The following is a 54,605-nucleotide window of genomic DNA, read 5'->3' as shown; positions in this document are numbered from 1 at the left end:
CCGAGGTTGTTCACCGCATGTCTCTTGCTCTGTCCACGCTGCTCTTCGAGTGGCGCAGATACATGGCCGCAGTTATGGCCCTCGCCCTGTCGGGCCTGCTGGTTCTGGCCATGACCGGCGTCTTTTTGGGCATCGGCAAGGGCTTTACCGCCCAGATCGAGCGTTCCAGCGCCGATCTGATTGTCATGCAACCGGGCGCAAAGAGCATTTTCGGTGGGCCGTCCGGCGTGCCGCGCCGCTTTATCCCCCAGGTCTACAACCATCCCGAGGTCGAGGAGGTACAACCCTTCGACATGGCCGGCGGCAGCTTCCAGTCCATCAAGGACGTCGATCCGACCCTGTCGCAGGCCGACCGCGCCAAGATGGGCGCGCCCAAGATGAACTATGTGATGACGCAAATCCTCGATACACACGAGGGTGCCGTCACTATACCCGTCGACTATTCCGACGAACTGATCGAGGCCCTGCGCCAGCCGTTCACTGTCGCCATGGACGAGACCACCATGCCCAAACTGGGCGTGAAGCTGGGCGACAAGGCGCTGTATAACGGGCAAACGGTCACCGTGGTTGGCGTGCTGCGGGGCTATCCCAGCATGATGCAGCCCACAATTGTCATGAGCCGCGATTCTCTGCGGATGCTGGGTCAAGCCGATACCGGCCCGCGCGTGGGCCCGTTGATGATCAAGCTAGAAGATCCGACCCGCGCCGCCGTTGTTGCGGCCCAGCTGAACGAACTGGGCAAGGGCCAGTGGAAGGTCTGGACCCGTCAGCAGCTGGCCGACGCCAATGCGACGGCGCTGTTTGAAGAGGGCATTCTGGTCATCATCGTTCTGGGCTGTGCGGTTCTGGGCGTAATCATTGGCGTGGCCATCACCTGGCAGACCCTGCGCGGGGCCATCATGGCCAACATCAAAGAGTTTGCCTCTCTTCGCGCCCTCGGTGTCGGCATGGGCAGTCTGCGCCGCATCGTCATCGAGCTCAGCTTCTGGGTCGGCATTGTCGGCGTAATGGCCGCCATCGCACTGACGTGGGGGCTGTCGGTTCTGGCCCGTATGGGGGCGGTGCTGATCGTCCTGCATCCGGTTCTGCTGATCCTCGTCGGCGGCGGGCTGATCGCCATCGCCATGGCCTCTGGCTTCCTGTCCATGGGCATCCTGAAGAAGAGCCAACCGGCGGACCTGTTGCGATGATTACGAAAGTTCACGGCAAACACGGCGATGCGGCCATCGAGGCCAAGGGCATCGTCAAACGCTACAAGTCCGGTCGCGGCATGATCGAAGTGCTGAAAAACGTCGACATCGACGCCAGGCACGGCGATCTGACCATGATTATGGGCCCGTCCGGCTCGGGCAAGTCGACGCTGATCGCCGCACTGTCGGGCCTGTTGCGCCCCGATGAAGGCACGGTCGCGGCACTGGACAAGCCCGACCTGTGGAAGCTGTCTTCGGGCCGGATCGACAAATTCCGCCTCGACCACTGCGGCTTTATCTTTCAGGGCTTCAACCTGTTCCCGTCGCTGACGGCGCTGCAACAGGTCACCACCGTCCTGAAATATCAGGGGCTGACGCCCGATGCCGCCAAGGCCCGCGCCAAGCTGGCGCTGGAGGAAGTGGGTCTGGGCCACCGCCTGAACCTGCGCCCAGCGGCTCTGTCAGGCGGTGAAAAACAACGCGTGGCCATCGCCCGCGCCCTGGCTAAGGATCCGCAGATTCTTTTTGCCGACGAGCCAACCTCGGCTCTGGACGGCGAGAACGGCCAGATCGTCATTCGCCTGCTACGCCGCGCCGCAACTGAGCATGGTGCCGCCGTCATCTGCGTGACCCACGACCCTCGCCTCGAGGCGTGGGCCGACCGCGTGATCCACATCGAAGACGGGGTCATCATCGATGACCAGCGTCGCATCCCCAATCCTGACGCCGCCCTGGCTTCGCACTGATTTCTTGTCTGGGACGAACGAAATGCCCGCCTTTCTGAAAAACAAATGGCTCTGGATCGGACTGGTCCTGCTGGTCGTGGTCATCCTCGGTTTCTCGGCCGTCAACGGTGCGCGCGCCAAGAAGGCCGAAGAGGCCAAACAGGCCGCGGTCAAGGTCGAGAGCCCGTATGCCGCGATTGCCAATGGCAAAATCGACGTGGAAGGCGGCATCATCCAGATCGCGGCCCGTCGTGGCGGCGTGGTGCGCGCCGTCTATGTTCAGGAAGGTGACATGGTCACCGAAGGCCAGATTCTGGCGCGTCAGGAAGACGACGAACCGCGCCTGCAACTGCAAACCGCCGAGGCGGATCTGAAGGCGTCCCAGTCGCAGCTGGCACAGATTCAGGTCGATATCACCGCCGCCGAGCGCGAGTTAGCCCGCATGCAGCAGTTGGCCGCGACCAACTTCATCGCCGCCCAGCGTCTGGACCAAGCCCGTGACGCCGTCGCTGCGGCCCGTACCCGCTATGCCTCGCAGCAGGCTCAGGTCGAGACCAACCGCGCCCGCCGCGATCAGGCCGCCTATAATGTGGAACTGACCATCATCCGCGCGCCCGCCAATGGCCGTATCGTGCGCCGCTATGCCAATCCGGGTGCCGGTGCCTCGACGCTGAACGTGTCCAACATGTTCGATCTGGAGCCGGAAGCCCCGCGCATTGCCCGCGCCGAAATCGTCGAAGCCGACATCCCCAACATCAAGACCGACCAGCAGGTCGAGGTGACGCCGGAAGGTGACCCGTCCAAGGTCTATGTCGGCAAGGTGCTGCGCCGCGCCGCCGTGTTCGGGGCCCGCAAACTGGCCTCTGACGACCCCTCCCAACGTACCGACGAGCGCGTCGTTGAAGTGGTGGTCGATGTGGGCGATGCACCGATGCTGATCGGTCAGCGCGTGCTGGTGAAGTTCATGAAGGATGGCGAAACCGCCGGAGCCGAGCGTCAGACATCGACGGGCGTTCCGGCCAACCGCTCCATGACGACGCCCGCCCGTCGCTAAGCGCCCCCCCGCAATGAAAAGGCCCGTCATCGCGACGGGCCTTTTTTGTTAGCGACCGGAGAAGTGGCCAGGGCGCTTTTCAAGCACGGCCGTGACGCCTTCGATGTGGTCATCGGTCAGATGGGCCAGCGCCTGCATAGCGGCGCTCATCTCCAGCATCTGGTCGAAATTCATATCGCGGCCCTGACGCAGCAGCGACTTGCCCATGCGCAGAGCCTGCGGCGGTTGGGCGGCGATCTGGCGGGCCGTGGTCATGGCCTCGTCCATCAGGGTGTCGTGCGGCACCACGCGATTGACCAGACCCCAGCGGTCAGCGGTTTCGGCGTCGATGGAGCGGGCGGTGAACAGCATTTCAGCGGCACGGTTATAGCCGACATTGCGCGGCAGCAGCCATGAGCCACCATCACCCGGAATAATGCCCAGCTTCATAAAGGGAATGCCGAAGCTGGCCTTGTCCGACGCAATGCGGATATCGCCCAGCCCCGCGATGTCGCAGCCCAAGCCCATGGCCGGACCATTCACCGCCGTGATCAGCGGCACTTCCAGACCATAGAGGGCGCGCACAATACGATGCACTACGCGGCGATAGCGCTCGCGGATGGCGGCACCGGAGCCTTCGAACAGGTCACGGCGATCCTTCATGGCCTTCAGGTCACCCCCGGCCGAAAAGGCACGCCCCTCGCCCGTCAGAACCACGCAGGACACGGTCGGATCGGCATTCACACGCTCGCAGGCTGCGGCGATCTCCTCGCCATCGCCCAGATCTGGCAGAGCGTTCAGACGGTCGGGACGGCTGAAGGTCCACAGCACGATGGCTCCGTCGCGGGTCTCGGTGATCAGGGCCATCGGCGCACTCCAGTCTGAACAGTAAGGAACAGACGGTTTCCGACACGCCAGCGCGAAGCGCAAGGGCACAACAGACCCCGGAATTGCAAAACCCCGGCCGTGGAGCCGGGGTTCGGTTTAGGAGATCAACGGTCTCGCGACTACGCGCGCGCCTTATTGATCTTATAGGGCACAAAATTCGAAGGGTGGCTGACCGCACGGTCACCGGCACCATTCACGTGCTTCGTGTTTACAAACATGCCGCCAAGCAGTGCAAAAGACATCATGGCGTGCTGCAGGTTTCGTTTTTTATCGTTCATTTGAGCGCCTTCCTTTCGTTGAACGAGAAAGAAGACACGCTTGCTTTTTGGGACTCTCACCCTGTGAAGTCAGTTCGTGTCAGTGGCGACTAGATATACTCTCGGTTGTGAAATGTCAAGATTTATCCTCCGACTCCGGAATATGTGTCGTATGGCTGTCATAAAAGCAGATCATAATCGCTCCGCGCATGTCTGACCTTCGCCCCTCCCCGCCCCGCCCGATCAGCAGTCCGTGTGTCATGGTCTGCGCTGTGGACGGTGCCTCGGGCCTGTGTCTGGGGTGTTATCGGACACTGGGTGAAATCGCCGAGTGGAGCCGCATGGGCGAAGAGAACCGCCAGAAGATCATGCAAGAGCTGCCGTCACGCGCCGAACGCATCGATCCCAAGCTTCGCTAGAGAAAGTTTCAAGCGTAGCTGGAGAAAGCTGCCGAACCGCGATCCGGCGGTAACCTTTTGTTCGCCACATCGATTAATTTGATGGGAACCGACTGATGGCAGCATCCCCCCATGATCCGCATCGACTCGCGTTCTCTGGTTGTCTTTTCGGCTGCCCTCGGCACCTCTTTAGTGTGCGCAGGCGGCCTGATGGTGCTCGACAGCACCGAAGCGGGCGCGCAAGCCTGGGGTAAGCCGCTGCCGCTGGCCAATCCTGCTGTGCTGCGTGCCGCCGATGGCCACTACTGGGCCGATGCCTCCATAGAAGGCCGCCCCATGCGCATGCTGGTGGATACCGGTGCCTCACTGGTGACGATCAGCCGTGCCGATGCGCGCAAGCTGGGAGTCTATGTCACCGATGCCGACTTTACCCACACGCTGAGCACTGCGGCAGGTCCGGTGAAAGCCTCGCCGCTGACGCTGGGCCGTCTGTCTGTCGCAGGTGTGCACCTGAAAGAGGTCGAGGCCATGGTGGTGGACCGCGACCTACCCGCGCCCCTGTTGGGTATGAGCTTTCTAGGCCGCCTGAGCGCCTTCGAGGCCCGCCCCGACGGGATCGTTCTCAAAGGCTGACAGGTCTTAACGTGGGCCGAACGGGACGATCTTGTTCTCGCGGTCGTGGCCGATATCGGCACTGCCCAGATAGGCAATACCGGCGCGTTCACACCAATAGCGGGCGATTTCTTCGGCGGTCATGCCGAAGTCCGGATCGTTTTCCGTCACGTCCGACACGCGCCCCATGCGGATGCCCGCACAGCCCCGGATGCCGGCCTGTCCGGTCAGGTGGAACATCATCCGGTCAACGCGGTACAGCGCCTCGGACACCTCTTCCAGCATGATGACATGGCCCCTCAGGTCCGGCTCGACCGCTGTGCCGACCAGTTCGTTCAGAATGGTCAGGTTGAAGGCTACCGCCGGACGGCTGTCCTCATGCAGGCTGGCCTCCAGCGAGGCCTGATCGCCGGTGCGCAGCCAGTTGATGGCGCGAAGCCCCGTCAGATCGTTACGCGATCCGTCAGACGCCATAGGGCCGTGGGCCACCGTACCAATGCCCGCCTTATAAAACGCCGCCAAAAGGGTGCCGACATCGGAATAGCCGAGATAGCGTTTGATGCGGGCATGATCGTTCAACTGGGGCAGCACCGCCTCGGCAATGCGGCATGAACCATAGCCGCCACGCGCAAACCAGATCGCATCCAGCGCCGGATCATTGGCATAGTCGACCAGCGCCGCGGCGCGAGTGGCGTCGTCGCCGCCAAAATGGCCGTGCACCTCATACAGCGACGGGTGCATGACCAGTTCCACCTCGCCCGCCGGATACATGCGCTGGGCCCAGTCCACGATGGCCTGTCCCCGTTCAGGATCCAGTCTGGAACTGGCGTTGACCACACCGATGCGGAAAGCTTTGGTCGTCATAGTCAGGGGTGGTCTCTTGATCAGTGGTGGCCTAATAGTCGAGCAAGATGGAGCATCCGCCCTGCCACAGGCAACGGACATCTCCCGCCTCCCTGCGTCAAGATCAGGCCCATGATTAAAGACTATTATTTCTGCGGCATCGGCGGTTCCGGCATGATGCCTCTGGCTCTGATCGTCCAGTCGCAGGGGCACCGGATCGCAGGTTCCGACCGCGCTCTGGACCAAGGCCGTACGCCTAAAAAATTTGACTGGCTGCGCCAGCGCGGGGTGCAACTGTTTGCGCAGGATGGCTCGGGCGTCACCTCTTCCGAACAGATCGTGGTGGCCTCGGGGGCCATCGAGGACACTGTGCCCGATATCGCCGCCGCCAAGCGCGCGGGGGCAACCATCCTGACCCGTCCGCAGATGCTGAGCCAGCTGTTCAATGCCGCCCCCACTAGCATTGGCGTGGCGGGCACCAGCGGTAAGTCCACCATCACCGGCATGGTGGCGTGGATGCTGCATCGGCTGGATCAGCAGCCGACCGTCATCAATGGCGCGGTGATGAAGAATTTCGTCAGCGACGACACGCCCTTTGCGTCTTCGCTGGTCGGCAAGCCTGAGGTGATGGCGGCAGAGGTGGACGAATCCGACGGCTCCATCGCCCGCTACAATCCGACGGTAGCCGTCGTGTCCAACATCTCGCTGGACCACAAGTCGATGGAAGAGCTGCGCCAGCTGTTCGGCGGCTTTGCGGCTCGCGCCAAGGTGGCGGTGCTGAACCTCGACAATGATGAGACGGCGGCTCTGGCCGCGACTTCGGACAAGGTGCTAACCTTCTCGCTGAATAGCGACGCGGCAGACCTCTACGCCCATTCTCTAGAGGCGCTGGCGGACGGCATCCGGTTTGATCTGGTCGTTGATGGCCAGACCCTGCCCGTGCGTCTTCAGGTGCCGGGCGCGCACAATGTGGCCAATGCACTGGCAGCATTGGGCGCGGTCAAGGCACTGGGTCTGGATGTGGCCAAGGCCGCCAAGGCGCTGGAAGGCTTTGAGGGCATGCGCCGCCGTCTGGAGACGGTGGGCACACAGGACGGCATCACCGTCATCGACGACTTTGCCCATAACCCCGACAAGATTTCAGCCACGCTCAACACGCTTCATGCGTTCGAAGGCCGCCTGCTGATCATGTTCCAGCCGCACGGTTTTGGTCCGCTGAAACTGATGAAGACCGAGTTTATCGACACCTTCGCCAGCCTGATGAAGGCTGACGATGTCTTGGTCATGCCGCAGCCTGTCTATTACGGGGGCACCACCGACCGCAGCGTCACCTCCGAGGACATTGCCGAGGGCGTGCGCGCCAAGGACCGTCAGGCCAGCGCCTTGCCCACCCGCGAGGATTGCGGCGACTGGCTGATCCAGCACGCCAAGGCCGGTGATCGGGTGCTGGTCATGGGTGCGCGCGATGACACCCTGTCGGTATTTGCCCGCGACCTGTTGGCGCGCCTCTAGGGCTTTATCCCCCGTCAGGTGACGATTGATCACCCGACGGGCCAAAAGCTGAGCAAATTACTATTGCAACTCGTTCGCATCTTGTGGCACAGCCCCTTGCGTGAACAAAGTTGTCTCTTCTTCGCAAACTGTCTCGGCCCGCGTTCCGGCGGCTGCCAGCGCGCGTCGGTCGTTCTGGCTGAAGCAACTTCACACCTGGCACTGGATTTCAGCGGCGCTGAGCCTGGTCGGCATGCTGCTGTTTGCCATCACCGGCATTACGCTGAACCACGCTGGCTCCATTCCGGCCACGCCTGTGGTCACGGAGACCACAGCCGAAATGCCTGCGCCTCTGGTGGCGCGACTGGCAGACTTTCCTGAAGAGACCACCGATCCTGCGCCCGAATTCATGGTACGCTGGGCCAAGGACGCGCTGGACGTCGATCTGGCCAAGAAGCCGACCGAAACCACCCCCGAAGAAATCTATGTCGCCCTGCCCATGCCCGGCGGCGATGCGTGGATGACGCTGGACCGCGCCACCGGTGAGGTCGTCTATGAAAAGACCACGCGCGGTGCGATCGCCTATCTGAACGATCTGCACAAGGGCCGGAACAGCGGCACCGTCTGGTTCTGGTTCATCGATGTTTTTGCCGTGGCGTGCGTGATCTTCACCCTGACCGGTCTGGCTCTGGTGTGGCTGCATGCCCGCAGCCGTCCGTCGTCATGGCCGCTGGTGGGCCTAGGCCTGCTGATCCCCGTCATCATCGCCCTGCTTTTCATCCACTGACGAGTATCCTCCCATGCGTAAGCTTCCCCTCGTCCTGACCACGGCCACTCTGACCGCCGCTGCGGCTCCGGCTCTGGCCAACACCCTGTCTGTCACGGTGGATCTGCCGCGCATTAGCAGCGCCTCCTACCACCGCCCATACGTGGCCGTGTGGATCGAGAACCCGGACCAGACCGCCAACCGCACCTTGGCCGTGTGGTACCAGCAGACCCGCAATGCCGAGGGTGACGGCAAGGACTGGCTGAAGGACATGCGCACCTGGTGGCGCAAGGGTGGCCGCGCCATGACCCTGCCCGCCGATGGCGTGTCGGGTCCGACCAAGGCACCGGGCCGTCATACGGTCACTGTTCCGGCCTCGCGCCTGCGCAATCTTGCCGCCGGAAACTATACGATTGTGGTTGAAGCGGCCCGCGAACTGGGTGGCCGCGAAGTGGTGCGCGTACCTTTCCGCTGGGGCGGGCCGAACACGGCCAATGCTTCCGGCTCTACCGAACTGGGCGCCGTTCGCGTCGCCGTGACCCGCTAAGGATCTTCCGATGAAAAAAGCTTTTGCGCTTCTGGCCCTGACGGCCGCTCTGGCCGCTCCGATGGCGGCTCAGGCCCACCGCGCGTGGATCGCCCCGTCCTCGACCGTCCTGTCGGGCAATGACGCCTGGGTCGGCTTCGATGCCGGTATGTCGAATGTGGTCTATCAAGCCGACCATGCCGCCATGCGTCTGGGCGGTCTGGACATCACCGCGCCGGACGGTAGCAAGCTGGAAGCCCAGAATGCGACCCAGGCCCGCTATCGTTCGATCTTCGACATCGAGCTGAAGCAGGAAGGCACCTATCGTGTGGCCAATGTGGTCGAAGGCTTCATGGGCTTCTACGAGCAAGGCGGCGAGCGCAAACGCTTCCGCGGCTCCGAGGCCGAGTTCGCCGCTGCCGTGCCCGCCGATGCCACCAATGTTTCGTCAGCGCGTACCTTCACCCGCACCGAAACCTTCGTGACGCTGGGAAATCCGAACGACACGGCTCTGGCCCCGACCAATAAGGGTCTGGAACTGATCCCCGTCACCCACCCGAACGACGCTGCCGAGGGCGAGTCCTCGACCTTCACACTATTGCTGGACGGCCAACCGGCCGCCAATGTCGACGTGACCATCGCGCGCGGTGGCCTGCGTTACCGCAGCAACCCCGAAGAGATCACCACCAAGACCGGTGCCGACGGCAGCTTCACCGTCGCCTGGGCCGCCTCGGGCCTGCACTGGATCGGTGCCTCGGTGCGCAGCGAAGGTGCCAATGGCCAGCCGGGCACGAACGCCTCCTACAACGGCACCATCGAGGTTCTGCCCTAACCCATGAAACGCTCCAGCTCCTCGCCCGCGCCGATCATCATCGGAGACGCCGTCGCTAATGACTTCGGCGAGAACCGCGTGCTGATCCCGCAGGTAAACGGGGGGCCGGAGCGTCCGCCCAGTGATCTGGTCTGGTCGCTGGACGGAGCCAGCATGGGCACGACCTGGCAGGTTCGTTTTGTGCCGCCGATGGGCAGCGATCTGGAAGATTTCCGCGTGGCCATCGAGGCCGAACTGGAGACTGTGATCGCCCTGTTCAGCCCGTGGGTGACGAACAGCGAGATCAGCCGGTTCAACCGCGCAGGCGAAGGCTTTGTGCCTCTGTCTGATGATTTCTGGGCCCTGCTGACAGCCTCTCTCGACATTGCAGACGATGTGAACGGCGCGGTCGATCCGACGCTGGGGGCGTTGGTGGACCTGTGGGGCTTTGGCCCGCTGGGTCAGCGCCTGTCACTGCTGCCTGTCCCGACCGACGAAGAGATAGCCGCCGCGGCCAAGGTCAGCGGCTGGAACCGCCTGCGCCTGAACCGTGAACAGCAGTCAGCGCTTCAGATCGGTGGCATGAAGCTGGACTTCTCCGGCATCGCCAAGGGCCATGCGGTGGACCGCGTGTCCGAGCGCCTGACCGCCATGGGTGCCACCTCGCATCTGGTGGAGATCGGCGGCGAGCTGAAAGGACGCGGCGTCAAACCCGATGCCCAGCCGTGGTGGGTCGAAATCGAAACGGTCGAAAACTCTCCGGCTCCGCGCACGGTGGCGGCCCTGTTTGATCTCGCCGTGGCCACGTCCGGCGACTGGCGCCGTCAGTTCAGCCACAATGGCACCACCTATAGCCACACCATCGACGGCTCTACGGGTCGCCCTGTGGCCAATGGCTTGGCGCAGGTAACAGTCTTTGACGCCTCGGCCATGCGCGCAGACGCCTTTGCCACCGCCCTGACGGTTCTGGGTCCGGTTGACGGACCTGAACTGGCCGAGGCCATGGGTCTGGCCGCCCATTTCGTAGAGCGTACCGCGCAAGGGCTGGTCGAGCGGATGACGCCTGCCTATGCCGCCATGATGGAGGACGAGGCCTAAACCGCCTGTCGCTTTTGTCGTGACCCATAACCCCACCCACTGGATCTGCGCCGCCATCTGTGTCGGCCTGTGGCTGGCCCTGACCTTGTGGGTCGTGGCCAAGGTTCGCCGCGATGCCAAGGCGGCCAAGGCGCGCGCCGCCGCCATGGGCGATGCAGCCTCCGACACGGTTTTGCTGGCCTATGGCAGCCAGACGGGAACGGCGGAAAATCTGGCGTGGGATAGTGCCGAGTGGCTATCACAGCAGGGCACACCTGCGCGTCCTGTGCCTTTGTCGGAATTGACGCCAGAAGTGTTGGCGGCTGCCCGTACTGTCCTGTTTGTCGCCTCTACCACCGGAGAAGGCGATGCGCCCGACAATGCCTCTGGTTTTCTGCGCCGCCAGATGACCGAAGCCTCGGCCCTGCCGCACCTGTCCTATGGCGTGCTGTCACTGGGCGACAGCAGCTATGACCAGTATTGCGGTTTTGGCCGTCAGCTGGACGACTGGCTGGTCGCCAGTGCCGCCAAGCCCCTGTTCAGCCGTATCGAGGTCGACAACAACGACCCCGTCGCTCTGGCCGCATGGCAGGGTGAGCTGGCCAAACTGGCCGGTGCCGAAAGCGGTGCAGGTTTTACCCCGGCCCCGTTCCAGCCGTGGCAGCTGGTCCGCAAAACTCATATGAACCCCGGAAGCCCCGGTGGCGAAGCGTGGCATCTGGTGTTCCAACCCATCGGCCACCGCTCGGTCTGGGAAGCAGGCGACATTGCCGAAATCGCTCTGCCGAGCAGCGAGGGCGCAGCCACTGTAGTGCGTGAATATTCGCTGGCTTCGGTGCCCGCCGATGGCGCGGCTGAGTTCTGCATTCGCCTGATGACCACGCCGGACGGCGGCTATGGCCTGGGCTCCGGCTGGTTGATCCGTCAGCTCAAGCTGGACGAGGTGGTGCAGATGCGCATTCGCCCGAACCGCAGCTTCCGGTCTGCGCCCGATGCGGCCCCCATCATCCTGATCGGCAATGGCACCGGCATTGCCGGTCTGCGCGCCCATCTGAAGGTGCCGCGCGCGGGCGATGCGTGGCTGCTGTTTGGCGAGCGCACCTCGGCCCATGACAATCTGTTCGGCGACGAGCTGAAGGCCATGCAGGCCGCCGGTCAGATCGCCCGTGTGGATCACGCCTGGTCACGCGACGAAGGCGATGGCCGCTATGTGCAGCATCTGTTGTCCGAACACGCCCGCGACATCGTCCGCTGGGTCGAGCGCGGCGCCTATGTGTTTGTCTGCGGCAGTCTGGAAGGCATGTCGCAGGGCGTGCATGCGGCGCTGGAAACCGTATTGGGCACCGAGACGCTTCAGGGCCTGACGGACGCCGGTCGCTATCGCCGCGATGTCTACTAAAGCGTAACACCACGCTGTAACAAAATCCTTGACCGTTCCACTGTTACAGCATAGTGGAACGCGCATGACGACCGAACCTGCCATTGCTGCCGATCAAGCGGCCACCAAGGACGCAGCCCGCGAGGCACTGCTTGATGCCTTGCTGGCCATGAAGAGCCGTGAGGAAATGGCGGCCTTTTTGGCCGATCTCTGCACCCCCGCCGAGCTGCGCGCCTTTACCGAGCGCTGGCAAGTGGCCCGCCTGTTGGACGCGGGCGACAAATCCTATCGCGAGATCGCTGCCGAGGCCGGGGCCAGTCCGACCACCGTGGTCCGCGTCGCCCGCTATCTGAAGGACATGCCGCATCAGGGCTATCGCATCGCCCTTGATCGCATTTCCGCTGACTGAAGATTCTGACCCGAGAGAGTAAACCCATGAGCACCGCACAAGGTCGGCTCCGCATCGCCATTCAGAAATCCGGCCGTCTGGCCGACCGCTCGCTGGACCTGATCCGCGACGCGGGCCTGAAATGGGTCAAGGGTCATAACGAGCTGCTGTATCGCGTCGAAAACTACCCGATCGACCTGATCCGGGTGCGCGACGACGACATTCCCACCTTCGTGGCCGATGGCGTGTGCGACCTCGGCATCGTCGGCGAGAACGTGCTGGAAGAAGGCCGCAACGGCGGCCCGAACGCCGAGATCGTCATGCCGCTGGGCTTTGGCCGCTGCACGCTGAAACTGGCGACCCTGCCGGGTGACTGGAATGGCCCCAAGACGCTGGAAGGCCAACGTATCGCCACCTCCTACCCCAACATCCTGAAGCGCTATCTCGCCAATGAAGGCGTGAAGGCCGATGTAGTGCTGATGCGCGGTGCGGTCGAGGTCGCGCCGCGCATGAAGCTGGCCACCGGCATCTGCGATCTGGTCTCGACCGGCGCGACGCTGGAGGCCAACGGCCTTGTCGCCCGCGACACCGTGTTTGAATCCCAAGCCGTCCTGATCAAATCGCCGACCGCGCCCGAGCCGGAACTCGTCGATCTGCTGGACAGCGTCATGGAGCGCATGAGCGGGGTCATCGCCTCCTCGGGTGCCAAATATGTGATGATGAACGCCCCGCGCGCCGCGCTGGACGAGATCATCGCCATCCTGCCGGGTGCAGGCTCGCCGACCATCATGCCGTTGGCCGGTCGTGATGATGCCGTGGCGGTCCACGCCGTGTGTCAGGAAGCTGTATTCTGGGAAACGCTGGAGAAGCTGAAGGCCGTGGGTGCCTCGGCCATCCTCGTCCTGCCCATCGAGAAGATGATGTGATGAAGACTATCGACTGGTCCCAACTGGACGCGGCCCAAAAACGCGAGGCTCTGGCCCGCCCGTCGCAGCGCGTTGCCGCTGATGTCACCAATGTGGTGCGCGAGATCATGCAGGATGTCGCCCTGCGTGGCGGTGCCGCCGTCACCGAATGGTGCATCAAGCTGGACGGCGCACCCCCGCGCCGCATTCCGATCAACAACGAGACCCTGAACGCGGCCCGTGACCAACTGGCACCTGCCGACACCCGCGCCATCCGTATGGCCGCGGAAAACATCCGCCTTTTCCATCAGGCAACCAAGCCCGAAGACACCAAACTGATCGAAACCACCGCCGGTGTGCGCTCCAAGATCGCTTGGCGCGCCATCAGTGCGGCAGGCATCTATGTGCCGGGCGGCACGGCCCCGCTGTTCTCGTCTCTGTTGATGCAGGCCATTCCGGCACAGGTCGCCGGTGTGAAAACCCGCGTGGCCGTCACCCCGCCGTCCAAGGACGGCTCGGTCCACCCGGCCATGATCATAGCCGCTGCCGAGGCGGGCCTTGACGCTCTCTGGGCCATCGGCGGAGCACAGGCCATCGCCGCCCTGACCTTTGGCGTCGAGCTGGAAGACGGCATCATCCAGCGCTGTGACAAGCTGTTCGGCCCCGGCAATGCCTATGTGGCGGAGGCCAAGAAACAGGCCAACGCCCTGCCCGCCGGCCCAGCCGTAGACATGCCCGCTGGCCCATCCGAACTGATGGTCGTGGCCGACAGCGCCGCCGATCCGGTGATTGCCGCTGCCGACCTTCTGTCTCAGGCCGAGCACGATACCGACGCACAGGTCATCCTTGTCGCCACCACCAAGACCGCCCTTCAGGCCATTCTGGAAGAGGTCGAGGAACAGGTCGGCACCCTGCCGCGCGCCGAGATCGCCCGCGCATCTCTGGGTGAAGCCCGCGCCATTCTCGCCCGCAATCCGGACGATGTGATCGAAGCCATCAATATGTATGGCCCTGAACACCTTGCGCTTCAGACCGAAGACGCCGGTGATCTGGTGGACCGTATCGAAGCCGCAGGGGCCATCTTCGTCGGTGGCTGGGCCGCCGAGACCCTTGGCGACTATGCCGCTGGTCCCAGCCACGTCCTGCCGACCGATGGCGGTGCGCGCACGCTGGGCGGTATCACCACCGCCAGCTTCATGACCTCGATGTCGGTGCAGTATGTGAACGAAGAGGGTGCCCGCACCCTTGGTCCGATCGCTGCCCGCCTTGCGCGACTGGAAGGCCTCGAAGCCCACGCCCGCGCCGCTGATTACAGGAGCGAGGCATGAGCCTTCCCGCCCCCTTTACCCCGCTGATCTCCGGTGCCGAGGGTCTGGACGCCTATCCGTCCAACCCCGCCGCGCTGGCCGCTCGTATGGCCGAAATCTATGGCGTCAGCGCCGATCAGGTGCTGCCGGTACGCGGCCTGACCCACGCGCTGGAACTGGTCTGGCGTCTGGCTCTGCGCGACGGTGGCTCGGTCGAGGCTCCCAAGTCCGAACCCTATAGCCGCCTGCAAGCCATCTATCCGGCCAAGGGCGAGGCCATGGCCGTGATCGCCCGCGCCATCGGCTCGCCGGAAGCCATCACCGAAATGGCCGCCCGCGTCGCCCCTGCCCTGCTGGTGGTGGATGAAGGCGTGGTCGAGTTCTCCGATGCGACCTCGGCGGCCACCCTTATCAAGGATGTGCCGAACCTGATCGTCCTGCGCAGCCTGTCGCTGGCCTATGGCCTGGCCGGTGCGCGCGTGGGCGCCGCGCTGGCCCAGCCGCTGACACTGGAGCGTCTGGCCTCGGTGCTGGAACCCTATGCCCTGCCGTCGCCGCTGGTGAAAATGGCCCAGCAGGCACTGGACCCGTCGCGGATGCTGGAAAGTGCCGAGCGCATCGCCACCGTGCGCCGCGAGCGCGAGCGACTGGTGCGTGAGCTGTCGCGTCTTATGCCGGTGGATCAGGGCGTCGGCCCGATCATCGTCACCCGCCCTGAAAACCTCGAAGCCGCCCTTGGCCAGCTCAAGGTGTTCGGCATCACAGCCGATGTGTCCGAAGAGCGGCTGCGCCTGCCCGTTTCGGTCAAGACCGAGGTCAACGACCGCCTGCTCGCCGCCTTTGGCATGAGCGTCGGCAAGGCCCGCGCCCCGCGCATCGGCCAGTCGGTGCGCGACACCAAGGAGACCCGCATCGTCTGCGCGGTGAACCTTGACGAGGCCGCTCCGGTCAAGATCGAAACCGGCGTCGGCTTCTTTGACCACATGCTGGAACAGATCGCGGCGCACGGCGGCTTCTCGCTGCGCCTGAAATGCGAAGGCGACCTGCACACCGATCCGCACCACACGATCGAGGACTGCGCCATTGCTCTGGGTCAGGCGCTGAAACAGGCACTGGGCGAACGCAAGGGCATTCAGCGCTATGGCTTTGTCCTGCCGATGGACGAGGCCAATGCGGTTGTCTCTATCGACCTGTCGGGCCGTCCCTTCCCTGTGTTCGAGGGCACGTTCGAGACACCCTACCTCGGTGACTACCGCACAGACATGACCGCCCACGTGTTCCGTTCGCTGGCCGAACACCTTGGCGCTGCCGTGCACATCACCGTCACCGGCACTGACGACCACCACAAGACCGAGGCCTGCTACAAGGGCTTTGGCCGCGCGCTGCGTCAGGCCATCAAGGTTGAAGGCGACGCAATCCCCTCGACCAAGGGCGTTCTGTAAGATGAACGTCACCCTGATCGGTTATGGCTCGGGCAATGTCGCCTCGGTGCGTTTCGCACTCGAACGTCTGGGTGCCCGTGTGCGCGTCACCGCAGATCCTGACGATGTGCTGGACGCCGAGCGCGTAATCCTGCCCGGCGTCGGCGCGGCAGGCTATGCCATGAAACAGTTGAACAGCCTTGGCCTGACCGAGGCGCTTCGCCAGTTCGAACGCCCGCTGATGGGTGTTTGCCTTGGCCAGCAGCTTTTGTTCGAAGCCTCTGACGAGGATGGCGATGTGGCCATGCTGGGCCTGATTCCGGGCCGCGTCACCGCCATCAAGCCCAAGCCCTCCATGCCCTCGCCCCACATGGGCTGGAGCCGCCTCACCAAACGCCGCGAAGATCCGCTTCTTGAAGGCGTGAACGACGGCGAGTGGGCCTATTTCGTCCACGGCTTCGTCTGCCCCGATGGCGAGGCCACCATCGCCGCTGCCGATTACGGCCTGCCTGTACCCGCTGTGGTGAACTTCAAAAACCGCTGGGGCTGCCAGTTCCACCCTGAACGGTCTGCCAAGACCGGTGCCCGTATCCTCAAGAATTTCCTCGAGTTGCCCGCATGATTATCTATCCCGCCATCGACCTGAAAGACGGCTTCGCGGTGCGCCTGATGCACGGCGATTTCGACAAGGTCACGCGCTACGACGATAATCCCGCCTCGCGCCTTGCTGCCTTTGCCGCCGAAGGGGCCGAGTGGGTCCACATCGTCGATCTGGACGGGGCCAAGGCTGGTGGTGCACGCCAATACGAACTGGTCGGTGAAATGGCCAAGTCGGTGGATGTCAAAATCCAGTGCGGCGGCGGTGTTCGCAGCGAGGAAGACATCAAGCGCCTGCTGGATGCGGGCGTGAACCGCGTGGTCATCGGCTCGCTGGCGGTAACGGATTCCGATCAGGTTCTGGCCTGGCTCGACCAGTTCGGTCCCGAAGCCATCACCCTCGCGCTCGATGTGAAATACGAAGACGACATGCCCGTGCCTGCCCTCAAGGGCTGGACCCAGTCGGCGGGCGTCGACCTGTGGACCGTGCTGGAGCGCTATCCATCGGATCTATTGCGCCACGTGCTGATGACAGACGTCAGCCGCGACGGCGCACTGACCGGTGCTAATCTGGACCTGCTGGGCGAAGCCCTGAAGCGTCGTCCTGAGCTGAAAATCCAGGCCTCGGGCGGTGTCGCCACTCTGGACGACCTAACCGGAGCCAAGGCCATCGGCTGCGACGGTGCCATCACCGGCCGCGCCATCTATGAGGGCAAATTCACCGTCGCCGAAGCCATCAAGGCCGTGGCCTGATGACCGCCCGTAGGATTATCCCCTGCCTCGACGTCAAGGACGGCCGCGTTGTCAAAGGCGTGCGCTTTGAAGGCCACGTCGATATGGGCGACGCCGCTGAACTGGCCGCGCGCTATCGCGATCAGGGCGCTGACGAGCTGGTGTTTTACGACATCACCGCCAGCCCCGAAGGCCGCACTCTCGACTATTCGTGGGTGCAGGATATTGCCCGCCTGCTCGACATCCCCTTCTGCGTGGCCGGTGGCATCCGCACGGTCGAACAGGCCGCACGCTGCCTCGACCACGGTGCAGACAAGGTGTCGATCAACTCTCCGGCTCTGGAACGCCCCGAACTGATCGGCGAAATGGCGCAGGTGCTGGGCCGCCAATGTGTCGTCGTCGGTGTCGACAGCGCGTTTCAGGATGGTGAGTGGAAGGTCCACAAATACACCGGCGACCCCAATGCCCGACGCGGCGCAGGCAAGCTGACGATGGACTGGATTCTTGAGGCTCAGTCGCTGGGTGCCGGCGAGATCGTGCTGAACTGCATCGATCAGGACGGCGTCCGCAAGGGCTATGACATCCCGCAATTGAGCGCCGCCTGCCAGCGCCTGAACATCCCGCTGGTTGCCTCCGGCGGTGCGGGTGCGGTCGAACACTTCCTGTCGGCGTTCAAGGATGCCGACGTCTCCGGTGCTCTAGCCGCCAGTGTCTTCCACTCCGGCGCTATCGCCATTCCCGATCTCAAAGCCTACCTCGACCAGAACGGGGTGGAGGTGCGTCTATGACCGATCTGAAAACTTCCGTAGATGTCTCCGCCATCGACTTCGCCAAGGGCAACGGCCTGATCCCCGCCATTGTGCAGGATGCCGACACCCTACAGGTGCTGACGCTGGCCTATATGGACGAAGCCGCCCTGCAGGAAACTCTGGAGAGCGGTCAGGCGACCTTCTTCTCGCGCTCGCGCGGCGGTCGCTGGCGCAAGGGCGAGACCTCGGGCGACTTCCTCAATGTCGTCTCGGTCACGCCGGACTGCGACACCGATGCGGTTGTCGTTAAGGTGCGCCCCGTCAACGCCAATGCCTGCCACCTGAACCGCACCTCGTGCTTCGGTGACGAGGTGGCCCCGGGCCTCGGTCAGTTGGCGCGTCTGGAGCGCACCATCGTCGAGCGCGCCCAGGCCGATCCGGAAGAAAGCTGGACCGCCCGCCTGATGCAAAAGGGCGTCAAACGCATCGCCCAGAAGGTGGGCGAGGAAGGCGTGGAAACCGCCTTGGCCGCCACCGCCGGACCGGACGAAGAGGTTCTGAATGAGTCAGCAGACCTGATCTACCACCTGTTGGTCCTGCTCCACGCCCGCGGTCTGCGTCTCGATAATGTGCTGGATGTCCTGCGCTCGCGCGAGAAATGACGCGCATTTGTGCCCAAACGTAAAACTGAATGGCGATAACATGTCTGTGGATTGCCCTAACCTCTGGGCAATCGCATAACCCTCTTCCTTACGAACGAAGTTCGGCTTTGGAGATAAGACATGTCGCGATTCATCCGTCCTGTGCTGATCGCCGCCCTCGCTATGGCACCGGTTACGGCTGCACAGGCTCAGGACTGGCGCGGTACTCCCGTCTTTGGCCAGGTTCGCCTGGAAGCGGGGTTCACCCCTGATCCCCACGTGGTCGAACTCACTGCGGGTGGCGGCACCGACGCGGGCCGTCTGGCGGGCGGGCGTTGCAACGGCAACATCGGGCATAACCCCGACTATGTGCTGCGCTATACGGCAGGCGACATGCCGCTGAACATCCGCGTGACGTCCAGCGAAGACACCACCTTGGTCATCCGCGATCCGGGCGGTTCGTGGCAGTGCAATGACGATGCCAACAACCTCAATCCGGAAGTCGGCTTCCCGCGTCCTGCCTCGGGCAACTATCACATCTGGGTTGGCACCTTTAACGAGAACACCGCCAACGCCCGTCTGGAAATCTCTGAACTGGCCTCCAGTGAAGTGGCGTCCGGTTCCACCATCGATATGTCGCAGGAAGCCAACTTCGGTGAAGTCATCCTGCGCGCAGGGTTCACGCCTGATCCGCACACCGTCACCATGGCCGCTGGTGGCAGTGTCTCGGCTTCATCGGTCCACGGCCAGTGCTCGGGCTATGTCTCGCAAGCTCCGGACTATGAGCTGACCTATCGTGCGAACGGCAGCAACCCGCTGACCTTCACCTTCGCGTCGGACGGTGACACCACGCTGATGATCAATGCGCCGGACGGCAGCTTCTATTGCGATGACGACAGCGACGGCGATCTAAACCCGCGCGTTCACTTCAATCGCGCGCAGGAAGGCGTCTATGACGTCTGGGTCGGTACGATTTCGGGTGAAATCGAATCCGGCACCCTGTCGATCTCTGAAATCCAGTAAGTCTTTCTGAAATCAAGATTATCGTGCCCCGGAACCGTTGGCTCCGGGGCATTTTCTATGGCGGAGGGCGACATTTTCGCGTTCGCATTTCGACAAAAGTTCACGGGCGCGTGAACCGAATGTGAGTCCACGACGTTTATGTTTTTTCACCGCACTCTGGGAGGAGCCCCCTTATGCGTAAACTCGTACTTGCTGCCATTTCTGTTGCTGCCATGACCGGCCTGGCTGCTTGCCAGAACGCTGCCGAGAAGGAAGCCGACGCCCGCGCCGACGCCGTCGAAGCTCAAGCCGACGTCGCTGTGACCCAGCTGGAAAACCAAGCTGACGCTGCTGCTACCGACGCACAGACCGACGCTCTGAATGCTCAGGCTGACGTTGTGGCTGAACAAGCCGAACAAAAGGCTGACAACATTCGCGACGCCGCGCCGTCGAACTAAGTCCATCAGTTTCACTGACGGCCAAAGCCCCGCCGAACCCTTTCGGCGGGGCTTTTGTTATGCCCGATTGTTGACAGGGACAGCGCATCACGGCGTTCTCGTAATGCGCCCCCACGAGTTAAGGTTTTGCCGTGTTCGATTATCAAACGCCTCCCACCGATCTGTCCGAACCTGTTCAGGTGCAGGAGGTTGTGGTGACGGCAGCGCGCCTGCCACCGGCGGCGTCTGAGGCCGCCTTCGCCGTCATCCGGCTGGGGCAGGACCAGATCAAGGGCGCGGTGCGAACCGATACCGCTCTGCGCGAAGTGCCCAATGTCTCGCTGTTCCGCCGTGCAGACAGTCTGGCCGCCAATCCGACGACCCAAGGCCTGTCCTTGCGCGCCATTGCACCGACAGGCGCCGGACGGGCGCTGGTCACTCTGGACGGCGTGCCGCTGAATGACCCGTTCGGCAACTGGGTGATCTGGGCGCAGGCCATCCCTGAAAGCCTTGGCAACATCGATGTCATCCGTGGCGCGGGCGCGGGTCCCTATGGCGCGGGCGCGCTGACCGGTGTGGTGGCTCTGAACGAGCGTGATGCCGATGGCGGCGTGATGGACCTGTCCATCGCCGAGCGTGGCGGTCTTCGCGCCGCGGGCACGGCAGGCGTGTCTCACGGGCGTGTGGCCCTGACCGTTTCGGGTCTACATGAAGTCAGCGACGGCTATGTGCCTGTGCGTGGCTCTGCAGCGGGCGTGGCCGACCGTCCTATGGACCTGAAGGCCGAGGCCCTGTCGGGTCGACTCGACTATGCTGTGGCGGACGATGTGCAGATGTCGGTTCGTGCCGCCACGTGGGAAGAGGATCGAGGTTCGGGCCTTGGCGAGAACCGCGCCAATGCCAGTGGCCACAGCGTGTCGGCCACCCTAGCCCGCCAGCCGAGCGAAGGCGTAACCGGATGGCGACTTCAAGCATGGTCCACCCACAGCAATCTGTTTAATTCCTCGGCCTCGGTAACGGCGGACCGCAACACCACTACGCCTGCCAATGAACAGTATCGCACCCCCGCTGAAGGCTGGGGCGTGAATGCCGCCGTACGTCGGCGCGATGGGCTGGCAGGCGGGTTTCTGGAATGGGAAGTCGGTGCCGATGCCCGCTTTAACGAGGGGCAGACGCAGGAACTGTTCCGCTTCATGAACGGGGCCTTCACCCGCGACCGCAAGGCGGGCGGCGAGGCTTCGGTGGCAGGTCTTTACGCCGACGGGTCATGGACGGGCGGGCCGTGGCTGATCGCCGGTGGCCTGCGTCTGGACCAGTGGACAAATGAAAACGGTTTCCGCCGCGAAGCCGATCTGGAAAATGGTGGCCTGCTGCTGGACGAAGGCGAGGACAAACGCTCTGACGAAGTCATCAGCGCCCGTCTTGGCGTGCGGCGCGCGCTGAGCGAAACGGTGTCGCTGCGCGGCTCGGCCTATACGGGTTTCCGTCCGGCCAGTCTGAATGAACTGCACCGCCCGTTCCGTGTCGGCAATGATCTGACCGAAGCCAATGCCGCTCTGGTGCCCGAAAAGCTGAGCGGGGTCGAGGCAGGCGTTGATTATGACAGCGGCCGTCTGGCGCTGGGCGGGGTGCTGTTCTGGAACCGTATCGACGATGTGATCGTCAATGTGACCTTGGCCGAGGGCCCCGGCACCTTCCCGCGCGCGGGCTTTGTGCCCGCAGGCGGCGTGCTGCGTCAGCGCCAGAATGCCGGAACCATCGAGGCCGTGGGCGTCGAACTGAACGGACGCTATGCCGTGACGGACGCCCTTCATCTGCGCGGCGCGCTGGCATGGACCGATTCCGAAGTGGACGGCGGCAGCGCCGCGCAGCAACTGACCGGCCTTCGCCCCGCACAGGCCCCCGAATGGGCCGCGACGCTGGGCGTGGACTGGCAACCCGTTACCGATTGGCAGATGGGTATCAGCGCCCGCTATGAGTCTGACCGCTTCGACGACGACCTGAACAGCCGCACGCTCAAGGCGGCATGGACCGTCGATGCCCGCACCGAATGGCAGTTCGACCGCCATGCCGCCCTGTGGCTGGCGCTGGACAATGTGTTCGACGAAGACGGCGCCACCTCGGTCACCGCCACGGGCGTCGAAGGCTATACGGCCCCGCGCACCGTGAGAGCGGGCGTTCGCCTGACCTACTGATCCCTAGCGGATAAAGTGCGGCAAGAAGCGCGAGGTATTGCGGGTCACGCGGCCCATATCCTCGCGCAAGCCCATACCTGCCGCGGCATCGCCGACGATCCATGAACCCACGATGACGTGATTGCCCGCAAAGCGCGGCGGGGCGTGCAGGGCCTGAAGGATGTGGCGGCCTTCGCCATAGCCGCCATCCTGAACCCCGCTGCTGCGGCCCTGCTCGAAAAGTTCGACATTAGCCCCTTCGCGCGAGAAAAAGGGTTTGCGCGCATAGTCACGGCCCAAGGCCGAACGAGCCGGATCATCCTCGAAATAGGCTTCCAGCAGATTGGGATGGCCGGGGTGGCGCTGCCACAGCAGGGGCAGGATGGCCTTGTTGGAGAGTATGGCCTTCCACGCGGGTTCCAGCATCCGCACACCGCTGGCCGACAGATGGCGCGCGAACGGATCGCGCAACATGTCTTCCCACGGATAGAGTTTGAACAGGGCCGTGATCGGTCGGTCTTCCAGATCAACAAAGCGGCCTGCGGCGTCCACGCCGATGTCGCTGATGGCCACAAAGCGCGGCTTCAGATCGGCCTGAACCGCAATGTCCTCAAGGAACAGCACCGTCTGGCGGTCCTCAACGAAGTTGGCGTCCGATGAGAAATGGATCGGCGTGATCGGCGGGAACAGCTGAGCAAAGCGCGCCACCAGCTTTTCATGCAGGCTGTTGAACTGGTCGGCATGGGACGGCAGCACGCCCGCCTCGATCTGCTCTTCCAGCCAAAGCCACTGGAACACGCCCGTCTCGAAAATACTGGTGGGGGTGTCGGCATTGTATTCGTACAGCTTGGCCGGACCGTTGCCGTCATAGGCAAAGTCAAACCGGCCATAAAGCGACGGCTGGGCATGTTTCCAAGTGTTGGCGACATAGTCGCGCATGTCGGCGGGGATATCGACCGCCTCCATCAGCTCTTGGGACGCCACCACCTCGGCCACCAGATCCAGACACATGTCGTGCAGTTCTTCGGTGGGGGCCTCGATATCGTTCTCGATCTGCTCCAGCGAAAAGGCATAGGCCGCCGTCTCGTCCCAATAGGGCTGGCCGTTGTCGTGGCTCCATGTGAAGCCGACAGCGCGGGCCTTGGCCTCCCAATCGGGGCGCGGGGCGAAATCGATACGTTGCATGCCGGACCTTGTTCACTGAGGCGGATAAGCGATACACAGTTTAGAAGATTCTGGCGTGCCGAAAGCGGCATATTTTAGCGAGGCATTGCGGTCTTATGGCTGATCCGAAAGCATCGACCTGCGGCATGGACCGTCTGAAGCGTTCGCGCGTGCTGCATCTCAGCAGCCTGATGGCAACGGCCAGCTTCACGCTCGCCGCCTGTGGCTCTCCGCCCCAAGCCAATGCCCCGCAGAACAATGCCGCCGCGACCAATGCTGCCGCCTCGCCGGAAGACAGCTGGGACACGCGCGTCGAAGGGGCCTTCCAGTCCCTGGACGAATGCGTGGCCTCGGGCACAGCCACCGCGTCGGAGTGTGAAGCCGCCTATCGCACCGCTGCCAACCAGGCCGCCGAGAATGCGCCGAAGTTCGGCTCGCAAGCTGACTGTGAGCAAGAGTTCGGAGCCGGTCAGTGCCAACAGCGCACCGAGGCCAATGGCACGTCCATGTTCATGCCTCTGCTGGCCGGTTTCATGCTGGGTCGTCTGCTGAGCGGCGGCAATCGCGCCCCTGCCTCGCCGCTGTTCCGCCGTGGCGACAGCCTGCGCACCCCTGACGGCCAGTTCGCCGGTCGTACCCGCCCGACCACCACCGCTGCCCCTGCCGCCACCACCACCCGCCCCGCCCAAGCCGACCAAGGCTCGCGCGCCGTCAGTCGCGGTGGCTTTGGCACCAGCAGCCGCTCCAGCTACGGCGGCTAAGAGCATTCCAGATATGCAGAAAAAGGGCGGTCCGCACGCGGATCGCCCTTTTTTCGTGCGCTAAACGCGCGCGAACCGTACCGATTACAGGTATTTCAGTGAGTTTCTGGGGGGATTCTGGGGGGCACCCTACGATCAGAAACGCTAAGTGCTTGAAGAGAATGGTGGACGCGACAGGGATTGAACCTGTGACCCCTACGATGTCAACGTAGTGCTCTCCCGCTGAGCTACGCGTCCGCCTTTTCTGCGGCCCGTCCAAGTTGCCTTGGTGGGCGGGAAGGCCGGTCGTATAGCCCGCCTTTTTGGGAATCGGCAAGAGGTTTTTTCAACCTTTTCCGTGATTTTTCACATCACGCTGCAATCATCTTGTCCACTTCATCGACGAGGTCGCGCAGGTGGACGGGCTTGGCCAGCACCTTGGCCTGCGGCGAAGCCTGTGCAGCGGTCAGGGCGACCGCAGCGAAGCCGCTGATGAACATGATCTTCATACCGGGATAAAGACCGCTGGCCACGCGGGCCACTTCGATGCCGTCTGCGCCGGGCATGACAATGTCGGTCAGCAGCAGATCGAAGGTGCCTGCCTGAAGGGCGTCGATGGCATCATCACCGTTCTCGCAGTCGGTGACCTCATGCCCCGCCCGTTCCAGCGCACGCGTCAGGAAGCCCCGCAGAGAATGATCGTCTTCGGCCAGAAGAATACGCGCCATAGGGGAATGCCCGAGGATGAAAGAATCAGTGGTAACCAGACTAGGGCTTCAGGCGTAAATCTTGGATGAAGCCCGTTCGGTGAAATCAGGTATCGGCCTACCACGATCAACGGGGCGACGAATGGGGCAAAGCGCGGTACATCAGCGTATGGCCGAACCCACGGACACACCCCCTGCCCCTGCTGCTGACGCCTTGGATACGCCTGCGTTCGAGGTGATGGCGTGCGCGGGGCCGAAGACAGGGTTGGTGTTCGCCTCGGCCCATTCCGGTCGACACTATCCGCAAGACATGGGAACGGTTGCGCCCCTAGAGACTGTGCGCACCACCGAGGATGCCCATGTCGATCTGCTGATCGCGGGAGCGGAGACGCTGGGGGCCGATGTGATCGTTTGCCACACGGGGCGGGCCTATGTGGACCTGAACCGCAATGCCGCCGATCTGGACCCGGCCCTGATCCGTGACTGTCCGGTGCCGGAAGGCAGTGCCAAGGCACTGGCGGGCTATGGGGTGATCCACCGCCAGTCCGGCAATGGTCTGCCGCTATACGGCCACCGGCTGGATATGGCGGCGGTGCAGGCGCGGCTGGACCGTGTGCATCGGCCCTATCATCAGGCGCTGGGCGGGCTGATGCATCAGGCCAAGGCGCAGGCGGGCCGTGCGGTGCTGGTGGACTGGCATTCCATGCCCCAGAGGGCCACGGGGCGCGGCGGGCCGGATATCGTGCTGGGCGACCGCTTCGGCTCCAGCTGCGATGCGGTGTGGACGCGGCGCGTGCGCAGCCTGTTCGAGGCCGAGGGCTGGCGCGTGGGCCTGAACCGCCCCTATGCGGGCGGCTATGCGACCCAGATCTGGGGCCGTCCGGACGAGGAACTTCACGCCCTGCAAGTCGAAATCAACCGTGCGCTGTATTGGGATGAGGCCAAACACCAGCCTTCTGAAGGCTGGAAACGCTGTGCGGGCGTGATCCGCCGCGTCATGACCCGTCTGTGCCAACAGGCAGCCCAAGACCTCGGCCACCCCTGACGACAGATAAAAAAAAGCCGCGCCAAGTCCGGCGCGGCTTTGAAAGTCTATAGGGAGGAAACGCCCAGGAAGGGCGAGACGCTCAAAAGCGTCGAAACTCAAGCTAGGTTGCAGCGCACAAAATATCAACCCCGGATTCGCGAAACTCTGTCACACCCTGTTTCATGAACTGCAACAATTGCGTGAAACGGCAGGAAATTGGGCCTTTTAGAGTGCCATTTCGCAGTGCAGCACGACCAAGGTCTAACCACGATCCAGCAGGCGTCGCGCGTGACGGACGGCCTGCGCCGCCGGCGATCCGATCTGGCGCCACAGCAACAGGGCGGTCACCGCAACGACCGCCAAAAGCAGCCATATCGCGCCGAACATCCACGCTGCCGCCGCGAGGGCGAAATAATAGCCCCGCACCCCGCGATTGAACGAGGATAGTGCCGGATTGAGCACGCGGGCGGCCGCCTGCGCAAAGGTGGCGCGATCTGCCTCTTCGTGGACTTCTGGCGCGGCACCGATCAGGGCCACCGTATAGTTCAGTTGCCTCAGCGCCCAGACCAGATCGAGCAGGCCGCGCGCCAGACAGACGATGATGAGCGCCAGCTTACCCTCCATCACCTGAATACTGGGCGCGTCGGCTCCCAGATTGGCAATATTGCGCAAGGCGGTATCTCCGCCGAACAACACCCCCGCAACCGCCGCAATCAACAGCAGGTTGGTCGAGGCGAAAAACGAAGCCGAGGAAATGGTGTGGCCCATCAACTGGGCATCGACCAGACGCATCTGGCGCTCGGTCATGGCCCGCATCCACGCCTGACGGATCAGCAACATGTCCGCATTCAGTGTGCCACTCTTTCGCGCCAACACCCCCAGCAGTGGATCATACCCCAGCCAAGCCAGACAGAAGACGATTAGGGAGACCCAATCCAGAGCCAACATCGACCATTTTCCTTACCCGCAGAGGCGCAAACCCGCCTGTGCGTACGTGGTGCCGCTTGCCGTATGCGTGCGCAAAGCTTATCACGCCCGCCAACTTCATTCGCATCTGCAATAGAGCACAAATATGAACATCGAAGCCATTCCGGTCGGCAAGGACGCCCCGTGGGACGTCAACGCCATCATCGAGATTTCGGCTGGCGGCACGCCGGTGAAGTACGAGATGGATAAGGATTCGGGCGCGCTGTACGTCGACCGCTTCCTGTCGACCCCGATGATCTATCCGGCCAACTACGGCTTCATCCCGCACACCCTGTCGGACGACGGTGACCCGTGCGACGTTCTGGTCCTGACCCCGTATCCGGTGGTTCCGGGCAGCGTTCTGCGTTCGCGTCCGATCGGCGTGCTGATCATGACCGACGAAGCAGGCCGCGACGAGAAGATCCTGTGCGTGCCGGTCGACAAGATGACCCCCTTCTACAAGGACGTCACCTCGTACGAACAACTGCCGGAAATCCAGCTGCAGCAGATCGAGCACTTCTTCACCCGCTACAAGGACCTGGAAAAAGGCAAGTTCGTGAAGATTGACCGCTGGGGCTCGGCTCAGGAAGCCGCTGACCTGATCGTCGCCGGTCAGGCTGCACATCAGGCCAAGCTGGCCAAATAAGCCAGACGTAGGGCTTTAGAGATTTGTGGGGCGTTGCGGGCAACCGCAGCGCCCTTTGTCTTGGGCGCTCCCTTGGCCCGCCCCTCCCCGCGCGCTAAGGCAGGAGCATCCAAGGGAGTGTTGCCACCATGATGACCGCCATTTTCGTCTTCATCAAATGCGAGCTGGGCTATGCCAATGACGTAGCCGCCGATCTGGTGGACAATGTCGAGAACGTCAGCGAGGTCTATTCCACCTCGGGCCAGCACGATCTTCTGGCAAAATTCCACCTGCCCAAGGACGCCGACATCGGCACCTTTGTCACCAAACAGGTGCAGACCCGTCCACACATCCGCGACACCTTTACGGTGATCACCTTCTCGCCCTTCCTGCCCAAGAAGGTGTGATCGACAAGCGCTCTAGAGACAGTAGCCAATCAAAACGCGTGTGGTAACGTCGATCACGAAAGCGGCCCTCTAGAAGCCGCCTGACTGGGAAACGCAAAAGCCATGAGCGATTTGGAAGGCTTCCGCGCCGAGGTGCGCCGCTGGCTGGAAGACAACTGCCCGCCCGAAGTGCGCGGGCCGATCGAGTCTGAAAACGATATGATCTGGGGTGGCCGCAACGCCACCTTCAAGACGCCCGCCCACAAGCTCTGGATGGAGCGGATGGGGGCCAAGGGCTGGACCGCACCGGAATGGCCCGCCGAATACGGTGGCGGCGGCCTGACGCGGGCGCAGGCCAAGGTGCTGGCCAGCGAGCTTCGCCGCATCAAGGCCCAGCCTGCGCTGAACAGCTTTGGCATCTGGATGCTGGGGCCAGCGCTTCTGGCGTTCGGTACCGAAGAGCAGAAGAAGAAATTCCTGCCGCCCATCGTGCGCGGCGAAATCCGCTGGTGTCAGGGCTATTCCGAACCGGGTTCGGGGTCCGATCTCGCCTCACTACAGACCCGCGCCGAGGACAAGGGCGACCACTGGATCGTCAACGGCCAGAAGATCTGGACATCCTATGCCGATCAGGCCGACTGGATTTTCTGTCTGGTGCGGACCGACCCGACCAGCAAACACCGCGGCATAAGCTTTGTCCTGTTCGACATGACCACCCCCGGTGTGTCGACCCGACCTATCACCCTGATTTCAGGCAAATCGCCCTTCTGCGAGACCTTCTTCGACAATGTACGCGTCGAGAAGGAAGACCTTGTCGGCGAACTCAATCGCGGCTGGGACGTCGCCAAATACTTGTTGGCCCATGAGCGGACCATGATCGGCGAGATGGGCGAGAGCATGATGGGTCGCCCGTTAGGCGCAGTCGCCCGCGACAGCATCGGCAGCGACGATCTGGGCCGTCTGGATGATCCCATGCTGCGCGCACGCATCGCCGAATGGGAACTGGACGGTGCCGCCTTCCAGCTGGCCATGGACAGTGCTGTGGACCGTATGAAGGCCGGACAGGCCCATCCTGCGCTGGCTTCGGTGCTGAAATACTATGGCTCGGAACTGAACAAGCGCCGCTATGAACTGCTGATGTCGGCAGGGGGCATCGACGCGCTGGAATGGGAAGGCGAACGCTCGCAGGACGGCGAGCGTGCCCGTAGCTGGCTGCGCACCAAGGCCAACTCCATCGAGGGCGGCACCACCGAGGTGCAGCTGAACATCATCGCCAAACACCTGCTGACCCTGCCGGGAGCCTGACCCCATGCCGCTGATCCTGACAGAAGAACAAGTCATGCTGCGCGAGGCGGTGGACGGCTTTCTAAAAGAAAATGCGCCGATCAAACATCTACGCCAGCTGCGAGACAGCCGCGATGCCGACGGCGTTTCGCGTGATCTGTGGAAGGCCTTTGGCGAGATGGGCTTTGCGGGTGTGATCATCGACGAAGAGCATGGCGGCTCGGGCCTCGGTGCCGTCGAGGCGGGCGTGATCGCCGAGAGCCTTGGCCGCACCCTGACGCCCTCGCCCTTTCTGGGCAGTGCCATCCTGTCGGCCAGCGTGCTGAAGGACGCGGGTAGCGAGTCTCAAAAGGCTTGGCTGCCCAAGATTGCTGCGGGCGAGGCGATACTGTCGCTGGCGATCGACGAAGGGGCCAAACACGCCCCGCAAAAGATCGAGGCCCGCGCCGAACGCAGCGGTAATGGCTTCCGGCTGAACGGCGACAAGGCCATGGTGCTGGACGGCCACGTGGCCGATGCCCTGATCGTGGCCGCCCGGACCGATGAAGGCCTCAGCCTGTTCCTGATCGATCCCAAGACCCAAGGCGTGGCGATCGAGCGCACCCTCATGGTCGATGCCCACAATGCCGCCCGCATCAGTCTGAAGGACGTCGAGGTCAATGCCGATGCCCTGATCGGCGAGGCCGGTGCCGGACAGGCCACACTGGACAAGGCCCTGTTTATGGGGCGGGCCTGCACGGCAGCTAGTTTGAACGGTGCGGGCGATCAGGCCTTTGCCATCACGCTGGAGTATCTGCGCACGCGCCAGCAGTTCGGCAAGCTGATCGGCGAGTTTCAGGCCCTGCAACACCGCGCAGCCCACCTCTATACCGAGCTGGAACTGACCAAGGCGGCGACGCTGGGGGCCCTACAAGCCATCGACGAGGGCCGCGAGGGCGTCGATCTGGCCACCTCGGTCGCCAAGGCCAAGGCCGGACGCGTGGCCGAACTGGCCGTTCAGGAAGGCGTGCAGATGCACGGCGGTGTCGGCATGACCGACGAGTTCGACATCGGTCTGTACATGAAACGCGTGCGGGTGCTGAACGAAACGCTGGGCGACAGCCACTACCACATGAACCGTCTGGCCGACGCGCGCGGCTATTAAGGCCGCTTGCTATCGCGGGGACGGCTGGGCAAGGCTGTGGCTATGACTGATCTGCCGTCTCCGGTTCCTGCTGCGCCCCGCCCCAAACGCGGGCGCCGTCTGCCGTGCGCCCCTGTGGCCCATGCGGAGGTGAAGGGGTTCAAGGACATTCGTCTGACCGTGTCGGCGGCAGAGACGTCGCTGGCGCTGGCGGCGGACCGGTTGTCCCTGCCCCGTTCGGGCTGGACGTCAGGACGGTTCGACATCCTCGCCCTGTCCGGCGGGGCTGCTGGCGGAGCCTATGGGGCGGGCGCGCTGACCGGCTGGACCGAGACCGGCACACGGCCAGAGTTTGCACTGGTAACGGGCGTCAGCACCGGTGCCCTGATCGCGCCCCTCGCCTTTCTGGGACCCAGCTTGGACGAAAAGCTGAAGGACGCCTATACCGGCGGCCATGCCAAACAGCTGCTCAGCCCGCGCCGCATGGCCATGTTCAGTGGCGGCCTGTTGAAGGCTGAGGCCCTGCACAGCCTGATCGAACCGTTTGTCGATGCAGAACTGATTACCGCCGTTGCTGCTCAACATGCGCGTGGCCGTCGCCTGTTGGTGGCCACCACTGATCTGGACCATCAGGCCTGCTGTATCTGGGACATGGGTGCCATCGCCAGCCACGGCGGCGAACAAGCCCTGAAACTGTTCCGCGAGGTGCTGGTCGCCTCGGCCAGCCTGCCGGGCATTTTCAGCCCACACCGCATCACCACCGAGTACGAAGGCTGCCTCTATGAGGAAATGCACGTGGATGGCGGCGTCTCGGCTCCGCTGTTCATCATGCCCGAAGGCCTGCTGCGCTGGAACAAGCTGGGCAAGCGGCTGAAGGGCGGGCGCGTGCATGTGATCGTCAACACCATGCTGGACCCGCAGCCAAGGGCCGTCGCGCCCAATCTGCCTGCCGTCATGATGCGCAGTTTCGAGGCCATGCTGCGTTTTTCGTATCGCCAGTCCTTGATTACGGCGACCACTCTGTGCGCCGCGCAGGGCATACCGCTGAAGACCGCCTCTATCCCCAATGAGGCGCAGACATCCAACATCCTGAACTTTGAGACCGCAGCGATGGAAGCCCTGTTCAACGAGGGCCGTCAGCGCGCCGTCTCTGGGCAGCTATGGTCGACCGAAGTGCCGACCACGGGGCTGGAGCGTTTGGCCGAGGCCCTGCACCTGCCCCATTTCCGCTAGGGGCCTAGTCTTCGGACTTGGCCTTGGCGTCGGCAGCTGCTTTGGCCGCCATCTTGGCCAGAACGCGGCCACGGCCTTGGGCCAGGGCGTGGATCACACCGCGGAAGGTGGCCACTTCCTGTTCGCTGAATTGAGCGCGGCCCAGCATCACGCGCAGGTTCTGGCTCATGGAACGCTTCTTCTCGGGCGGATGGAAGAAGCCGCCGTTCTCCAGCTCCGTTTCCAGATGCTCGTACATGCCGATCAGCAGGTCATTGGACGCGGGCGGATCGATCTCGCGGAAACGCGGCGGCGGAGCGTCGAGGATCAGGGTACGCCACTCATAGGCGTTGATAGCCACGGCCTGCGCCAGATTGAGCGAGTGGTGCTTGGGATCGATCGGAATGGTGGTGATGCCCGCGCACAGGGCGATATCGGTCGTTTCCAGACCGGCGCGCTCACCGCCAAACAGCAGACCGCACTTCAGCCCCGCCGAGGTCTCGTCGTACAGGATGCGGGCGCTCTCGCGCGGGGTGCGAACCGGCTGACGCGTCTCGCGCGGGCGCGCCGTGGTGGCGAAGACGATGTTCAGATCGTGGATGGCGTCAGCCACCGTGTCGAATACCTTGATCCCTTCCAGCACCCAGTCAGCACCCGAGGCCGTGGCCCAGGCACGCTCTTGCGGCCAGCCGTCGCGCGGATTGACCAAACGCAGTTCCGACAGGCCGAAATTGGCCATGACGCGCGCCACCGAGCCGATGTTGTCGGCCAGCTGCGAACGGTCAAGAATAACGACAGGCGGGGTTAGGTCGCGGGGTGCAGTATCGCTCATGGCGGCCTCTTTAAACGCGAAGGCCGCCCCTGCGAAGGCAGGAGCGGCCCAATCCGACCAATAGATTGAAAAAGATTAGTCGTCGCCGACCATTGCCGTCCACGGATCGGTGGTGCCCGCTTCGACTTCGGCCACCTTGACCGCCGGCCAACCGACAGACGACTGGGCCGAGACATTCCAGGCCGCAACCACATAGTCGCGCAGTTGCTCGGCACCGGCCGTCAGGCGCGTGTTCAAAAACTCTGCACCACGCGGGTCGACGTCGCGGAAGGCCCCCTCCTTTTCCAGACGGTAGAAGGGGATGACCGTGCCCAGCGTGGTGTTCAGATAGCTGGCGGTACGTGCTTTCACGTCGAAACCTTCGACATTCAACGGGGCCATCGAGGCGCGAACAATCACCGGATTCAGGTTGCGCGAGGCATATTCGCTCTCGAACGCACTATGGGTGCGGCGCGAGGTGGTGAAGCCTTCCGGATTGGTTTCACCGGCCCAGCCGTTGAAGTGGATGGTGGTGTGGTGGGGCTGGGAGGCGTCACCCAGATAGTGGCTCAGCACGCCGATGTCGCGCAGGATCAGTTGTTCACGGCGCAGGCGGTCCGCACGGTACCATTCACGCTTGGCCAGATCGGTTTCGCGCGTTTCAGCGGCATTCAGAACACGCCAATAGGCAAAGTCGCGTTCCAGATTCTGCCACGCATCCATGATGGCATAAGGCAGATAGCCGGCGGTATCGACATCCAGACCGGCGCGGGTCAGGGCGGCATCATATTCGGACTTCAGACGCGGCAGCTGGTCCATGGTCATGCCGCGATGGTCCATCACGCGGCCTTGGTCATCCATGTCGATAAAGTGCGCCGTATCACGCTCGCGGTCATGCGGCTGGCCCGCGCCTTTCCAGCGGTCAGGTTCACGCGAATATTCGCCCACGTCAGAGGCTGCCCCCGGCGTGCGCAGAAAGTCCGGCAAGGTTTCCGGCAGCGACTGCATGGCCACCACGCCGATCACGCGGTGCCCCGAAGACCCCCAGGCGCCAACCTGAGCGGCAGGGACGGCTACAAGCATCAAGGCGGCAGCAGAGATCATCAAACGCTTGGCGTTTCGCATCATGGCGCGGTTCCCGAAAAAGGTTCCCAGTGGATAGGGTCAAATCTTGTGCCGATTTATCCCATTGCCAGCGACACTGCCACCACATCCCGTCGACGCGAGGATAAATCATCGGTTTATGATGGGTTAAAGAAATCAGACAGCCAGCACACTTGGCTGAAACACGCCGAAATCTTCATAATATAGATTTCACAGACGCGTGAACGGTAATGATCGCAAGGCGTTCGCGCGCAAAAAGTTCAGATTATCCGTCAAATACTGTATTGTTTGAGTTTAAGTATACTAACCAATGGCGAAGAGATGCTGTCACATTTCCGCCTGCTGATCGCTTGGCAATTAGCCTAATCTCTATTGCCACTTTTATGCCGCAATTTATGAGCAAAAGCACTCTCGCCGGTGGGTGTTGGTGCCGGTGCCACTTTCGTTATCTTTATGCTGAATACGGTTGCCGCTCTGGCCGCCCTATGGGCTCTGTCGTTCTCGCCGACCGGAGGTCCGGTCCCTTACGAGACTGTACTGGCGCAGGAAACTGCTGCCGCCGAAGCCCAAGCCGCGCAGATCGCGCAACTGGCTGACGCGCTGGATATCAGCGAAGAACAGCAACAGCATCTTGAAGCTGATCCTGACTGGCGCGCTTCGGCCCGCCTCTATCACGCCGGTGGTGGCGGCGCGACGGGTAACGATTCGCTCGGTTGCCGTCCGATCCCCATGCGCACCGTCGCCACAGACCCCCGCGTCATTCCTCGCCGCACGCGCCTGTTCATTCGTGAAACCGTGGGTCTAGAACTGCCGGACGGCAAGAAACACGACGGCTATTGGTATGCGTCGGACACCGGCGGGGCCATTCGCGGGGCCAAGATCGATCTCTATACCGGCCACGGCCGCCAATCGATGCGCCCTGTCATGCCGCTGAATATGAAGACGCTAACTATTGTGGACGCGGGTGACTTCGACGGCTGCCCCCCGTCTTGGGAAACGGCCTCCAACTAAGCTTCAGGGGCGTCATACGCCGATAAAAAGGGCCACCGGACGATCCGGTGGCCCTTTTTGTATGTGCCGTGCGAAATGCGCTTACGGACGCTTTTTCAGCTCGTCGCGGATTTCTGCCAGCAAGGCCTCAGTCGGGGTCGGGGCTTCGGCTTCCGGCTCTGCGGCCTGCTCACGACGCAGACGGTTCACAGCCTTGACCATCAGGAAGATGACGAAGGCCACGATCAGGAACTGGATACAGGTATTGATAAAGGCCCCGTATTCGATCACCGCAGGCTCGCCGGTCGGGTTCGTCGGGCTGGTCGGCAAGGTGTAGCTCAGAGCGCTGAAATCGACGCCCCCGATCAACCAACCGATGGGCGGCATGACCACCTGATCCACCAGACTGGTGACAATCTTGCCGAAGGCCCCGCCGATGATCACACCGACGGCCAAATCGACCACGTTACCGCGGGCGATGAACTCCTTGAACTCGCTGCCAAGGCTCATGATTCTGCTCCTATGGACGGCGCCATAGCGCCAGAAACTAACCCGGCATTCCTAAAGGAAGAGATCAGGCGTCGCCAGAAGCGTTCAAACGCTGACGCAGTTCCTTACCGGACTTGAAGAAAGGTACGGCTTTGGCCGGCACCTCCACAGTTTCGCCGGTGCGCGGGTTGCGCCCCGAACGTGCCGGACGGCTGCGGACCGAAAAGGCCCCGAAGCCTCTCAGCTCTACGCGACCACCGTCAGACAGGGCGTCCGTCATACGCCCAAGGATAACATTCACGACTCGCTCGACCTCTGCATGGGTCAGATGCAGATTTTCGGCCGCCAGCTTTTCGATCAGTTCGGACTTGATCATTCAAGGCCCCCGCCCGTGCTGTTTCCGACGTTATTCGTCATCACCGGGATGACACCTAAACACCTGATGCCGTTGGAAGAAAGGGGAAAAGCGCATCTGGGATAACGATTTTCTGCGACATAAACGCAAATTTTCGTTTCCGCAGCTTCGCACCGAAGGGGCCAAGGACACGGGCCAGCGGCACCATTCCCCTAACGCGGGAATATCAGATAGCGCCCCTGCAACGACAGGCGCGAGGTCCAAAGAAAAAGGCGGCCGGTAAATACCGACCGCCTCTTCTTTTTGGATCAGGCCCGAAGGCACTGGATCAAGGATTATTCCTTGCCAGCGTTCTTCAGAGCGGCACCCAGGATGTCGCCCAGCGAGGCGCCCGAGTCCGACGAACCGAACTGCTCGATGGCTTCTTGTTCGTCCTTCATTTCCAGAGCCTTGATCGAGACCGACACGCGGCGGGTAGCCTTGTCGACGGCGGTGATCATGGCGTCGAGGCGATCGCCGACCGAGAAGCGTTCCGGACGCTGCTCGTTGCGGTCGCGCGACAGGTCCGACTTGCGGATGAAGGCGGTGACCGGAGCGTCTTCTTCACCGAACTTGACTTCGATGCCGCCGGTTTCAATGGCGGTGACGGTGACGGTGATTTGCTGGCCACGCTTGTAGACGTCGCCTTCCATCGGGTCAGCGCCCAGTTGCTTGACGCCCAGCGAGACGCGTTCCTTCTCGATGTCGACGTCCAGAACCTTGGCCTTGATGACCTCGCCCTTACGGTAGCGCTGGATGGCTTCTTCGCCCGACACGTTCCAGTCCAGGTCCGACAGGTGGACCATGCCGTCGATGTCGTTGTCCAGGCCGATGAACAGGCCGAACTCGGTGGCGTTCTTGACTTCGCCTTCGACGGTCGAACCGACCGGGTGAGCTTCCACGAAGGCTTCCCACGGGTTGGCTTGAGCTTGCTTCAGGCCCAGCGAGATACGACGCTTGGCGCTGTCGACGTCCAGAACGATGACGTCCACTTCTTGCGAGGTGGAGACGATCTTGCCCGGGTGGACGTTCTTCTTCGTCCAGGACATTTCCGAAACGTGGACCAGACCTTCAACGCCGGCTTCCAGCTCAACGAAGGCGCCGTAGTCGGTGATGTTGGTGATACGACCGGTGTACTTGGCACCGACCGGATACTTGGCTTCAACACCATCCCACGGATCCGACTGCAGCTGCTTCATGCCGAGGCTGATGCGCTGGGTGTCCGGGTTGATCTTGACGATCTGGACCTTGACGGTGTCGCCAACGGCCAGAACTTGCGACGGGTGCGACACGCGCTTCCACGACATGTCGGTGACGTGCAGCAGGCCGTCGATGCCGCCCAGGTCAACGAACGCACCGTAGTCGGTGATGTTCTTGACGACGCCTTCACGGACTTCACCTTCGGCCAGTTGGCCGACCAGCTCGGTGCGTTGTTCAGCGCGGGCTTCTTCCAGGATCGCACGACGCGAGACAACGATGTTGCCGCGCGGACGGTCCATCTTCAGGATGGCGAACGGTTGTTCCTTGCCCATCAGCGGGGTGACGTCGCGAACCGGACGGATGTCCACTTGCGAACCCGGCAGGAAGGCCGAAGCACCGCCCAGATCGACGGTGAAACCACCCTTGACGCGGCCGACGATAGCACCGTTGACCGGCTGACCTTCGGCGAAGACAGCTTCCAGACGGGTCCAGGCTTCTTCGCGGCGAGCCTTGTCGCGGCTGATGACGGCTTCACCCATCGCGTTCTCGACGCGCTCCAGGTAAACTTCGACGTTGTCGCCGACCTTCGGCAGGACAGCGCCTTCGCCTTGGCCGAATTCGCGCATGGCGATACGGCCTTCGGTCTTCAGGCCGACGTCGATGATGACGATGTCTTTTTCGATGCCGACAACGCGGCCGTGGACGACTTGGCCTTCGCCAAGATCGCGGCCTTGCAGTTGTTCGTCGAGCAGAGCGGCGAAATCATCGCGGGTGGGGTTAAAGGTTTCGGTCATATGACTCTTGGGGTTGATGAAAGGGTCTTTGCCCAGAACAGACCGGCCAAAACGGCCAATACGCCCTGCGCGAAGGGGGGGAACTCGATTTTCAGAAGATATGGACGATACGGGGCGCGCGCCGAGGCGGCTTGAACTCAAACCCGTAGCGCCCACGGCTGCCGAGGTTCAACGCGTTGAAATTACAAAGGATAGCCGTTCCGATCGGGCGGGAATGTCCTGGACATCCGGGCCGGAGTGATCAGAGACCGTGCTTTGCGCGCGCTGTCTCGACAATGCGGCGGGCCGCATCGAAGGCCGCTTCTATACCCATATCGCTCGTATCCAGCAAGATAGCGTCGTCAGCTTGTACCATCGGGGCGGAATCCCGACCGGCGTCGCGCGCGTCGCGTTTGCGGATGTCGGCCAGCATCTCTTCGAAGGAAATTTCGATGCCGCGCGCATTCAGCTGCTTCCAGCGGCGCTCGGCACGCACTTCGGCGCTGGCGGTCACGAACAGCTTTGCCATCGCTTCAGGCGCGATGACGGTGCCGATGTCGCGGCCGTCCAGAACCGCACCACCCGCTTGGGCCGCAAAGTCGCGCTGAAGTTTCAGCAGGGCCGTGCGCACTGCCGGATAGGCGGCCACGCGGCTGGCGGCCTCGCCGGCCTCGCCGGTCGTCAGGCTGGCATCATCGGACAGGCCGTCGGGCGACAGGGTCTGGGCGGCCTCAGCGGCGGCAGCTTCGTCAGACAGGTCCTTGCCCGATTGGAGCACACGCATGCCAACGGCACGATAAAGCAGGCCGGTATCCAGATAGGGCAGGCCATAATGGTCGGCCAGACGTGAAGCGATAGTGCCCTTGCCCGAGGCAGCAGGACCATCAACGGCGATAATCAAACTCATGCCGCCTTCCCTGCCGCGACGGAGCCGCCAAGTCCATTCATCAATTGGACGAAGCCGGGGAAGGAGGTGGCGATCATCTCGGGATCCAGCACCGATACCGGCTGTTCGGCGGCCAGCCCCAGCACCAGATGGCTCATGGCAATGCGGTGATCATGGGCGGTTTCGACGACAGCGCCGCCCCGAACCGAGTCAGCACCGGTAACGATAAAGCCTTCGGTTTCTTCCTCGACCTCGACACCACAGGCGCGCAGACCCGCGACCATCAACGCAATACGGTCACTTTCCTTCACGCGCATCTCGCCTATACGGCGCATGACGGTCTGCCCCTCGGCAAAGGCCGCGGTCGCCGCGAGGATCGGATACTCATCGATCATGGCGGCAGCCCGCATTTCGGGAACCACAATACCCTTCAGCTGCGAATAGCGGGCGGTGATGTCGCCCACTTCCTCGCCACCCGACATGCGGCGGTTCGAAATGGTCAGGTCCGCGCCCATGTCGATCCAGGTGTCGAACAGGCCGGTGCGCAGCGGGTTCAGCATGACGTTTTCGACGGTCACTTCCGAGCCCGGCACAATAAGGGCGGCCGCCAGCGGGAAGGCTGCCGACGAGGGATCACCCGGCACCGACACCGACGTACCGGTCAGCGACTGACCGCCCTCTAGCGATATGATCCAACCTTCGCCCATGTCCTGCACATCGACATTGGCCCCGAAGGCAGTCAGCATGCGCTCGGTATGGTCGCGGCTCTTTTCCGGCTCGGTGATGCGAGTGGTGCCAATAGCATTCAGACCTGCGAGCAGAATGGCCGACTTCACCTGCGCCGAGGCCACGCTCTGGGTGTAGTCGATCGCCGACAGATTGCCGCCCTTGACGGTCAGCGGCAGCCGATCTTCCTGGTCCTTCCAGATGAAGGTCGCGCCCATGTCCGCCAGCGGACCGGTGACACGCTTCATCGGACGCTTGCGCAGCGAGGCATCGCCCGTGAAGTCCGCGGTCAGCGGAAAACCGGCTGCGGCCCCCATCAGCAGGCGAACGCCGGTGCCGGCGTTGCCGCAGTCGATAATGTCGATAGGGCTTTGCAGGCGACCGCTCCCCGTCACCTTCCATCGACCTTCGCCTAATTTTTCCACGCGCGCGCCCATGGCCGAGATGGCGCGGGCGGTTGCCAGAATATCATCGCCTTCCAGCAACCCCTCGATCTGGGTCACTCCCTGCGCCAGCCCCCCGAAAATCAGGCTTCTGTGGGAAATAGACTTGTCACCGGGGGCTTTGACAGTGCCCGCCAGTTTCGAGGATTTGGACGCAATAAAGGTGCTGGAATCGGTCAACCGACTACTCGGCTCCGTTTTTTGACTGGAAAATGCTGCAAAGGCGCGCAACACAAGCTTTTGACAGTGGGCTCATCGGGTGGCAAGGGAGCCGCCCGATTTCCCCAGTATCCACTCCACTCACGCCGAAGGTTAATCCCGTGGCCAATCCTGAACTGGGCCAAAAGCAGATCTGCCCGAACTGCCAGGCCAAATTCTACGACCTGAACCGTCGCCCGGCACGCTGCCCGAAGTGCGAAAACGAATTCGACCCGATGGAAGAGGCCCTGCGCGGCCGTCGTACCCGTCGCGGTGCCGGTTACGCTGCCGACGAAGACGAAAATGAAGATCAAGTCGCCGACAAGTCGGTCGACGGCGATGAAGAAGAGGACGACGTGGAAGCCACGCCGGAAATCGATCAGGAAGGCCATGAGCCGATCCTGACGCCGGACGATGACGACGACGCCGATCCGGTTGCCGACGATACAGGTCTGGGCACCACCGACGGTGACGACGACGACGTTCTGGACGATGACGACGATTCCGTTCCCTTCATCGAGGACGAAGACGACGACGGTCTGGACGACGAACTGACCAAGCCGTCGCTCGACGACGAGTAAAACCAAGGTTCTGAAAACAATGCGGAAAAAAGTTTTCAGGACCGCTTGACCTTCCGGTCGGAACTCCCTAGTTTCCGCCACCTCGACGGGGCCACAAACCTCGTCGAGGCCGACCGAAAGGTTCGGGGCTATAGCTCAGTTGGTAGAGCGCTTGAATGGCATTCAAGAGGTCAGCGGTTCGACTCCGCTTAGCTCCACCATAAACCCCTCGCTGGACCACAGCGGGGGGTTTTCCATTTTTTGAAAGCACTTTTTTGCCGGTGCAATCATCCAGACCAAACGGTCCGGGGCTATAGCTCAGTTGGTAGAGCGCTTGAATGGCATTCAAGAGGTCAGCGGTTCGACTCCGCTTAGCTCCACCATCAAAGGCCTCGCGGACACCCGCGGGGCCTTTGTCCTATCTGGCTCTCGCCACCCTCACAGCCTGTTCAAGTCTTGCTGACGATTTGCCTCTAGAAGTCGGGTCATGAGCTCTCGCCGTTACCGCCGTCGTCGCCCTGCGCCCAAACCCTCCTCAGGCAATCTGATCGGCTCGGCGCTGCTGACCTTTGCGGCGGTGTTTCTGGTCGTAGTGATGTGGGGCGACCGCCTGCCCCTGCCGGAAAAGGTGACCGACGGGGCACGGCAAGCCGCCACATCGGTGGCACCAGAGGTGTTCCCGCCCACCCTCCAGCAGGCCGCATCGGAAGCCGATTTCCGCTGCAAGGTCCAGCGCGTGAACGATGGAGACACCCTGCGCTGTCAGGATGGCACCCGCGTGCGTCTGCATGCGCTAGCCGCGCGCGAGGCCGACAACAGCTGCTCGCCGGGCCATCCCTGCTCGACCACATCGTCGGCCGAGGCGACACGCGCCCTGAGACAGCTTGTGGACCGCAAGACGCTGGATTGTATGACCACCGGCCAGAGCTATGACCGCGTCACCGCCATCTGCTGGACACCGGAACAGATAGAAGTGAACTGCTACATGGTCGAAAACAACAAGGCCGAGCTGTGGGAGCGCTTTGATCGCGAGGTACGCATCTGCCGTCACAAGCGCCGCCTGGGCTCCGCCCTGCGCTGACACCGAAATCGGCAGTCAGAAACCCTCCCTATGCGTCCTATAAAAGGAAGCTGCCCCCTCGCAGGTAAATCCTGCCCTTAATCGGGCGGGCGAGTGTTATGCGCGGGACACAGGATTGCCGATTGCTGACAGGTCAGCCTCGGCTTATCGACTTTTGGGGCGCATCCCTGCCATTTTTTGCCGATACGCGGTACAAAGCATTCAAGAACCACCACTTTGAGGCAAAGTTCAGTGAGCTCCACCATTACCGCCGTCGCCGCCGAAGGTGAGAAGAAGAAGGCGATCGTGCCGGTGTCGATGACCCGCTATGATCAGGACTTCCAGGCTTTTTCGGACGAACTGGGCGCGTCGTTCGCGCGATACGGCTTTGCCGTTGTGGCCGACCACGGTCTTGACCAAGCCGTCATTGATGCCGCTATCGCCGACGCCAAAGCCTTCTTTGCTCTAGATGAAGAGACCAAGCGCCAATACCACGTGCCGGGCACCGGCGGCGCCCGTGGCCTGACCCCGTTCGGCGTGGAAACCGCCAAGGGTGCCAAGGCCCACGATCTGAAAGAGTTCTGGCACACCGGCCGCGAGCTGCCGGAAGGTCACGCCTATAAGCAGTATATGCGCGACAATCTGTGGCCCACCGAGATCCCGACCTTCAAGGACAATGTCTATGGCATGTTCACGGCTCTGGATGAGCTGGGTCGCCGTATTCTGAAGGCTATCGCCCGCTATCTGAAGCTGGACGACGACTATTTCGAAGACAAGGTTCAGCTCGGCAACTCCATCCTGCGCCTGCTGCACTATCCGCCGGTTCCGGCCGATGCCCCGGGCGTGCGCGCCGGTGCCCACGAAGACATCAACGTCATCACCCTGCTGCTCGGCGCTGAGGAAGCCGGCCTGCAGCTGAAGGATGCTGACGGTGAGTGGCTGGACATCGCACCGCCTCCGGGCGCGCTGGTCATCAACATCGGTGACATGCTGCAGCGTCTGGTCAACCACGTGCTGCCGTCGACCACCCACCGCGTGGTCAATCCGGCACCGGAACGTCGCGGTTTTGCCCGCTACTCGACCCCGTTCTTCCTGCACTTCAATCCGGATTTCCCGATCGAGACCCTGCCGTCGACGATCACTCCGGACAATCCGGACCGCTATGCCGGAAAGACCATTCTGGCCGAGGACTTCCTCACCGAGCGCCTGCGCGAGATCAAGCTGATCTAAGCGCAGCGTCAGCCAGCCAAAACGAAGGGCCGGACGAGTGATCGTCCGGCCCTTTTTTGTCGTCCCGCACTGCGATTAGCGGGCGATGCGCAGTCGGGTGATATCGCGACCGATGGCCTTGAAGGCTTCCTTCAGATCGGTACCGTCAGCGGCGGGGAAGAAGTGCTCCGAACTCGAGGCGCAGTGCTCCATAACCTCATAGGCGGTGTCGATGCCGAAACCGCCCTTCCCTGTCCCCAGATTAAAGCCCACCGTATAGATGACGATGTTCTGGCTCTTCATCGCATTGCACAGGGCTACAGACTGTGCAAAGCCGTTACCATTGGTGGCGTTGCAGTCGATCTTGGCCCAATCATTGCCGGATCCTGTGCCCGAGTTCCGGGCGATCACCCCCTGACAGAAGGGCGTGTTGAACTCGCCATCGGTCATCAGAACAACAGCCTTTACCGTGGCCGACGGATCGATCGGGTTTGGCCGGTTGGCCAGCGGCAGCCCCGCTCCGAACGTCGGTGACACGGCATACCAGGCCATTTCGATACCGACCTGACCGGCTGTGGACCCTCCGGCCTTGTAAGCGCCGATGGACGACTTCAGGCTGTCTGCCGCACTGCTCAGCGGTTGGTACACGGCGGCAGGGCACGGGTTCGTAGACTCGAAATAGGCACGACCCAGATAGTTCGAACTGCTTGGAGCCGCATCACTCGGCGCGCTGTTTCCTCGCGGGCGCTCCGATATGCAGGTGCTGCTTTCCAAGCTGCTGACACGGCCCGCCTTGCTGTAGAAAGCGCGTCGCTGGCAGCCATCACTGCCGCAGTATGACCGCCCGGCCGTACCGCTGTAAGCGTTAGCTGTCAGCGAGGGCACCAGAGGCACCATAAAGTTGTTGGCATCCACGCGGGTGATCGCGGCTGCACCTTCCATGGACGATACATTGCCCATGCTTTCCAGAACGACATAGTCGCCGGTCACGAGACCATGTCCGTTCGACGTGATCTTGCTCTCGCATTGGGCGTATTTGCACTTTCGAACACGACGGGTCTGGTTGTTGGCGGCCGACTTGTTGCCACTCACCCCCTCGAGTTTGAAAGTCCCCGTGCCAGCGTCCGACACCTTGTAAGCGCTCGAGTTCAAGTCCGAGTCCGAAAAGCCGGACAGGCGAACCCAATCACCCTTTTTAAGGCCGTGCGAGTTTGACGAAAACGACCCGTTACTGACGGAGCTAACGGTCCTGGTCGCAGCATCCCAAACATCCACGGCCGATATGCTGGTCGGGCCTCTGAGGGTGCCTCGAAAGCTGTTGGCCAGCGATCCCACATTGACCCCGCCGGCATAGGGCACCAACGCGACGCGGGATGTGTAAACCGTCTGGTCGTCCTGAACGACGATGTCCACGAGCTGCGAAGCCGCCGAAATCAGGTCCGGCATGAAATTCTTGGGCGAACTCATGGAGCCGGTGATGTCCAGGGCCATGGCCACTTCGACATTGCGCGAGGCGCGTAAGACTTCCGAGCTGGCGCTCATCGGCATGTAGTCGTCAAAGAGCTTGCCGTAGGGGGGCAAGAAGATATTGGCCACAATGGTTTTGACTTGAACCGTCGCGGTCGCGGTAACCTTGTCTTTGCCCGTGATGATGAAAGTGCCGACGTCGCCGGGATTGCCCGAAAAATAGCCGGGCATGTTGGCGCGCAGGGCGTCCATGCCGACCCGCTGAATCTCGGTTTGCTTAGCGTAGGGGGAGCGTGCAGCAGCCAGAGATGCGGCGTCCAGCGCATCCTGGAGCTCGCTTTTCACGCGCGCCATATTGTGAAGGTCGATCGCCCCTGCCGAGACCATCAGCAGGATCGGCAAGGCCACACCCGTCATCATGGCCACATTGCCCCGCTGCGAGCGGCCAAAGGCTGAGAATAGCTTTTTGATCGTATGTCCGACGCGGATCATACCAGTCTCCACCCCTCAACGGACGCAGTGCGCCCACAGGGTCATAGTCACAACTAATGGTAATTTTTTCGGCACAGATCAGAGTTAACTGCCACCGAAAGTGCCGTTTTCAATCAGCGTGGCTTTATGCGCCGATCACGCATTGGTTCAAGCCCTGTGCGCGGACCTGTGCGGCATTGGCCTGAATTCGCGCGGTGCGACGGCGCACATAGGGGCCGGGCGAAGCGGCATTATAGCGGCGCGGACTGGGCAGAACCGCAATCAAGCGCGCGGCCTCTGCACGGCTGAGGCTTTCGGCGCTTTTGCCGAACCAGTGTCGCGCGCCAGCCTCTGCCCCATAAACGCCCGGCGCGAATTCGGCGACGTTCAGGTACATTTCCATGATGCGGCGCTTGCCCCAGCCATATTCGATCAGCACCGAATATCCTGCTTCCAAGCCCTTGCGGACATAGGAGCGGTGCGGCCACAGGAAGACATTCTTGGCCGTCTGCTGGGTGATGGTCGATCCGCCACGCACCTTGGATGATCCGCTCGCCTCGGCCCGTTCATTGGCTTCCATGGCCTTTTGAATGGCCTCGAAGTCAAAGCCTTTGTGCTGACAGAAACGGGCGTCCTCGGCGGCGATGGCTGCTGTCACCAGATAGGGCGACAGACGCTCCAGACTGCGCCAGCGATAGTCCAGACCGTTTCCCTTCACGGCCTGCTCGATCATCAGGATGGTCGGCGGGGCGGGCACGAACCGCAGCACCGCCACCTGAAGAAACGGGAAGGCCAGAATAAACAGGAACAGCGCCAGCAACGGCCGACGCTTGCGTGGTTTGTTCTTGGCCATGCCCCCGCCTCTCGATCTTTAGAACGAATGGACGCCCGCGTTACCGTCTTCATCGGCCCAGGCCATGCGGGCCGCACCCTTGCTGACAGCCAGCGCCGTGATGGCCGCACCCTTGTCCTTCTTGATGAAGTCAAGGCCGCGACCTGCCGGATCGGCCCACCAGATACGGCCATCCTCGAGGCCTGCGACCAGACGGCCCTGATCCGGCGTCGAGGCCACCAACGCCACTAGTGTGGATTCATCATAGCCGATTTCGGTGGCCTCGCGCCCCATCGGCCCATTCGATCCGATAAAGGGCCACAGCACCACACCTTGCGCCCCCGAGGTCGCCAGCAGCTGGCCCTTGGACAGGAAGGAGAAGGATTTGATCTTCGCCGGATAGCCGCCCATGCGCATGTTGCGCTGGTCCTTTAGACGCCAGCCGTGCAGCTGGTTGTCCTGCATGGAGGTAACGACAAAGGCCCCGTCAGGCGAGAAGCCGACCGACAGGTGCGAGCCCGCCCACGGCATCTTGACCGGCTGCTGCTGCTCGATGCGGGCATACCACAGCCATGCGCCGCCATAGGTCGAGGTCGCAACGCGGCGGCCCTTGGGATCAAACGCCACGCCCGAGACAGTGCGCTCGTGCTGGAAGTCGCGTCGGAAGCCCACGTCCTTGGTGTCGATTACGGACAGGGTGCGGCCCGACGAAAAAGCGATCAGGCCCGACTCGGCGCTGGCAGCGATACTGTCGATCCACCCCTTGCCCTCGGCCAGAACCACCGCCTCGGACGGACGGCTCCACACCACCCGGCCGTCATCACCACCGGTGACGATGCCCTCGCCCGACGGGTGAACGCACGCGCACAGCACGGCCCCGTCATGGACCTCATTGCGCGAGCCGTCCTCGAACCGGACCGAGCCGTCGCCGAGCGCGAACACAGCCTGCGTCTTGTCAAACAGGGCGGCGGTGATCTGGGCGTCGAAGGTAAAGTTCATCGGGGTCTCTGCAGTCGGAAATACTCTTAACCCTGCTCATAGCCGTGGCGGGCCAGCGCTTCTATAGGGAAAGGCATAACAGGAGTGCAGCATGGCCGTTGTTCTGATCTCGGGCTTCATGGCCGACGAGACCTTGTGGGACGAAGTGACACCGGAACTGGACGGTTTCGCGCCGGTGATTCCCCTGGCCCTGCGGGAAGGCGAGACCATCGAGGCGATGGCCATGGCGCTGCTGCCGGCCCTGCCCGACCACTTTCATCTGGTGGGCTTTTCCATGGGCGGCTATGTCGCCCGCGAGATCGTGCGAATGGCGGGCGATCGGGTGGAAAGTCTGGTGCTGGTCGCTACCTCGGCGCGCGGCGACACCGAAGAAATGATCCGCCAGCGCCGTAGCGCGCTTCGTTCACCGCCCGAACGTTTCAAAGGCCTCAGTCGCCCCGCGGTCCAGTCATCACTGCACCCTAATCTGCGCGACGATGCCGACATGCTGGCCCGCGTGCGTGACATGGGTGTGCGGTTAGGCGGCCATGTGTTTCACCGACAATCTTTTATCGCGCGCGAGGGCGATCTGGATCGGCTGGACGGCATCACCGTCCCCACTCTGATCATCAGCGCCGATCACGACGCCCTGCGATCCGACATTGAACAACGGGAACTGGTGAACGGCATCGCAGGGGCGGAACACACCACCATCACCGACACCGGTCATATGATCCCGTTGGAACAGCCCAAGGCCTTGGCGGCAGCGCTGAGCGCATGGCTGAGCCAACAGACATAAGAAAGCGGCCCCCGTCACGACGAGAGCCGCTAATCACAAAACGCTAAGAGATGCGGTCAGAGGCGCTTCAGCTCTCGCAAGCGGGCGATCATATCGTCCGGCGTGGCATAGGCCTCTTGCAGCTCGGCGCTCCAATAGTTGAGCTTATCCAGCGACACAGGCTGGCCGGTGACGGCACAGCGCACATGGTCGCCGGGTTTGACGACCTGATAGTCCCCGCTCTCATAGACCAGCTGCGCCTCGACGCGGTTGCGGGCCTCGGTCATGCGGCGCAGGCCTCGAAGCCCGCCTTCAGCTCGGCTTCATTCAGGTCGCGGCCGATGAAGACGGCGCGGCTCCAGCGGCGCTCGTTTTCGCCCCACGGCTCTTGCAGGTCGCCCTCGAGGATCATGTGCACGGCCTGGAAGACCAGACGACGGTCTTCACCGGCCACATCGATGATGCCCTTGGCGCGCAGGATGTTCTGGCCCTGCTCGCCCAGTAGGCGATCCAGCCATGCCGTGAACTTACCGCCGTTGATCGGACGATCCAGCGTCAGGGAAATGCCCTTGATGTCGTCATTGTGGTTATGACCGCGCGCGCCGTGATCGTGATGATCGTGGTCGCAATGATCGCCATGGCCGCAGCTTTCGTCATGCACATGATCATGATGGTGGTGGTCATGGTCGTGATGGCCGCAATGCTCGTCGTGGACGTGGCCCTCCTGACCGTGCGGCGGGTTGGCGAAGCTGGGATTGGCTTCCAGAATACGGTTCAGGTCAAAGGCGTTCAGGCCCAGCACCTTGTCCAGCGGCACGTTCGAGCGCTCGGCGCGGATGATCGGTGCCAGCGGGTTCAGGCCACGCAGGCGCTTTTCAACCGCGACCAGTTCCTCTTCAGACACCAGATCCACCTTGTTCAGGATGATGCGGTCGGCAAAGGCCACCTGTTCGCGGGCCTCTTTGGAGTCATCCAGACGCAGCATGACGTGTTTGGCGTCGACCAGTGCGGTCACGCTGTCCAGCTGGGTCTTGGCCTTGACCTCGTCATCGACGAAGAAGGTCTGGGCCACCGGGCCGGGGTCGGCCAGGCCGGTCGTCTCCACGATGATGGCGTCAAATGCCGGTTTGCCCGGACGCTGGCGCTTCATCAGGCCATTGACCACGCGGATCAGGTCACCGCGCACGGTGCAGCAGACGCAGCCGTTGTTCATTTCGAACACGTCTTCATCGGCCCCGACCACCAGATCGTTGTCGATGCCGATCTCGCCAAACTCGTTGACGATGACGGCGTAGCGCTTGCCATGATCCTCGGTGAGGATGCGGTTCAGCAGGGTGGTTTTACCGGCACCGAGGTAGCCGGTCAGGACGGTGACTGGGGTCTTCTGGCTCATAGCCGCTAGATGGCGCTTTGCAGTGCCGTTGGAAAGACCCCTTTCGACCTTTTAGCAGTGGTTGCAGTCGTCCAGCGGCGTGCGTTCCAGCTGGAGCGTCGTGTGACTGATGCCAAAGCGGCTCTTGGCCAGCTTTTGCGCCTCGACCAAAAGGCTGTCGGCATCCTCCCGCTCATGCACAATATGGGCGGTCAGGGCCGCATCTGTCGTCGACAGGCCCCAGACGTGCAAATCGTGAATGGCGTTCACGCCATTCAAAGCGGTCAGCTGCTGGCGGATCTCTTCGGGATCGAGATGGGCCGGTGCCGCATCCAGCGCCAGATTGACCGAATCCTTCAGCAGGCCCCACGTCGAGAGCATGATCATGACCACGATCAACAGGCTGACGATGGCATCCACGATCGACCAGCCGGTGAACAGGATCACAATACCCGCCACCACCACGCCCAGAGACACAGCGGCGTCGGCCATCATGTGCAGATAGGCCCCTTTGACGTTCAGGTCCTTGTGCTGGTCCTTCAGGAACAGCAGCGCGGTGCCCAGATTAATAAAGAAGCCGATGGCGGCGACGGTAATGATCACCCCGCTCTGCACCGGCGCGGGCTCGGTAAAGCGGTGGATGGCCTCGACCGTAATTACACCGCAGGCAAAGATCAGCAGCAGGGCATTGCCCAGCGCTGCCAGCACCGTCGCCTTGCCATATCCATAGGTGCGGCGCGGACCGGCATTGCGGCGCGCCAGCCATGCAGCCCCGCCCGCCATAGCCAGACCCAGCACGTCAGAGAGGTTATGCCCGGCATCGGCCATCAGCGCCGATGAACCCGCCCACCAGCCTGCGCCAAACTCGGCCACCACGAACAGCAGATTGACAACAAGGCCTACCGCATAGCGCCAGTCGCCCGTGTCAGTCGGACCGTGATGGTGGTGATGGCCCCCTATGCCGTGGCTGTGGCCATGGTGTCCGTGTCCATGTCCATGATGACCATGATCATGCGAATGGTCATGAGAGTGCGCGGAGGACCCGTCGGCGTGATGATGATCGTGAGCCATGACCGGTTCCTTTATACCTCAGCCGTAGGAGGTCAAGCATTCAGAGAACATAAGTCTTTGAATGTAAATGTATAACCTATCAGAAGGCCGCTGACCCTAGGTGACGTGGAACGCCATCAAGAAGCCCAGCAGGATCAGCGAGACGCCCAGCACAATACCTTCATAGCGTGCCCACCGCTCCAACCTGAGCACGGAATACCCCGCCATGGCCAAAAGCGTGAAAGCCAGCATGCCTACGATCGTGCCCAACCAGAAGCCTCCGGTCAGCACCGCAAACACGCCCCAGCCTTGGGTAGAAGCCGAAAGATAGATGGGCAGCAACACCTCGCCCGGTGAGGCCGCCAATAGCGCCACCAGCCCCAGGATGGCCGCACGGTCGGACACGCGCGGATCATCCTGCTCGCACCCTTTACAGTCCGGCACAGTGGTGCGGTGCCAGTAGCGCGCCAGATAAAAGGCCCCGAACAGGAACAGCACCGCCGCCGACAAATGCGGCAGCACCCCGTGCACCCAGCGATCCAGCGCCAGACCGGCCACCATGACCAGAGCGCCAATCGTCGCCGTTGTGATCACATGGGCTGTCGCCGCCAGCAACAGCACACTGGCCACCTTGCGCACGCCCCATTCCTGCGCGCGCCCCACCAGCACGAAGGGCAGCCAGTGCGTCGGCAGGGCGGCGTGAAGAGCGGCAGCGGCAAACCCGCCCCCCAGAAGGGACAATAGAACAGGGTGGGCGAGGTCGGTCGATGTCATAGCTCGCCTCTTATAGTGTTATGTTGTAACAGTCGAGCAGGTCCGCGCGCTTTTCTACTTTTGGATGAGACCAAATCGCCGGCGGGGCCGTTCAGAGCCTTGCCCACGAGATGCAATCAGGCCACATCTGCATTTAGCGACGGCATTAGACGCGTTTAACGGCGTTTGCCGCCCGATATACGTTGACTCTTTCGCTACCTTCCGTATATGTCGCCGCTCTTCGCCCGCGGGTTTGCCCGGCGGGCGCATTCATTTTTGCGTTCACGCTGAGGCTTCATAATGTACGCGGTGATCAAGACCGGCGGAAAGCAGTACCGGGTCCAACCGGGCGATGTGGTTGTTGTCGAAAAGCTCGACGGCGATGCAGGTGCTGACGTTTCCTTCAACGAAGTCCTCATGCTGGGCGGCGACAAGGGCGTCACTATCGGCGCTCCTGTTGTCGAAGGCGCCAAGGTGGCTGCGACCCTGATCGAAACCCGCAAGGGCGAGAAGATCAAGATCTTCAAGAAGATCCGTCGCCAAGGCTACCGTCGCACCAACGGCCATCGTCAGATGGAATCCGTGCTGCGTATCACCGGCATCGAAGGTGCTGGCGAGACCGCTAAGTGGGACGGCAAAGTCGAGCTGATCACCAAGGCCGAAATCAATGCTCGCGCTCGTGGCCTGGCCCCGCGCGTCGAAGCTGAAGCTGCCCCGGCTGAGGAAGCTCCTAAGGCTAAGAAGGCTCCGGCCAAGAAAAAAGCCCAGGCTGAAGAAGCCTAAGAGTTTCGCAGGGCTCTCTTGCTAGAGCCCATTCAGGATAAGCGACCGCCGGCGATTGCTGGAATGGCCGCCAGTAATGACAGACAGGCTCCATATGGTTTTCGAACCGGAGCCCGTCTCAATAGAGGAGCAGCAAGATGGCTCACAAAAAATCCGGCGGTTCGTCGCGTAACGGCCGCGACTCAGAGTCGAAACGCCTTGGCGTGAAGAAGTTCGGCGGCGAAAACGTCCTCGCCGGCAACATCATCGTGCGTCAGCGCGGCACCAAATTCCACCCGGGCACCAATGTTGGCCTGGGCCGCGACCACACCCTGTTCGCTACCGTGAACGGCGCTGTGCAGTTCACCACCAAACGCGGTGGCCGTACTTACGTATCCATCGTGGCTGCTAACGACGCAGCCGAGGCGATGGCCGCCGAGTAACGCGATCTGCACTTTGTTTGGATCGCGTTGCTCACCAGCAGCCGATCCGGACCAAGGGAAAATATTCCGCGGGGAGTCTGGATCAACAGGCTCCCCGTTTGCGTTTCCCCGCCTCGAAGACCGTCCGAGCCCTCCAAGGAGACGGTGCCAAGAAACGAGGCAGTACTATGTGCGTGATTGAAACATCACCCGTCATCGAGACGCGGCGCCTCATGCTGCGCGCCCCTCGCCCTCAAGACGTCTCACGCATCGCCCGTATGGCGAACGATATCGACATCGCCCGCATGACCAAGCGCATGCCCCACCCCTTCACCACCGGCCACGCCGAGGATTTCGTGTTGGCTGTGGCGAGTCAGGACCCGTCGCGCGCCAATACCTTTGTCATCGAACACGAAGACCATGGCCCCGTCGGCGTGCTCGGCATGTTTGAAGATGCCGACCCGGTGCCCGAAGCCGGCTATTGGATCGGCCGTGACTATTGGGGCCGCGGCTATGCCACCGAGGCGCTGCAAGGCGCTCTGGTGTGGGCCTCGCGCAACTGGAAGCGCCGTGCCCTGCTGGCCGGACACTTTGCAGACAACCCCGCCTCGGGCCGCGTTTTGGAGAAGGCTGGCTTTCTGTACACGGGCGAAACACGCAAGGCTTACAGCCAGGCACGTCGTGACGTAACCGACACGCGGATGATGGTCTGGATGGCCTGATAGATCGCTGAAAATGCGATACTTTCAGCGATCGTCGTGTTTTTTCACGAAACTGCAAAAAGCCTGTTGACCCCCACCAAGGTCCCCCTTAATAAGCCTCACATCGGCGGGGCGGAAACGCTCCCACCGGCCCAGGTGGCGGAATTGGTAGNNTCGAGTCCTCTCCTGGGCACCATTTCTCAAATGGCGCTGCATCAATCGATGCGGCGCCATTTGTCTATGGACCCCACGCTTTCTTCATTCGACGGCCTAGCGGTCGGGCGTGGTTCGTCTATGTTTAGGACCGCACAGTGCCGTGCCGACGCGCACGGCCTAAATACGAGTTTCGCTCCATGACCGTTTATCTGCACGAAGGCGACCTGCCCGACGATCTCGACCTCGGCCCCGTGGTGGCGGTCGATTCGGAGACCATGGGGCTGCGCTTTCGTCGCGATGAGCTGTGCGTGGTTCAGCTGTCGTCGGGTGACGGCAATGCCCACGTCGTGCGCATGCACCGTCCGGCCTATGACTGCCCCAATCTGAAGCGTGTCCTGTCCGACCCGAAGGTGCTGAAGATTTTCCACTTCGGCCGCTTCGACATCGGGATGTTCGAACTGCATCTCGGGGTCGAGACCCGTCCGGTCTATTGCACCAAGATCGCCTCGAAACTGGCCCGCACCTATACGGACCGCCATGGACTGAAGGACGTGGTACGCGAACTGGCCGGCGTGGACCTGTCCAAGGCTCAACAGTCTTCGGACTGGGGCGCCGCCACCCTGACGCAGGCCCAACTGGATTACGCCGCCTCGGATGTGCTGCACCTGCATGTCGTGATGAAGCGCCTGAATGAAATGTTGGAGCGCGAAGGCCGAACCGAACTGGCCCAGGCGTGTTTCGATTTCCTGCCCATCCGTTCGCGCCTCGATCTTGCCGGTTGGGACGAGATCGACATCTTCGCCCACGCCTGAGTTTTTCACCGTCTGACCTTTAAGGATTTCGATGAGCGGACCGGACGCCGATAAAGAGCGTCAGCAGACGATGATCAGCGCCGACGAGGTGCGGGTCGCGCAAGCTGGTGAGCGCTATCGCGCCCGCTCGCGTCGCATCCAGCGGCTGCGTCGTATCCTGCCCATCATTATTCTGGTGATCGCGGGCAGTATCCTGACCTGGGTGGTGTTCCGCACGGTCATGTCGGGTGTCGAGCGCCGCGCCAATGAAAGCCGCGAACTGCGTCTGGATAATCCGCAGTTTCACGGTCAGGACGAACAGGGCCGCAGCTTCCTGATCGGGGCCAAAGGGGCCATCCGCAATCCTGATACCGGCCAATATGTGCTGGTCGGTCCGGTCCTGCGTCTCAACCTTGGTGGCAAGAAGGTTACCGAGCTCACGGCAGACGGCGGTACCTATGATGAAGAGCGTCGCAGCATCATCATTGGCCCCAATGTCCGCATTATTGACGGCGAATCGGGCTTCACCCTCAATACGCCACAAGCCGTGATCGACACCCGCACAGGGATCGTGACGGGCGATAAGGGCGTTGAAGGCACCAGCCCTCTTGGAACCATCAAGGCTTCGGCCTATGCCATTCATGACCAAGGCAAGCGTGTAGAGTTCCTGGGTCAGGGCGAACAGAAAATCAGCGGGACGATCAATCCCGCAGAATCCGGCAGGTAGAAGATGTCGAAGTCAAAAACCTTTGTGGCCATCGCCGCAGTTCTCGGCGCCTCCCTGCTGCCCGTCACTTCGGGCGCGCAATCGGCGCGCGACAATACCACTGCGCCGGTCCAGTACGGTGCCGATGCGGGTGAATATACGCCAAACGGTTTTGCCCTGCGCGGCCGTGCCGAGGTCACCCAAGGCACCAACCGTATTCGCGCCGACGCCATTCAAGGCTTCACCACAGGCAGCAACCTGACCCGCGTGGAAGCCAGCGGCAATGTCTACTTCGTCACGCCCGACCAGAGCATGCGCGGCGATCGCGCCGTCTATAATCTAAACGAAGGTACTGTCGTGGTGACCGGCGACGTTATCCTGACCCAAGGCCAGAACGTTCTGACCGGTGGCCGTCTGGTCTATAATGTACGTACCGAAACCGCCCGCATCGAAAGCGCCGGTGCGCGCGTGCGCGGTGTCTTCTATCCGTCCAACTAAGGCCCTCCCCCTTGGCCCGCAAAGAACTCTCGGCACTCAACATCCAGCCTGATCCTGCCCCCGACGCCAATACCCCTGTGGTGGCGGTCGAGGAAAAGCGCGGCCTGCGGGTCGAGAACATCGCCCGCCGTTTTGGTCAGCGTCAGGTGGTGCGTGATGTGTCGCTGACCGTTCAGCGCGGCGAGGTCTGCGGCCTGCTGGGCCCGAACGGCGCGGGCAAGACCACTTGCTTCTATATGATCACCGGCCTGATCCCTGCCGACAGCGGTAGAATCTGGCTGGACGCCGAAGACATCACCCAACAGCCGATGTACCAGCGCGCGCGCATGGGTCTGGGCTATCTGGCGCAGGAAGCCTCGATCTTTCGCGGCATGACGGTGGAGCAGAATGTCCGCTCGGTCGTCGAGCTGCGCTACAGCAGCGAAAGCGCTGTGCGCGAGGAA

The 54,605-nt window shown here is 62.5% G+C and carries 61 protein-coding genes and 3 tRNA genes; 43 read left to right on the top strand and 21 right to left on the bottom strand.

Going from position 1 to position 54,605, the window contains the following annotated elements; translation table 11 throughout:
* Nucleotides 1–17: 17 nt before the first annotated feature.
* Genes B3B04_RS08615 through B3B04_RS08605 form a run of 3 tightly spaced genes read left to right on the top strand, consistent with a single transcriptional unit; the run spans nt 18 to nt 2,969 of the window.
* Entirely contained in the window at nt 18–1,190 is a 1,173-nt protein-coding gene (locus B3B04_RS08615) for an ABC transporter permease (protein ID WP_292041950.1), read from the top strand.
* A complete protein-coding gene (locus B3B04_RS08610; RefSeq protein WP_292041946.1) occupies nt 1,187–1,936 on the top strand; it encodes an ABC transporter ATP-binding protein in 750 nt (249 codons plus the stop codon). The genes B3B04_RS08615 and B3B04_RS08610 overlap by 4 nt, the downstream gene beginning before the upstream one ends.
* A 22-nt stretch (nt 1,937–1,958) precedes the next feature.
* Nucleotides 1,959–2,969: an efflux RND transporter periplasmic adaptor subunit gene (locus tag B3B04_RS08605; protein ID WP_292041943.1), complete on the top strand. Its 1,011-nt coding sequence runs from the start codon at nt 1,959–1,961 to the stop codon at nt 2,967–2,969.
* Nucleotides 2,970–3,017: 48 nt separating this feature from the next.
* Here the strand turns inward: B3B04_RS08605 and B3B04_RS08600 are convergent, their stop codons facing one another.
* Together B3B04_RS08600 and B3B04_RS08595 are read right to left on the bottom strand one after the other, a co-directional pair.
* A complete protein-coding gene (locus B3B04_RS08600) occupies nt 3,018–3,815 on the bottom strand; it encodes a crotonase/enoyl-CoA hydratase family protein (protein ID WP_292041941.1) in 798 nt (265 codons plus the stop codon).
* A gap of 140 nt (nt 3,816–3,955) precedes the next feature.
* Nucleotides 3,956–4,114 carry a hypothetical protein gene (locus tag B3B04_RS08595; protein WP_292041939.1) on the bottom strand — a complete coding sequence of 53 codons (159 nt, stop codon included), beginning with the start codon at nt 4,112–4,114 and terminating at the stop codon, nt 3,956–3,958.
* A 188-nt stretch (nt 4,115–4,302) separates the two neighbouring features.
* Here B3B04_RS08595 and B3B04_RS08590 point away from each other — a divergent pair, with 188 nt between their 5' ends.
* Both B3B04_RS08590 and B3B04_RS08585 read left to right on the top strand, forming a co-directional pair.
* Entirely contained in the window at nt 4,303–4,512 is a 210-nt protein-coding gene (locus B3B04_RS08590) for a DUF1289 domain-containing protein (protein WP_292041937.1), read from the top strand.
* A gap of 111 nt (nt 4,513–4,623) precedes the next feature.
* On the top strand, nt 4,624–5,124 hold the full coding sequence (locus B3B04_RS08585) for a retropepsin-like aspartic protease family protein (protein ID WP_292041936.1): 501 nt from the start codon (nt 4,624–4,626) through the stop codon (nt 5,122–5,124).
* Nucleotides 5,125–5,130: 6 nt separating this feature from the next.
* On the opposite strand, the gene B3B04_RS08580 is transcribed toward B3B04_RS08585, so the two are convergent.
* Nucleotides 5,131–5,967, bottom strand: a complete 837-nt coding sequence (locus B3B04_RS08580; RefSeq protein WP_292041934.1) for an LD-carboxypeptidase — start codon at nt 5,965–5,967, stop codon at nt 5,131–5,133.
* A 111-nt stretch (nt 5,968–6,078) separates the two neighbouring features.
* Here B3B04_RS08580 and B3B04_RS08575 point away from each other — a divergent pair, with 111 nt between their 5' ends.
* The 17 genes from B3B04_RS08575 to B3B04_RS08495 all read left to right on the top strand — a co-directional run bounded on the left by B3B04_RS08575 (nt 6,079) and on the right by B3B04_RS08495 (nt 22,369).
* On the top strand, nt 6,079–7,458 hold the full coding sequence (locus tag B3B04_RS08575) for a UDP-N-acetylmuramate--L-alanine ligase (RefSeq protein WP_292041931.1): 1,380 nt from the start codon (nt 6,079–6,081) through the stop codon (nt 7,456–7,458).
* Between the two features lie 100 nt (nt 7,459–7,558).
* Nucleotides 7,559–8,224, top strand: a complete 666-nt coding sequence (locus B3B04_RS08570) for a PepSY-associated TM helix domain-containing protein (protein WP_409516053.1) — start codon at nt 7,559–7,561, stop codon at nt 8,222–8,224.
* A gap of 13 nt (nt 8,225–8,237) precedes the next feature.
* Entirely contained in the window at nt 8,238–8,750 is a 513-nt protein-coding gene (locus B3B04_RS08565; RefSeq protein ID WP_292041929.1) for a DUF2271 domain-containing protein, read from the top strand.
* A 10-nt stretch (nt 8,751–8,760) separates the two neighbouring features.
* Complete coding sequence (locus tag B3B04_RS08560; RefSeq protein WP_292041927.1) at nt 8,761–9,561, top strand: DUF4198 domain-containing protein; 801 nt, start codon at nt 8,761–8,763, stop codon at nt 9,559–9,561.
* Between the two features lie 3 nt (nt 9,562–9,564).
* Nucleotides 9,565–10,638, top strand: coding sequence for an FAD:protein FMN transferase (locus tag B3B04_RS08555; RefSeq protein WP_292041925.1), 1,074 nt, complete (start codon nt 9,565–9,567; stop codon nt 10,636–10,638).
* Nucleotides 10,639–10,657: 19 nt separating this feature from the next.
* Complete coding sequence (locus tag B3B04_RS08550) at nt 10,658–12,016, top strand: sulfite reductase subunit alpha (RefSeq protein ID WP_292041921.1); 1,359 nt, start codon at nt 10,658–10,660, stop codon at nt 12,014–12,016.
* A 64-nt stretch (nt 12,017–12,080) separates the two neighbouring features.
* Nucleotides 12,081–12,404 carry a YerC/YecD family TrpR-related protein gene (locus B3B04_RS08545; protein ID WP_292041918.1) on the top strand — a complete coding sequence of 108 codons (324 nt, stop codon included), beginning with the start codon at nt 12,081–12,083 and terminating at the stop codon, nt 12,402–12,404.
* A 26-nt stretch (nt 12,405–12,430) separates the two neighbouring features.
* A complete protein-coding gene (hisG, locus tag B3B04_RS08540; protein WP_292041916.1) occupies nt 12,431–13,309 on the top strand; it encodes an ATP phosphoribosyltransferase in 879 nt (292 codons plus the stop codon).
* Nucleotides 13,309–14,616 carry a histidinol dehydrogenase gene (gene hisD, locus B3B04_RS08535; RefSeq protein WP_292041913.1) on the top strand — a complete coding sequence of 436 codons (1,308 nt, stop codon included), beginning with the start codon at nt 13,309–13,311 and terminating at the stop codon, nt 14,614–14,616. The genes hisG and hisD overlap by 1 nt, the downstream gene beginning before the upstream one ends.
* Nucleotides 14,613–16,037, top strand: coding sequence for an imidazoleglycerol-phosphate dehydratase HisB (hisB, locus tag B3B04_RS08530; protein ID WP_292041912.1), 1,425 nt, complete (start codon nt 14,613–14,615; stop codon nt 16,035–16,037). Before hisD ends, hisB begins: the two co-directional genes overlap by 4 nt.
* A 1-nt stretch (nt 16,038) precedes the next feature.
* Entirely contained in the window at nt 16,039–16,638 is a 600-nt protein-coding gene (gene hisH, locus B3B04_RS08525; protein ID WP_292041911.1) for an imidazole glycerol phosphate synthase subunit HisH, read from the top strand.
* Entirely contained in the window at nt 16,635–17,366 is a 732-nt protein-coding gene (hisA, locus tag B3B04_RS08520; RefSeq protein ID WP_292041910.1) for a 1-(5-phosphoribosyl)-5-[(5-phosphoribosylamino)methylideneamino]imidazole-4-carboxamide isomerase, read from the top strand. The genes hisH and hisA overlap by 4 nt, the downstream gene beginning before the upstream one ends.
* Nucleotides 17,366–18,133, top strand: a complete 768-nt coding sequence (gene hisF, locus B3B04_RS08515) for an imidazole glycerol phosphate synthase subunit HisF (protein WP_292041908.1) — start codon at nt 17,366–17,368, stop codon at nt 18,131–18,133. The genes hisA and hisF overlap by 1 nt, the downstream gene beginning before the upstream one ends.
* Nucleotides 18,130–18,756 (top strand): bifunctional phosphoribosyl-AMP cyclohydrolase/phosphoribosyl-ATP diphosphatase HisIE, encoded by a 627-nt coding sequence (gene hisIE, locus B3B04_RS08510; protein WP_292041905.1) that lies wholly within the window; start codon nt 18,130–18,132, stop codon nt 18,754–18,756. The genes hisF and hisIE overlap by 4 nt, the downstream gene beginning before the upstream one ends.
* Before the next feature lie 120 nt (nt 18,757–18,876).
* Nucleotides 18,877–19,758: a hypothetical protein gene (locus tag B3B04_RS08505; protein WP_292041902.1), complete on the top strand. Its 882-nt coding sequence runs from the start codon at nt 18,877–18,879 to the stop codon at nt 19,756–19,758.
* Between the two features lie 173 nt (nt 19,759–19,931).
* Nucleotides 19,932–20,195 (top strand): hypothetical protein, encoded by a 264-nt coding sequence (locus tag B3B04_RS08500; RefSeq protein WP_292041901.1) that lies wholly within the window; start codon nt 19,932–19,934, stop codon nt 20,193–20,195.
* 131 nt (nt 20,196–20,326) lie between these two features.
* Complete coding sequence (locus tag B3B04_RS08495; RefSeq protein WP_292041900.1) at nt 20,327–22,369, top strand: TonB-dependent receptor; 2,043 nt, start codon at nt 20,327–20,329, stop codon at nt 22,367–22,369.
* 3 nt (nt 22,370–22,372) lie between these two features.
* Here the strand turns inward: B3B04_RS08495 and B3B04_RS08490 are convergent, their stop codons facing one another.
* Nucleotides 22,373–23,533, bottom strand: a complete 1,161-nt coding sequence (locus B3B04_RS08490) for a glutathionylspermidine synthase family protein (protein ID WP_292041899.1) — start codon at nt 23,531–23,533, stop codon at nt 22,373–22,375.
* Between the two features lie 95 nt (nt 23,534–23,628).
* Between B3B04_RS08490 and B3B04_RS08485 the strand changes: the two genes are divergently transcribed.
* Nucleotides 23,629–24,273, top strand: a complete 645-nt coding sequence (locus B3B04_RS08485) for a DUF1190 domain-containing protein (protein WP_292041897.1) — start codon at nt 23,629–23,631, stop codon at nt 24,271–24,273.
* A 162-nt stretch (nt 24,274–24,435) separates the two neighbouring features.
* Here the strand turns inward: B3B04_RS08485 and B3B04_RS08480 are convergent.
* Together B3B04_RS08480 and cpdR are read right to left on the bottom strand one after the other, a co-directional pair.
* Nucleotides 24,436–24,510, bottom strand: a tRNA-Val gene (locus B3B04_RS08480).
* A gap of 113 nt (nt 24,511–24,623) precedes the next feature.
* Nucleotides 24,624–24,980: a cell cycle two-component system response regulator CpdR gene (cpdR, locus tag B3B04_RS08475; protein ID WP_292041896.1), complete on the bottom strand. Its 357-nt coding sequence runs from the start codon at nt 24,978–24,980 to the stop codon at nt 24,624–24,626.
* A 148-nt stretch (nt 24,981–25,128) separates the two neighbouring features.
* Between cpdR and B3B04_RS08470 the strand changes: the two genes are divergently transcribed.
* Nucleotides 25,129–26,004 carry an N-formylglutamate amidohydrolase gene (locus tag B3B04_RS08470; RefSeq protein ID WP_292041895.1) on the top strand — a complete coding sequence of 292 codons (876 nt, stop codon included), beginning with the start codon at nt 25,129–25,131 and terminating at the stop codon, nt 26,002–26,004.
* Nucleotides 26,005–26,247: 243 nt separating this feature from the next.
* Here the strand turns inward: B3B04_RS08470 and B3B04_RS08465 are convergent, their stop codons facing one another.
* Entirely contained in the window at nt 26,248–26,934 is a 687-nt protein-coding gene (locus B3B04_RS08465; protein WP_292041894.1) for a DUF599 domain-containing protein, read from the bottom strand.
* A gap of 124 nt (nt 26,935–27,058) precedes the next feature.
* Here B3B04_RS08465 and ppa point away from each other — a divergent pair, with 124 nt between their 5' ends.
* From ppa to B3B04_RS08440, 5 genes are all read left to right on the top strand, one after another.
* Nucleotides 27,059–27,598: an inorganic diphosphatase gene (gene ppa, locus B3B04_RS08460; RefSeq protein ID WP_292041892.1), complete on the top strand. Its 540-nt coding sequence runs from the start codon at nt 27,059–27,061 to the stop codon at nt 27,596–27,598.
* A gap of 128 nt (nt 27,599–27,726) precedes the next feature.
* The gene (locus B3B04_RS08455; RefSeq protein ID WP_292041891.1) at nt 27,727–27,984 is read left to right on the top strand and encodes an Lrp/AsnC ligand binding domain-containing protein; all 258 of its coding nucleotides are present in this window, start codon (nt 27,727–27,729) and stop codon (nt 27,982–27,984) included.
* 102 nt (nt 27,985–28,086) lie between these two features.
* A complete protein-coding gene (locus tag B3B04_RS08450; RefSeq protein ID WP_292041889.1) occupies nt 28,087–29,268 on the top strand; it encodes an acyl-CoA dehydrogenase family protein in 1,182 nt (393 codons plus the stop codon).
* A gap of 4 nt (nt 29,269–29,272) precedes the next feature.
* On the top strand, nt 29,273–30,391 hold the full coding sequence (locus B3B04_RS08445) for an acyl-CoA dehydrogenase family protein (RefSeq protein ID WP_292041888.1): 1,119 nt from the start codon (nt 29,273–29,275) through the stop codon (nt 30,389–30,391).
* Between the two features lie 42 nt (nt 30,392–30,433).
* Nucleotides 30,434–31,603, top strand: coding sequence for a patatin-like phospholipase family protein (locus tag B3B04_RS08440; protein ID WP_292041886.1), 1,170 nt, complete (start codon nt 30,434–30,436; stop codon nt 31,601–31,603).
* A 4-nt stretch (nt 31,604–31,607) separates the two neighbouring features.
* Here the strand turns inward: B3B04_RS08440 and B3B04_RS08435 are convergent, their stop codons facing one another.
* Together B3B04_RS08435 and B3B04_RS08430 are read right to left on the bottom strand one after the other, a co-directional pair.
* Complete coding sequence (locus tag B3B04_RS08435; RefSeq protein ID WP_292041884.1) at nt 31,608–32,414, bottom strand: RNA methyltransferase; 807 nt, start codon at nt 32,412–32,414, stop codon at nt 31,608–31,610.
* 75 nt (nt 32,415–32,489) lie between these two features.
* Nucleotides 32,490–33,521, bottom strand: a complete 1,032-nt coding sequence (locus B3B04_RS08430; protein WP_292041883.1) for a S1/P1 Nuclease — start codon at nt 33,519–33,521, stop codon at nt 32,490–32,492.
* A gap of 429 nt (nt 33,522–33,950) precedes the next feature.
* Between B3B04_RS08430 and B3B04_RS08425 the strand changes: the two genes are divergently transcribed.
* Complete coding sequence (locus B3B04_RS08425) at nt 33,951–34,508, top strand: 3D domain-containing protein (RefSeq protein ID WP_292041881.1); 558 nt, start codon at nt 33,951–33,953, stop codon at nt 34,506–34,508.
* Nucleotides 34,509–34,589: 81 nt separating this feature from the next.
* On the opposite strand, the gene mscL is transcribed toward B3B04_RS08425, so the two are convergent.
* The 5 genes from mscL to aroA form a co-directional block, all read right to left on the bottom strand.
* Nucleotides 34,590–34,997: a large-conductance mechanosensitive channel protein MscL gene (gene mscL / locus B3B04_RS08420; RefSeq protein ID WP_292041878.1), complete on the bottom strand. Its 408-nt coding sequence runs from the start codon at nt 34,995–34,997 to the stop codon at nt 34,590–34,592.
* Nucleotides 34,998–35,061: 64 nt separating this feature from the next.
* On the bottom strand, nt 35,062–35,352 hold the full coding sequence (locus B3B04_RS08415) for an integration host factor subunit beta (RefSeq protein WP_292041876.1): 291 nt from the start codon (nt 35,350–35,352) through the stop codon (nt 35,062–35,064).
* A gap of 314 nt (nt 35,353–35,666) precedes the next feature.
* The gene (gene rpsA, locus B3B04_RS08410) at nt 35,667–37,364 is read right to left on the bottom strand and encodes a 30S ribosomal protein S1 (protein WP_292041873.1); all 1,698 of its coding nucleotides are present in this window, start codon (nt 37,362–37,364) and stop codon (nt 35,667–35,669) included.
* A gap of 241 nt (nt 37,365–37,605) precedes the next feature.
* Nucleotides 37,606–38,250: a (d)CMP kinase gene (gene cmk, locus B3B04_RS08405; protein ID WP_292041870.1), complete on the bottom strand. Its 645-nt coding sequence runs from the start codon at nt 38,248–38,250 to the stop codon at nt 37,606–37,608.
* Nucleotides 38,247–39,557 carry a 3-phosphoshikimate 1-carboxyvinyltransferase gene (gene aroA, locus B3B04_RS08400; RefSeq protein WP_292041984.1) on the bottom strand — a complete coding sequence of 437 codons (1,311 nt, stop codon included), beginning with the start codon at nt 39,555–39,557 and terminating at the stop codon, nt 38,247–38,249. The genes cmk and aroA overlap by 4 nt, the downstream gene beginning before the upstream one ends.
* A 161-nt stretch (nt 39,558–39,718) precedes the next feature.
* On the opposite strand from aroA, the gene B3B04_RS08395 reads away from it, so the two are divergent.
* The 5 genes from B3B04_RS08395 to B3B04_RS08375 all read left to right on the top strand — a co-directional run bounded on the left by B3B04_RS08395 (nt 39,719) and on the right by B3B04_RS08375 (nt 42,446).
* On the top strand, nt 39,719–40,177 hold the full coding sequence (locus B3B04_RS08395) for a TIGR02300 family protein (protein ID WP_292041868.1): 459 nt from the start codon (nt 39,719–39,721) through the stop codon (nt 40,175–40,177).
* 124 nt (nt 40,178–40,301) lie between these two features.
* Nucleotides 40,302–40,377 (top strand) — tRNA-Ala (locus B3B04_RS08390).
* An 86-nt stretch (nt 40,378–40,463) separates the two neighbouring features.
* Nucleotides 40,464–40,539 (top strand) — tRNA-Ala (locus tag B3B04_RS08385).
* A 104-nt stretch (nt 40,540–40,643) separates the two neighbouring features.
* Entirely contained in the window at nt 40,644–41,237 is a 594-nt protein-coding gene (locus B3B04_RS08380; RefSeq protein WP_292041867.1) for a thermonuclease family protein, read from the top strand.
* 297 nt (nt 41,238–41,534) lie between these two features.
* A complete protein-coding gene (locus tag B3B04_RS08375; protein ID WP_292041982.1) occupies nt 41,535–42,446 on the top strand; it encodes an isopenicillin N synthase family dioxygenase in 912 nt (303 codons plus the stop codon).
* Between the two features lie 75 nt (nt 42,447–42,521).
* Here the strand turns inward: B3B04_RS08375 and B3B04_RS08370 are convergent, their stop codons facing one another.
* The 3 genes from B3B04_RS08370 to B3B04_RS08360 all read right to left on the bottom strand — a co-directional run bounded on the left by B3B04_RS08370 (nt 42,522) and on the right by B3B04_RS08360 (nt 46,194).
* The gene (locus B3B04_RS08370; RefSeq protein WP_292041865.1) at nt 42,522–44,384 is read right to left on the bottom strand and encodes a TadE/TadG family type IV pilus assembly protein; all 1,863 of its coding nucleotides are present in this window, start codon (nt 44,382–44,384) and stop codon (nt 42,522–42,524) included.
* A gap of 124 nt (nt 44,385–44,508) precedes the next feature.
* Nucleotides 44,509–45,216 carry a monofunctional biosynthetic peptidoglycan transglycosylase gene (gene mtgA, locus B3B04_RS08365; protein ID WP_292041864.1) on the bottom strand — a complete coding sequence of 236 codons (708 nt, stop codon included), beginning with the start codon at nt 45,214–45,216 and terminating at the stop codon, nt 44,509–44,511.
* A gap of 18 nt (nt 45,217–45,234) precedes the next feature.
* Entirely contained in the window at nt 45,235–46,194 is a 960-nt protein-coding gene (locus B3B04_RS08360; RefSeq protein WP_292041863.1) for a WD40 repeat domain-containing protein, read from the bottom strand.
* Nucleotides 46,195–46,285: 91 nt separating this feature from the next.
* On the opposite strand from B3B04_RS08360, the gene B3B04_RS08355 reads away from it, so the two are divergent.
* The gene (locus B3B04_RS08355) at nt 46,286–46,972 is read left to right on the top strand and encodes an alpha/beta fold hydrolase (protein ID WP_292041860.1); all 687 of its coding nucleotides are present in this window, start codon (nt 46,286–46,288) and stop codon (nt 46,970–46,972) included.
* A 56-nt stretch (nt 46,973–47,028) separates the two neighbouring features.
* Here the strand turns inward: B3B04_RS08355 and B3B04_RS08350 are convergent, their stop codons facing one another.
* From B3B04_RS08350 to B3B04_RS08335, 4 genes are all read right to left on the bottom strand, one after another.
* Nucleotides 47,029–47,238, bottom strand: coding sequence for a DUF2093 domain-containing protein (locus B3B04_RS08350; RefSeq protein ID WP_292041858.1), 210 nt, complete (start codon nt 47,236–47,238; stop codon nt 47,029–47,031).
* On the bottom strand, nt 47,235–48,344 hold the full coding sequence (locus B3B04_RS08345) for a CobW family GTP-binding protein (protein ID WP_292041856.1): 1,110 nt from the start codon (nt 48,342–48,344) through the stop codon (nt 47,235–47,237). The genes B3B04_RS08350 and B3B04_RS08345 overlap by 4 nt, the downstream gene beginning before the upstream one ends.
* A gap of 51 nt (nt 48,345–48,395) precedes the next feature.
* Entirely contained in the window at nt 48,396–49,394 is a 999-nt protein-coding gene (locus tag B3B04_RS08340; protein ID WP_292041854.1) for a cation diffusion facilitator family transporter, read from the bottom strand.
* Between the two features lie 96 nt (nt 49,395–49,490).
* On the bottom strand, nt 49,491–50,147 hold the full coding sequence (locus tag B3B04_RS08335) for a hypothetical protein (RefSeq protein ID WP_292041853.1): 657 nt from the start codon (nt 50,145–50,147) through the stop codon (nt 49,491–49,493).
* Nucleotides 50,148–50,426: 279 nt separating this feature from the next.
* Between B3B04_RS08335 and rplU the strand changes: the two genes are divergently transcribed.
* From rplU to B3B04_RS08300, 7 genes are all read left to right on the top strand, one after another.
* A complete protein-coding gene (gene rplU, locus B3B04_RS08330) occupies nt 50,427–50,909 on the top strand; it encodes a 50S ribosomal protein L21 (RefSeq protein ID WP_292041851.1) in 483 nt (160 codons plus the stop codon).
* A gap of 137 nt (nt 50,910–51,046) precedes the next feature.
* Nucleotides 51,047–51,331 (top strand): 50S ribosomal protein L27, encoded by a 285-nt coding sequence (gene rpmA, locus B3B04_RS08325; protein WP_292041849.1) that lies wholly within the window; start codon nt 51,047–51,049, stop codon nt 51,329–51,331.
* A 167-nt stretch (nt 51,332–51,498) separates the two neighbouring features.
* A complete protein-coding gene (locus tag B3B04_RS08320; protein WP_292041847.1) occupies nt 51,499–52,032 on the top strand; it encodes a GNAT family N-acetyltransferase in 534 nt (177 codons plus the stop codon).
* Nucleotides 52,033–52,364: 332 nt separating this feature from the next.
* On the top strand, nt 52,365–52,979 hold the full coding sequence (locus B3B04_RS08315) for a ribonuclease D (protein ID WP_292041845.1): 615 nt from the start codon (nt 52,365–52,367) through the stop codon (nt 52,977–52,979).
* Between the two features lie 31 nt (nt 52,980–53,010).
* On the top strand, nt 53,011–53,685 hold the full coding sequence (gene lptC, locus B3B04_RS08310) for an LPS export ABC transporter periplasmic protein LptC (RefSeq protein WP_292041843.1): 675 nt from the start codon (nt 53,011–53,013) through the stop codon (nt 53,683–53,685).
* Nucleotides 53,686–53,688: 3 nt separating this feature from the next.
* On the top strand, nt 53,689–54,162 hold the full coding sequence (locus B3B04_RS08305; protein WP_292041840.1) for an LptA/OstA family protein: 474 nt from the start codon (nt 53,689–53,691) through the stop codon (nt 54,160–54,162).
* 11 nt (nt 54,163–54,173) lie between these two features.
* Nucleotides 54,174–54,605, top strand: a 432-nt coding sequence (locus tag B3B04_RS08300; protein WP_414632070.1) for an ATP-binding cassette domain-containing protein, incomplete at its 3' end; no start/stop codon positions are given.

It is taken from the genome of Brevundimonas sp. UBA5713 (assembly GCF_002419815.1).
Classification (GTDB): Bacteria; Pseudomonadota; Alphaproteobacteria; order Caulobacterales; family Caulobacteraceae; genus Brevundimonas.
This window is presented reverse-complemented; position numbering and strand designations above follow the sequence as displayed.

Bases quoted from the DNA above. Each gene is read 5' to 3' on its own strand.
- B3B04_RS08615 (WP_292041950.1), top strand. From the start codon at position 18: ATGTCTCTTGCTCTGTCCACGCTGCTCTTCGAGTGGCGCAGATACATG.
- B3B04_RS08430 (WP_292041883.1), bottom strand. From the start codon at position 33,521: ATGATGCGAAACGCCAAGCGTTTGATGATCTCTGCTGCCGCCTTGATG.
- mtgA (WP_292041864.1), bottom strand. From the start codon at position 45,216: ATGGCCAAGAACAAACCACGCAAGCGTCGGCCGTTGCTGGCGCTGTTC.
- B3B04_RS08350 (WP_292041858.1), bottom strand. From the start codon at position 47,238: ATGACCGAGGCCCGCAACCGCGTCGAGGCGCAGCTGGTCTATGAGAGC.
- B3B04_RS08320 (WP_292041847.1), top strand. From the start codon at position 51,499: ATGTGCGTGATTGAAACATCACCCGTCATCGAGACGCGGCGCCTCATG.
- cmk (WP_292041870.1), bottom strand. From the start codon at position 38,250: ATGAGTTTGATTATCGCCGTTGATGGTCCTGCTGCCTCGGGCAAGGGC.
- B3B04_RS08575 (WP_292041931.1), top strand. From the start codon at position 6,079: ATGATTAAAGACTATTATTTCTGCGGCATCGGCGGTTCCGGCATGATG.
- B3B04_RS08590 (WP_292041937.1), top strand. From the start codon at position 4,303: ATGTCTGACCTTCGCCCCTCCCCGCCCCGCCCGATCAGCAGTCCGTGT.
- hisH (WP_292041911.1), top strand. From the start codon at position 16,039: ATGAACGTCACCCTGATCGGTTATGGCTCGGGCAATGTCGCCTCGGTG.
- rplU (WP_292041851.1), top strand. From the start codon at position 50,427: ATGTACGCGGTGATCAAGACCGGCGGAAAGCAGTACCGGGTCCAACCG.
- B3B04_RS08355 (WP_292041860.1), top strand. From the start codon at position 46,286: ATGGCCGTTGTTCTGATCTCGGGCTTCATGGCCGACGAGACCTTGTGG.
- mscL (WP_292041878.1), bottom strand. From the start codon at position 34,997: ATGAGCCTTGGCAGCGAGTTCAAGGAGTTCATCGCCCGCGGTAACGTG.
- B3B04_RS08600 (WP_292041941.1), bottom strand. From the start codon at position 3,815: ATGGCCCTGATCACCGAGACCCGCGACGGAGCCATCGTGCTGTGGACC.
- hisF (WP_292041908.1), top strand. From the start codon at position 17,366: ATGACCGCCCGTAGGATTATCCCCTGCCTCGACGTCAAGGACGGCCGC.
- B3B04_RS08345 (WP_292041856.1), bottom strand. From the start codon at position 48,344: ATGAGCCAGAAGACCCCAGTCACCGTCCTGACCGGCTACCTCGGTGCC.
- ppa (WP_292041892.1), top strand. From the start codon at position 27,059: ATGAACATCGAAGCCATTCCGGTCGGCAAGGACGCCCCGTGGGACGTC.
- B3B04_RS08455 (WP_292041891.1), top strand. From the start codon at position 27,727: ATGATGACCGCCATTTTCGTCTTCATCAAATGCGAGCTGGGCTATGCC.
- B3B04_RS08470 (WP_292041895.1), top strand. From the start codon at position 25,129: ATGGCCGAACCCACGGACACACCCCCTGCCCCTGCTGCTGACGCCTTG.
- cpdR (WP_292041896.1), bottom strand. From the start codon at position 24,980: ATGGCGCGTATTCTTCTGGCCGAAGACGATCATTCTCTGCGGGGCTTC.
- B3B04_RS08555 (WP_292041925.1), top strand. From the start codon at position 9,565: ATGAAACGCTCCAGCTCCTCGCCCGCGCCGATCATCATCGGAGACGCC.
- B3B04_RS08450 (WP_292041889.1), top strand. From the start codon at position 28,087: ATGAGCGATTTGGAAGGCTTCCGCGCCGAGGTGCGCCGCTGGCTGGAA.
- B3B04_RS08315 (WP_292041845.1), top strand. From the start codon at position 52,365: ATGACCGTTTATCTGCACGAAGGCGACCTGCCCGACGATCTCGACCTC.
- B3B04_RS08610 (WP_292041946.1), top strand. From the start codon at position 1,187: ATGATTACGAAAGTTCACGGCAAACACGGCGATGCGGCCATCGAGGCC.
- B3B04_RS08375 (WP_292041982.1), top strand. From the start codon at position 41,535: ATGACCCGCTATGATCAGGACTTCCAGGCTTTTTCGGACGAACTGGGC.
- B3B04_RS08380 (WP_292041867.1), top strand. From the start codon at position 40,644: ATGAGCTCTCGCCGTTACCGCCGTCGTCGCCCTGCGCCCAAACCCTCC.
- B3B04_RS08425 (WP_292041881.1), top strand. From the start codon at position 33,951: ATGCTGAATACGGTTGCCGCTCTGGCCGCCCTATGGGCTCTGTCGTTC.
- B3B04_RS08335 (WP_292041853.1), bottom strand. From the start codon at position 50,147: ATGACATCGACCGACCTCGCCCACCCTGTTCTATTGTCCCTTCTGGGG.
- B3B04_RS08440 (WP_292041886.1), top strand. From the start codon at position 30,434: ATGACTGATCTGCCGTCTCCGGTTCCTGCTGCGCCCCGCCCCAAACGC.
- B3B04_RS08435 (WP_292041884.1), bottom strand. From the start codon at position 32,414: ATGAGCGATACTGCACCCCGCGACCTAACCCCGCCTGTCGTTATTCTT.
- B3B04_RS08490 (WP_292041899.1), bottom strand. From the start codon at position 23,533: ATGCAACGTATCGATTTCGCCCCGCGCCCCGATTGGGAGGCCAAGGCC.
- B3B04_RS08370 (WP_292041865.1), bottom strand. From the start codon at position 44,384: ATGATCCGCGTCGGACATACGATCAAAAAGCTATTCTCAGCCTTTGGC.
- hisD (WP_292041913.1), top strand. From the start codon at position 13,309: ATGAAGACTATCGACTGGTCCCAACTGGACGCGGCCCAAAAACGCGAG.
- B3B04_RS08560 (WP_292041927.1), top strand. From the start codon at position 8,761: ATGAAAAAAGCTTTTGCGCTTCTGGCCCTGACGGCCGCTCTGGCCGCT.
- B3B04_RS08580 (WP_292041934.1), bottom strand. From the start codon at position 5,967: ATGACGACCAAAGCTTTCCGCATCGGTGTGGTCAACGCCAGTTCCAGA.
- B3B04_RS08500 (WP_292041901.1), top strand. From the start codon at position 19,932: ATGCGTAAACTCGTACTTGCTGCCATTTCTGTTGCTGCCATGACCGGC.
- B3B04_RS08505 (WP_292041902.1), top strand. From the start codon at position 18,877: ATGTCGCGATTCATCCGTCCTGTGCTGATCGCCGCCCTCGCTATGGCA.
- B3B04_RS08485 (WP_292041897.1), top strand. From the start codon at position 23,629: ATGGCTGATCCGAAAGCATCGACCTGCGGCATGGACCGTCTGAAGCGT.
- hisA (WP_292041910.1), top strand. From the start codon at position 16,635: ATGATTATCTATCCCGCCATCGACCTGAAAGACGGCTTCGCGGTGCGC.
- hisIE (WP_292041905.1), top strand. From the start codon at position 18,130: ATGACCGATCTGAAAACTTCCGTAGATGTCTCCGCCATCGACTTCGCC.
- hisB (WP_292041912.1), top strand. From the start codon at position 14,613: ATGAGCCTTCCCGCCCCCTTTACCCCGCTGATCTCCGGTGCCGAGGGT.
- B3B04_RS08605 (WP_292041943.1), top strand. From the start codon at position 1,959: ATGCCCGCCTTTCTGAAAAACAAATGGCTCTGGATCGGACTGGTCCTG.
- B3B04_RS08565 (WP_292041929.1), top strand. From the start codon at position 8,238: ATGCGTAAGCTTCCCCTCGTCCTGACCACGGCCACTCTGACCGCCGCT.
- B3B04_RS08360 (WP_292041863.1), bottom strand. From the start codon at position 46,194: ATGAACTTTACCTTCGACGCCCAGATCACCGCCGCCCTGTTTGACAAG.
- B3B04_RS08585 (WP_292041936.1), top strand. From the start codon at position 4,624: ATGATCCGCATCGACTCGCGTTCTCTGGTTGTCTTTTCGGCTGCCCTC.
- B3B04_RS08445 (WP_292041888.1), top strand. From the start codon at position 29,273: ATGCCGCTGATCCTGACAGAAGAACAAGTCATGCTGCGCGAGGCGGTG.
- B3B04_RS08340 (WP_292041854.1), bottom strand. From the start codon at position 49,394: ATGGCTCACGATCATCATCACGCCGACGGGTCCTCCGCGCACTCTCAT.
- B3B04_RS08465 (WP_292041894.1), bottom strand. From the start codon at position 26,934: ATGTTGGCTCTGGATTGGGTCTCCCTAATCGTCTTCTGTCTGGCTTGG.
- hisG (WP_292041916.1), top strand. From the start codon at position 12,431: ATGAGCACCGCACAAGGTCGGCTCCGCATCGCCATTCAGAAATCCGGC.
- rpsA (WP_292041873.1), bottom strand. From the start codon at position 37,364: ATGACCGAAACCTTTAACCCCACCCGCGATGATTTCGCCGCTCTGCTC.
- lptC (WP_292041843.1), top strand. From the start codon at position 53,011: ATGAGCGGACCGGACGCCGATAAAGAGCGTCAGCAGACGATGATCAGC.
- B3B04_RS08415 (WP_292041876.1), bottom strand. From the start codon at position 35,352: ATGATCAAGTCCGAACTGATCGAAAAGCTGGCGGCCGAAAATCTGCAT.
- B3B04_RS08305 (WP_292041840.1), top strand. From the start codon at position 53,689: ATGTCGAAGTCAAAAACCTTTGTGGCCATCGCCGCAGTTCTCGGCGCC.
- B3B04_RS08595 (WP_292041939.1), bottom strand. From the start codon at position 4,114: ATGAACGATAAAAAACGAAACCTGCAGCACGCCATGATGTCTTTTGCA.
- B3B04_RS08545 (WP_292041918.1), top strand. From the start codon at position 12,081: ATGACGACCGAACCTGCCATTGCTGCCGATCAAGCGGCCACCAAGGAC.
- rpmA (WP_292041849.1), top strand. From the start codon at position 51,047: ATGGCTCACAAAAAATCCGGCGGTTCGTCGCGTAACGGCCGCGACTCA.